The following is a 57,671-nucleotide window of genomic DNA, read 5'->3' as shown; positions in this document are numbered from 1 at the left end:
GGCGGGCACAAGGCTGAGCGCAGCCTTTCTGCCTGCGCCGAAATTGTCGGTACAAACGGTCGAGATGCCCTTGTAATCGGCGCTGTCCCTATCGACGAGAATCACCGGGACAGAGATCGAAATCGGCGTGTTGCTCTGCAGGGGTTCCGGCGCTAATACAACGCCGGCTACGCCTTGCTGCACCAGGTAGTCGATGATGCGCAACTGGAGATTGGACGTGTCGAGCGAAGCCCCGTCGGAAGGGTTGCGCATCAGGAGCTGGACATGCTGATCGTCGGCCGCCCGCTCCATTCCCTTGATCATCGTTTGGTAGAAGACCAGCGATGATCCCGGCAGGACGACACCGATTGTGGTCGCCACGGCTGTCGATACGGTCCAGGTCGACACGGCGAAAAGCAGGAAGAGTGAAAGAATCTTGCGCATAGGTGCTGGCCATCGTTATGAAAACACTTTTCCCGCGACTACCGCAAAGCCTCGACCTTGTTCCCCGGCGCGTGCTGCTCGGATGTCGGCCGGCTCACCAGTCAATTATTGAATCACGCCATGGTGATCCCGCGACGTCACGACGTACCCACATACCTCGCTACCAGCCGCAGGATGTCCTGCGACTGGTAGCGCTGGGCCAGTTGACTCAACTGACGCGCGAATGGCCGATATCGCTCGTCGAGTTCACCGACCCGGTGCGCCCACAACTGGATTTCGCGCATATCGCCCATTCGTGCCAGATAGTGGAGCGCCTCCATTTCCGGCCCGGAAGGAACGACGATGGGTCCATCCGTACAATCGTCCGTAGCGCGTGTGGCATCGGGCTGATACGTCCATTCAAGCTTCAACAATGTCGCGATCTGCTCAAGCAACTGGTTCTGTTCAATCGGCTTGCTCAGGAAAGCGTCAGCACCGGCTGTCATGCTGCGGAGCTTGTCGCTGCTGGCCGCGCTGGCCGACGTTGCGATAACCGGCACCTTGCTCAGGCTGCCCGCTTTTGCACGCAGCTCCCGGATGCTGTCCTGGCCGTTTAGCCCGGGCATGAAGATATCCATGAGAATCACATCCGGATGCAATCGTTCGGCTTCCTCAATTCCTGAACGGCCGTCTTCAGCCTCGAACGTTTCGAAGCCCAGCGACGCCAACATCTCGACTGCGACTGCACGATTGACCGGAACGTCGTCGACGACCAGGACCTTTTTGCGCGGCCCGCTGTAGCCCGTTGCGATGGCTGTTGGCTGCCGTCGGCCAATCTCGCCGCTCGCGGCCGGCAACTGCAGCTCGAACCAGAATGTACTTCCTTCATTCACGCGGCTCTCGACACGAATCTCCCCCCCCATCAGTTTGACGAACTGCTGACTGATCGCGAGCCCCAGGCCCGTGCCGCCAATGCGGCGGCTCTCTTCGCCAAACTGCTCGAAAGGACGGAACAACAATGCCTGGTGTTCGTCGTCAATACCAATGCCTGTATCGCGCACCTCGAAACGCACACGCGCCGAACCGTCGCTGCCAGCGTGCAGCGCGACGTTGAATATCACGTGGCCCTGGTCGGTGAACTTCACCGCATTCGCAAGCAAGTTGAGCAACACCTGGCAGAGTCGATTGGCGTCGGCGCGGATTCCGCGTGGCGAGTCAGCGGTCACGTTGCATACGAAGTCCAAACCTTTCTGTTCGGCTCTGACACGGATGATCTCTTCGATCGAGCGCAGGAAATCGACCAGGTTGATGTCGCTCAGGCTGAGCTCCAATTTACCCGCTTCTATCTTCGAAAATTCCAGCACGTCGTTGATCAGGGTCAGCAGTTGCAGACCGCTCTGCTGGATCACATTGATATTGTCGCGATACTTCCCCCCCAGCGCCTTATCGCGCAGCAGGATCTGCGTGTAGCCCAGGATGCCGTTCAGCGGCGTGCGAAGTTCATGACTGATCATTGCCAGGAATTCGCTTTTTGCGCGATTGGCGGTTTCCGCGGCGTGCCGTGCCTCTCGCTCGGCTTCCGCTTGTCTGCGCTCGGTCACGTCGACGGCAACGCCAATCAACTCGCTGATCGCGCCCGACTGATCGGGCACGGTGCGCGCGACGGTGGAGATATAACGGATCGACCCGTCCGGCAAAATCACTCGAAACTCGTGTTCGATGCTGCGCGGCTCCTGCATTGCGTCCGCAATCGAGGCTTGCATCGTCGGCCGATCGTCCGGATGAATGCAGTTGACGACCAGCTCAAGACTGGGTTCGACCTCCCCCGGCGTAAAGCCAAAAATACGGAAATGCTCGTCGGACCAGACAATGGTGCCGGACGGGATGTGCCAGGACCAGCTTCCCGTGTGGCTCAACCGCTGCCCTTCCGATTGCAGCGCTTCGCTGCGCCGCAACTCCTCCTCCATCTTCCTGCGTTCGGTAACGTCGCGGGCAATGCCGACCGTACCTGCCTGTTGCCCGCGTCCGTCACCGAACGGCGTCTTGATCGTCTCCACCCATGTGCGGCGACCGCTTGCTTCCGCATGATGCTCTTCAAGCCGTTTGCGCCGCCCCGAGGCCATCACCTCTGCATCGTCAGCGCGGTAGGCCCGTGCATATTCAGGGGGGTGCACATCGAAATCAGTCTTACCGATTATTCCCGCCGGTTCGTCGTAGCCCAGCGCGCGTGCTAGGGCGCGGTTGACTGCTACATAACGGCCATCGGTGTCTTTAACCCACGCGAGATCCGGGATGTTGTCGAGGATCGCGGCCATCTGGGCGTTCGCGCTGCCGAGCTCGCTAGCATCACGCTCGAGTCGCCCGACCATCATGTTGATCGCGTCGACCAGCTGATCGAGCTCGTCCAGTTTCCGCCGGGGACGGCGCAGCAGCAGCAGCGGCGCCGGGGCGCCGCACGGTTTGCGCACGCGTAGCGCCGTGGCGATATCGACGAGATGGCGCGTCGCGAGCCGGTGAACCATGAACAAGATGAACAGCGCGACTAAAAACGTCTTCATCGCGTTACTCACCAGGATCACGAAGGCCTCACGCAGCAGATCCCGATAAATGTCCGTCAGGCTGGCCTCAAGATGCAGGACGCCGATTTGGTGCGCATCCCTGTCGCAGCAGTAAACCGGAAACTCCCTGACGACCATGTTTTCCGCCTGCACGGAGCCGCGAGAAATCGTCAACGGGTGCGTGGTATCAGTTTCGCGGACTTCGACGTACCGGATCAGAGGCAGGCGCAGCATTCCGTCAAGCTGGCCCTCAAGCTGTTTGCTGTCAAGAGCCCACAACGCATTGCCCAGGCCGCGCCCGTAGCCTTCTTCAATTTCGTTGAAACGGCTCTGCAGCCGGGAGACTTCGGCCTCGTAGCTTAGTACGAGCTGAACGGTAGTCACTACCAGTGTCACTATGGTACTGAACAGCAGCACACGGGCGAGCAAGGCGACTGCAATACCGCCTCTCGGCGCGCGGAACGGTTTCGACAACGAGCCGGTTTGGGTAGCTTGCAAGGTCGTGTCCATTGGGAAGCGCTCATCATGACTTTAACTTCTATCCCGCCGCTACGGGTTATCGCTCTGGCCGAATTGCAGCACGAGACATCCGGCGTGGAAAGTGAAATAAATGCTTAGGGAGCCAGAGAAGCTGCACGTGTTGTCGGACACCACGTCAGTTTCAAGCCGGGACTCGCATGTGCATTGGTCGTGCCGCGTGCGCTCGGATGCAGATCAAGCACGACCGCCCCGGCAATTCGAAGCTACCTCGCGAGCAACGACTCCGGCGCCGCTACTGCGCGTACTGCTCCAGCACCGCCCGGATCGCGCGATCGTTCATGTTGGCCCGAGTCACCGTCACCACATCGACGAATACCCTTGGCCGGGATGAATGGCCTTGCAAGTCCGCGACCAATGTTTCGAGCGCCAGATAACCCATGCGGTAAGGATCCTGCACGACGTCGGCGTATACAACGCCGCGTTTTAGCGCATCCAGGAACTCCGGCCGCCAGTCGAAGACGACCAGACGCGGGCGACCGCCGGCTGGCATGGCCTCGACGACCCGCAAAGCGCCATCGGCCGTCGTCTCGTTAGGCGCGAAGACCGCATCGAGGTGGCCTGCATAGCCATTCAAGGCCTTGAGAACCCCTTCCTGAGTCTCGTGGAACCGGTAGCCGACATAAGCTTCGACAACCACCTCCCAGCCCAACTCTCGCGCCACAGCCAGAAACCCGTTTTCACGCTCGGTCGTGGAACTGATGTCCGGTGAGAGCCGCAACACCGCAATCTTGGCGCCCTTGCGTAAAACCGGTGCAAGGCTGAGAGCCGCAGTTCTGCCCGCTGCGAAATTGTCGGTGGCGACAGTGGAGATGGCCTTGTAGTCGGTACTGCTCCGGTCTATCAGCACGGTAGGAACCGTAATTGAAACCGGAGTCGCTACGCCCTCCAGCGGTTCGGGCGCCAATACGATGCCAGCGACCCCGCTCTGCACCATGTAGTCGATCATTCGCAACTGGACATTGCGTTCCGTGCCGAGCGAGGCGCCGTCAGAAGGATTGCGCATGACCAGGTCGACATGCAGGTCGAGCGCTGCACGCTGGATACCCTTGGTCATCGTCTGCCAGAAAACTTGCACCGAGCCAGCCAGTACAACCCCGACCTTGGTCGCCGAAGCCATCGGGGCCACCCCGGCGAGTACGGCAAACAATGCGGCAAACACCAGCGCCTTGCGCAGGGTGGGTTTCCTATGGCTCCGGACATGCGCTCCCCGCGCGTTGCAAACCTCGACAGGTTGCAACGCCGCACTCCACCGCCTTGATAATTTCACTTCGCTCTCCTCGCTCCCCATCTGGTACGCCTCTCCTGGCGCAGTATTGCTTCATTCGGAAGCAATCACTGCATGGAAGGTCTCACACGACTCGGCCTGCATTGCACTTGAGCCCACTCGAAAGCTGTTTCCAGAAAATTCTCAACCCCTCTACATCACGCCGCTTTCTCTGGAACGCCAATGTCCAGGCATCACTAAAGAAAGCAGGAATGCCGGTCGTTAAATTGTCTGGACGCACAGCACTGGACAAACGTTCAAGCCCATACGACTCGCCTGGATGCAATGAAAAAAAACTATAGTCAGGAACTGGACTCAGCATACGCTTTCACCGCAAAACTCGAGGCGTCGTTTGAGCGGCTTGCGTTGCAGCATAGCAGCCTCTTTACGCCAGAACTCGGCGAGAAGATACAGATCGCTTTTCAGCATATCGGCATCCGGTCATTCATCAAAGCCGCTGGACAATGCATCAAGTGGAGTCACGCGCTTCGGCCCGTTGTGGAGGAAGTCCTGGGTGTGCGGGTCCTGCTAACGATCGGACAGGTTCGCAAACCCACGCTTGCGTTCTTCGACCCCAGCTTCGACGATCTGGAAAGATGGTATTGCCGAGGCTTCGATGCCCGGGATATCGGCGGGAAATCGGGCGTCAACATGCACGCATGGTGGACCCTGCCAACGGGTGAGATTCTTGATGCAACTTTATGGTCCACATTGGCAGTCGCGTGGAATGAGCCGGAACGTCTCGGGGCAGTGACTGGCGGCTGGCCTGACAAAATTGCTCCAAACCTGAACTACGTCCCCATGGTAGTCGGCGATGACTACATCGAGAAAGTCGAGCGGCGAATGGCGCATGGCCGTTTTCTCGCACGCGAGTGCACGGTGGCGGAACTGGAGGCTCCCTCTGTCATGGGAGTGTGGCCCAATAGCGACTTCCGTGCGCCTGGCAGTTGAGCGCTTGCAGCTCGTGCGCTCATAGAACCGATGCGTTCTTCTACCCGTCAGTTCAGATGCGAAAGCGTTTGACTTGGCCATTCAAGTATTCAATGTCGCCCCGATTGAAGTCCCTTCCTGTTCCATTTCGTCATACGCCTCCTCCATAACGGGTTCAGGCATCGTTCGCGCGATGGGCCGCCTCGCCACGCCGGCGGCCAATGCCATCTGCGCGGCAATCGGCAAAGGGTCCTGCTCATCAATCCATCGGCAGGCCCAGTCGAGCGCGTATTTCTGCGCCGTCTCGACGTCTCCGAAGCGCGGGCCGATAAGACCGGAACGCTCGATGCGTCGTCCGTTTTTCGTGATCTCCGCCCATGCACGAAACAACTCCTCCGGCGCCGGATCCGCGACGGCGTGGATGATGTAACCGCGCCGCTCGACAATCTGCATGGCGGGCAAGGGCTTGCCCTTCCACGGCGATCCGCATGGGTGACTCAACCATCGCGGCGCGCACGCGGGCGTCATTGCACTCGACTCGATGCGTTGGGGTGCATCAACCGCACGGCCAGAGAGTTGCCGGGTAATTTCATCAAACGGATCGATCGAATGCCGGCCGTTCATCTTGCCGGGCGCCGCCTGCCACAGCTCGGGTCTCTTCCAAAGCACGCCGCGCAGGCCATCGTTGTCCTGGCTGCGCGCACCACGTCGCAGGGCGGACCTGGTCACGGCAGAAGAAGAGTTCGGGATATAGGCGAACGTGCGCCCCATGGGCGTCAATAGCCGGATTATCCTCGCGAGTGTGCCGTTCAACTGCCACTCTTCGAATCGGCACCGGCATGTGGGCGCTGACGGATACCGGCCTGGCAGGTTCGCCCACGGTTCGCCGGTTGTCAGAATCCACAGAATGGCATTCGCCACAATGCGCGGGTCTGCGCGGGGCCTACCGCGTCGGCTCAGGCGGGTCACGGGCTTATCGGCAAGAATCGGCTCGAGGAGTGCCCATTCGTCATTGCTTAGCTCATCGAAGAACATGTATTCCTCCGCACAACGTGGCCAGGCTTCGCCTTTGTGCAACCACGAGTTAATGACTTGCGATCCGCGCGATACTCTCAGTTGCACCTATATCTGTCCTGCGCGACCGCCTGAAGAAAGCCCCACGTGGTCAGTGCACACTTCCACACGGTCGAAGCACAAAACGGGCGCTCTCCCGTGCATCGGAGAACTTGCGGATGAGGCGTATGACGAAATGCAGTCGGCAGGCTCCGTAGCGCGCTAGACCTGTCAACGCTCCATCGAACGGATATCACATGGTCATTTCGACTCCGGGCAGCGCTTGATTCAGGGCGTCCACTAGAGCACTCACTTCACGGATTCAGTCGCTGGAGTCTTGTCTTGGCAGAACTACGGCGTCCTTTTCAACGGCACCCAAACCGGTACTGAAGAATCAGTTTTAAATATGCGGATAGATCCGCGCGCCCATGCCACGTCCCGAACGTATGTCCTACTGACCATATTCGATAGTGGTGTGGAACTTGTGCGACGCGTTAATGGAATCCACATGCAGGCTGACGCCAGCCGCTCCAATCAGATCACCGGGATGTTCACGACTTGCACCGCGTCTGCAGGAACCTCACTGAGTCACGGGCACAGGCTTTTGTAGCAAAGCCTAGCCCATTGATTCGTATCGTACGCGGACCGAACCTTTTTTTCGTTCGGTAAAACCGGATATTGCTATGCGGGTTGACTGATTTATCTGTCGGGAATTCCTTACCGCACCGGCGGCTCAGCGAACACCGTTGACTTGCGCCGGCCAACGCGGCTCTTGCGTACGATGCGCGCGAATAAACCATGGCAACGACCAATAAACTGCGGAGCACCAACGGCGCACCCGTTTCGGCGCATGTCAGCCGCCGGTTATAAGCAAGAAACACCAGTCTGGTGCATACAGTTTTTCATTCGCCGACGCAGCAATCCCGGCAATCAGCGCAATGGGCCATTAAGCGCCCGGCGTGCGTCCCTCGCGATCGCACACCCCAAGGGTTTCAATTTCGAGATTTTCAGGAACTGCCGTCAGATTAATTCATCTGAGCAATACTGGTGTAATTCATCTGATGAATAATTGGTGACGAAAACGCCAGTACTGGACAAAGATCAAATGTCCCAGGCGAATCGCTATTCCCAGTAAATGCAGTTCCGAAATCAATGTTATTGCGTCTGCGATTTAGTTTATCGAGGCGCTACAGTGAGGAAAGCATCATCATGGTCAATAAACGAAGCTATGCCGCATTCCTTGCCGCAGTGCTGATCGCTGCAATCGCGCCAAATTGTCAGGCGCAGTACACCACCGACTGGGTCGCGAACACATTTGGGACCTACGCCACCCATGTGAGTAACGCCGCCCGCTCCATGTGGGTAGCGCCCGAGGGCGTCATCTATACCGCTTCCATGTGGGACGAAAACGAGGGCGGAGTCGCCATATACCGGAATGGCCAAAGCATAGGCTCCATAGGAATTCACAACCAGTTTCAGGGCGGCGCCATTACCGGGAATGCAACTTCAATCTTCACTGCTTTGCAAGCTACCAGAACTGACGGCGGTGGCAAGGTGGGGCGATTCGACCGAACCAGTCAAACTGAAGATCTTGTCATCTCCGTCAGCGCGCCGTCGACTGAGAAGCGGGCCGACGTAGTCACCGGACTCGCGACATCGGGCTCACTCCTTTATGCGAGCGACTTTCCTGGAAATCGGGTTCGCATCTTCACCACCGCCGGTGTCTGGCAGCAGGACATCAACGTCACGGGCCCGGGCGCGCTCGCCGTGGACGGCGCAGGAAATATCTGGGTTGCTCAGAAGAGCGCAGGCACCATTGTCGAATTCAATCCGGCCGGCTCGCCGCTGAACACCATCCAGATGCCCGTTGGCTCTCAACCGTCCGCGCTGTATTTCGATGCTGCCACCGGGCGCCTCATGGCCGGCGACGAAGGGCCTGACATGAACATCAAGATCTACAACTTCTCGGGCACGCCGGTTCAGGTCGGCACGTTTGGCATTCAGGGCGGATATCTCGACACTACGGCGGGAATCAAAGGACAGGTCGGCGACAAGCGGTTCACCCGCGTCACCGGCATCGGCAAGGACTCCGCCGGCAACCTGTACGTGCTTAACAACCCATGGGGCGGAACCTGGGACCTCGGCCGCAACGGTCTCACAGACATTCACGCCTACGACAGCTCCGGGAATCTGCAATGGAAGCTTCAGGCCCTCAACTTCGAGGGGAGCGCCGCTCCGGACCCGAGTACAGACGGCACCAACCTCTACGGCGGCACGAACATCTACACGGGCACCGCTGGAGGAACGTTCGTAGCGAACACCGTCGATCCAATCGACTATCCATCCGATCCACGCATCAACATCAACGATACCCAACGCAACGAGCACTTCGGTCAACTCGCCAGCGTTGGCGGAAACCGGATTCTTGTGGCGTCCGGCCAGAACCCCGCTATCTTCTACTTCTTCCACTTCAACGCTGCGAACGGCTACATCGCCATACCGGATGGCTCGATTCCAGGGACAGCGTTCAATACGGCTACAGCGGTCACGGGTGGATTTTGCCTTGATAGCAAGGGAGACGTCTGGGCCGGTCTGGACAGGACGAACCGCGTCTACCACTATCCGCTGACTGGCTTTGATAGCGACGGCAAGCCAACATGGGGAGCAGCAATCGCAGCTGCCACTCCGCGGACCGTTCTGCCATTGACGCGAATCATCTACCTGCCGGAAAGCGACACCATGATCCTGGCACAGGGAATTGTTGGGAGCACAGACTGGACGTCGATCGGAACGAGGGTCGAGGTGTATCACGGCTGGCTCGCAGGCAACACCACCGCTCCCAATCCAGTGATCAACCTCACCAGCGCCAATCCCAAGTCGATCACGGCAACCGGCAACTATCTCTTCGTCGGATATGTACATACCGTGCCCAATATCGACGCCTTCAATCTCAACACAGGCAGCCTGGACATCACGTTGACCAACAGCAGCCCCACCACCATTGACGTCGGCAATGACGTGGATTCCATGTACGGCCTCAGGTCGTACCTTCGATCGACCGGGGAGTACGTGGTCACGAAGGACAACTACAACGGCTCCAGCATTGTTGTTTATCGTTGGACGCCCTGATCGCCGGTGGCCGTTGCGTCTGCGTGCGCTTCGGCCATTGCGTGGCTTGCGTGGCTATTGAATGACGAATTCGGTGAACAACACCTCCTGAACGCGTATTGTGTTCCCGATCGCGCCATCCGCATTCTCAATAGTCGCCAACAGCTCCTTCGCGAGCTTAAGCTTGCCATCAATCCCCTCAAGATCCTCCGGTCGCTTCGCCGAGAGCGCCATCAGAATGCGGCTCCGCACTTCCGGCATGCGTTCAACCAGTGCAGCTTGCGATTTCCGATCCGTTAGCTCGAGCGTCAAGCCAATCCGAAGGTAATGCATGCTGTCGTCGGATTGAAGATTGACGGTCATTGATTCCAACGGAAAAAACACCGGCGGTGCGGGTGCAGGGTTCTCCAACTCACGCAAGCTCGGACCGTACAACAGCAGATATGCAGCGCCCGCGCCAAGCAAGACGATAATGCCCATGGCAATCAGTAGACTGAGCTTGAGCTTGTCACTCTTTACGGTAACTATGGGCTGCTCTGTTCCTGCGGGGCTTGCCATGATTGCGGACCTCTTTCTATTCTTTTGTCGCTGTACGGGCTGTAGAGGTTGATCTCCATCGAATTCCCGAACAACGCGGCACATCTATTTCATTCGTTACCGGTTTCGACGGTGTGGCAGTGATGAGTGACGCCGCCCAGCAGCGGCGTCATTTTTGAACTACATCTTCGCCGCTGGGAGCAATCCGGTTAAGTCGCTCACACTCGACAACAGGTTAACAACACCCGCCGAGTTTCTATTCAGAGCCGACGCTTTCTGCGTTGATCAAGTCGGCATGAAGCACATGACTATGCGCGGTCTGTTGGTCAGCCGGGGCCACGGCGACAGGGAGGGCTCCGTTTTCAACCTCTTGTGTTGCCGTGAGACCGGCATAAAGCACGACGCATGTGCGAGCTTTTGGGACCCTCCGCAGGAGGCTCTCGGCTCGCTTTTTAAGCCGGGGTCTGCAACGAATATAAGCTGCAACGTGACGCAAAAAGAGCTTTGCGAAGGAATTAGCCTTACGAGGCAACCCGGCCATATTGCGCAACAAAACTCCCGCACCCCGGACAGGAGAGGATAGCCGCCAGCTACTACTGCTCAACAGCGCGATCACATGTTCCTGGGACCGACGAGCCCGGTCTTCCGCGGCGATTACGCTCAAGTGAACTGCCCGCAGTTCCGCTAAGTGAGCTGCCCGTAGTTCCGCTTCTTGATCGCACCTGTGCGCCAGTAAAGCATTTACCTCTTCTTGATCGCGCCTTTGCGCCAGCAATGCATTTACCTCTTCCATGCCCTTCGCCGAGACGGGCAACGGCGAGTGGAGTGTCAGCGACTCGGCAATTCCGGCCAGTTCGTTTCCAGCCTTCTTGAACGCGATGACCGCATAATCCGGTGCCTGCATGAAGTTCTGATCGATCGACGACACTACTTTGTTGATGACGTCCGCACCTGGAAGTTCGTCCGGCGTGAATTCCAGGTTGTTCTGCAAAAAGGCCCGATTCACTGGCAACACAACAACACGCGCGAACCCCGCGAACTCCGCAGCGAAGCCGAGAAGAGCTGACGGAAGGGGTCGCTCGTGCGTTGGATCGAGATAGAAAGTGCATGCGCCTACCAGCAGATTCGCCGGGTTCGGCGTCTCGAGCAGAAGCGCGCCGTCATCGTCGATCACCCGATACGCTTCTCGTAAAAACAGCAACAGGTTTTCAAAACCAAGATGCTCGACCACATGAAATGCACTAACGAGCCCATAAGACTGGTCCGGCTGTTGCCGTAGATGCTCCATGACGTCAGCCTTTGACACGTCGAGGCCGGCCTGTCGCGCCTGAGTCACGAACTCCTCGTTCGTATCGAGACCTTCCGACTCGATGCCGCGCTCCTCAAGTAATTCGAGCCATTCGGATCGACCGCATCCGACGTCCAGGATCTTTTTGCGCACCCGCAAGCTAAGCGCGTCGACAAGCGGGAGATACAGGCTCTGACGCTCCTTGATGACCTGGCGGCTACCCCTGAAGCGATCTTCCAGAGCCGAATAGAAATTATCCAATATCATGATCAACGGGCCTTTGCCGCAGAGCGTCCAGGATCACCGAAGTGACGGGCTGAGATGCTTCTTTCAATGACGCGAGGTAAGCGTATGAGGCGTCGGGACGCACCTTCTATCAGCACTGCGCGCAGAACGGTTCTTATATTAATTTTGTAATCCTAATATAATGCGATTGCCATTGTCTCGACAAGAATGCTTTCGGGGCTTATATGCTGCATGCAGTCAGCATTATGCAGAATATCAAGTAAGACGGTGCTTACCGCAAATTACGATTTATTCGTTTAGAAACATACAATCAATGGGAGTCTGCATGAGAGGCTCCCATTGCCATGTTCAATGGTCGGCCCGCAAAGCCTCATCCGCTACGGCCAGCCGGGAAGCCATGACCTTGACAACGAAACGATGAAATTGCTGGGCAGTGACAGCGTCGTCCTGCTCAAGCGCACGCAACGCTGCTAGCGAGAGACGCCGCACGCGCGCCGGACCTTCAGCGTGCACATTCGCACTACGCGGCTTCTGCGAGTACACCGCCATTTCTCCGACAATCGTACCGGCTCCGAAGGAGCGAAGCCTGACCGATCCGCCTCCGGCAAGCGGCAGTGAGACAGTGACCCGGCCCCGTTCGACGAAATACATTGCGTCGCCCGGTTCGCCGTGAAGAAACAAGGGCTGCCCCATGCAGATGTCGCACACCTCCAGGCGGGCCATCAGCTTGTCGAACGCATGCGGCGTGAAATGCGCGGCGAACATTGCGTGGAAATTTTCCTCGCTGACGGGCAACGCATGTGACTCTGCGGCGAGCAGCCGGTCCTCGACCCACTCTAGCCCGGCATCCAGCGTCGCGAACTCGTGAATCCGCAGGTTGAGCGTACCGGTCTTGGCGAGCAGATCGCGCGAGCGTGCCGGCAGCGCAGTCAGCACGAGGTCCGCATCGATACCCGCGCACATCTGCCTTAGCTTCACGAAGCCGACCGATACCGACGCGTCCATTCCTGTTGTCGCAGCGAAGTCGAGCAACACGAAGCGAACGGGTGCGGGACGAGGCGCGGACAGTCGTTCACGCATGCGCTGCAGGATCGAATTGACGGTGCCGAAGAAAAGGAACCCTTGCAAACAGGTACCGCACACCTGTGTACCAAGTTCGCGCAGCCGCTGGGTTTGCTCGATGCTGCGCTCGACATTCGATGTCCGGGTGCTGGCGTCGAACTCCAGACGCACGCAACTGGCACGTCCGTACAGCAGCGCGAACATCACGCACGCGGCGACGACGCCCGCGACCACACCCGTGACAACGCCGTAGACCGCCACCACGCCCAGGATCACGGGTATCAGCAGGTACTCATACCAGTTGAGCTTGCTGTACGCGGTGACCAGCCACTGTATCAACAGGCGCAGCCCCAGGAAAAGTTGCAGCCCGACCAGGACCGGCACAGGAAACAGCGCCACCAGATCCGGCGATACAGCCAGCAGGATCAGGCAAGCGAGCGATGCGAACACGCCCGCCATCCGGCTCGTCGCGCCTGCGCGCACATTAAGGAGCGAGCGGTTGAAAGACTGATAGCCGACCATCCCGCCCAGCATGCCGCTGGCGATATTGGCGAGGCCCGCCGCCCGCATCTCGCGATTCAGGTCGACGTCCTCCCCCGTCGCCGCGCCCATCGCCGTGGAATTCATCAGGATCGTGATCGCGGCAACCGACGTGACCACCAGGGTCTCGGGCAGATGCGCGCCAATGGCCGGCCAGTCGACATGGCTATGCGCCAGAGAGGCCGGCAAATGCAACGTTGGCAACGCTGACAACTCCGGAACGTGGATCGGCCGCAGCGGTACATGAGGAAGCAACAGCCCCATGTGACGCGCGTCGTCGACCGACAGGTGCGCGGCGTAGAGCAGCAGGTAGAAGAGCGCGATGCCGAAGGCAAGCGTCAGCGGCAGCACCGCCGCATGGTTCCACGCGCGCGAGAGCGTGGTGAGCAGCGCACCGACGACCACGGCAGGCGTCCACGCAAGCCAATGCAGTTGAGTCAGCAGAGCGAGCACCGTGCGCCAGTGCGGCGCTTCGCCGGTCAGCACGCGAAATGCGCCCGCGATCAGCAGATAGCCCGTACCCGCGAGAAAACCGCCTACGACCGGATACGGCAGGAACTGCAGCGAGCGGCTGCGCTTGGACGACCCTATTGCGTACAGGATCACGCCGGTCACGATCGAACATAGCGCGATGGCGATCAGCACTGTCAGCAGAATGGTTTGAGGCGAACCGCCGTCGGCACGCACGCTGCTCGCGACGCCAGCCGCCACACCGGCGAGAAACGCCGTCGCATTGCTGTCCGGGCCACCTATGTTCATGCGCATGGAACTGGTCAACGCGATCACCAGAGCGGTCACGACGCAACTCACCAAAGCGGTCGGCACCCCCAGTTCGGCGTAGCGCGCAAGATCCGCGCTGAAGACCAGCGTGCCGAGACTCATCGCATAACAGAGCATGACCAGTGTCGAAACCGCACCGGCAATCAGGTCGCCAAGCAGCCCCGTGACGCGCGGGCGTGCGCGGACCTGGGTGGCGGAACCGGTTGTGCCTGGCTTCACGGCGCTCTCCCGATGAATGCGGGTCGACCCTCGGCTCGTCGAGTATCCGCCGCTGCGCGAGACCGTGTCAATTTCCGCTTGGGTCGTTTCCCGTGCCTGTTTAATACAACGCGACGTACACTGTATTTCGAGGATCGACCTCGCGCGGCTGGTTATGCGCGCGCCAATTTCAGGGAACCGCTTTGGGCGACGGCGATGAATATCGATCAGTGGCTTGATGCATTGGGGCTTGGGCAATACGCACGCGCGTTTGAGGAGAACGATATTGATCCGGCGATGCTGCCGCAGCTCACCGACGCGGACCTGAAAGAACTCGGCATCGTCTCGCTTGGCCATCGCAAACGTTTGCTGACGGCCATTGCCGGGAACAGCGGCGCGGCGCCGTCCACCACACCGTCCTCGATACCCTCCACCACGCCGCCCGTGCCCGCTGCGCCGTCGGGCGAGCGCCGGCAGGTCACCATCCTGTTCGCCGACCTCTGCGGCTTCACCGCGCTCTCGCAGGGGCTCGACCCTGAGGAATTGCGCGAGCTGACGGGGCGTTATACCGCGCTCGTCGACGGCATCGTGCTCGGCTATGGCGGCACGATCGACAAGCATATCGGCGACGCTGTGATGGCCGTGTTCGGCGCACCGCGCGCGCACGATACCGACCCGCTGCGCGCCGCCCGCGCGGCAATGGACATCCACGAAGCACTCGCCGGACTTGGCGAGCCTGCATCGCGCCCGTTGCAAGCGCATATAGGCGTCGCAAGCGGCGAGGTGGTGGCAGGCACGCTTGCGCGCGCCGATGCTCAGGACTACACGGTACTGGGTGACTCCGTGAATCTCGCCGCGCGCCTGGTCGCCGCCGCCCGTCCCGGCGAGACCCTGCTCTCCGATAGCGTGCAGCGCGCGCTCGACGGCTGCATCCTCAGCGACGCCGCCGGCGAAATGCGTTTCAAGGGTATCGATGCACCACTGCGTGTCTGGCGCCTGCGCGGCATTGTGGGCGAGTCCGTGACGGCAAGCCGCAGCCTTTTCGTCGGGCGCAAGGCGGAACTGGATCAATTCAGGGGAATCGCCTGCGCATGCCGCGACCAGGGTGAGGGGCAAATTGTCTACGTGCGCGGCGAGGCGGGTATCGGCAAGACCCGCCTCGTCGACGAGATGCGCCGCTTCGGCGACGCGCAGGGTTTCGCGATCCATCGGGGTCTGCTGCTGGATTTCGGCATGGGCAAGGGCCAGGATCCCGTGCTGGCGATCATTGGCAGCCTGCTAGGCCTGCGGCCGGGCGCACACTCCGGGGATCGTAGCGACGCCGTTGCGCGAGCCACCGCGTCCGGGGTCCTCGGTCCGGAGCAGGTCGTGTTCCTGCACGACCTGCTCGATCTGTCCCAGACCGGCGAATGGCGCACGCTCTACGATGCCATGGACAATGCCATGCGCAACCGGGGCAAGCGTGCCGTCGTCGAGACGCTCGCAGCGAATGCGTGCGGGCACGGGCCAACCATGATCATTGTGGAAGACCTGCATTGGGCGGATCCACAGGTAATGGGCTACCTGTCCGCCTTCGCCACTGCGGTTGCGCGCGGTCCTGGACTGCTCGTGATGACTTCCCGCGTCGATAGCGATCCGCTCGATGCCGCGTGGCGGGCAAGCTGCCGTGGCACGCCCTTCACGACCATCGACCTCGGTCCGCTGCGAAGCGACGAGGCGATGACCCTTGCCGGCACCTTCGTCGATGCGACGCAGCGAATTGCTCTGGCGTGCATAGCCCGGGCAGGCGGCAATCCCCTGTTTCTCGAGCAACTCTTGCGCAATGCCGAGGAAGGACGCGGCGAATCGGTCCCCGCCACCATCCAGAGCCTGGTTCTAGCACGCATGGACCGCCTCGCGCCGCTCGATCGTCAGGCGTTCCAGGCCGCCGCCGTGATCGGCCAGCGCTTCGGCCTGGCGCTGCTGCGGCACCTCATCGACCGGCCGGATTACATTTGCGACGGACTCGTCGCCAATGCGCTCGTGCTGCCGGAAGGCGAAGATTTTCTCTTCGCGCATGCGTTGATCCAGGAAAGTGCGTACTCGACCTCGTTGCGGGCACGTCGGCGAGAACTGCATCGGCGGGCAGCAGGATGGTTCGCGCCGAACGATCCCGTGCTGTGCGCCCAGCATCTGGATCGCGCCGAAGACGAGCAGGCACCGCGTGCCTACCTCGACGCGGCGACGATTCAGCGCGCAGCCTACTTTACCGACGCAGCGCTGCGCCTCGTTCAACGCGGCCTCGACATTGCACGCAACAACGAGGATCGTCATGCGCTGATGTGCCTGAAGGGAGAATTGCAGCGCGACCTCGGCGACATTGCGGAATCCATCGCGACGTACCGGGCGGCCGTCGCTGCCGCACCGGATGAAACGAGCCTTTGCCAGTCGCAGCTCGGGCTCGCGGAAGGCCTGCGCGTCAACGAGGGGCTTGCTGAAGCGCTCGCCCTACTGGATGAGGCGCGACAGACGGCCGAGCGTCACGACATGGTGCCCGAGCTTGCGCGCCTGCATCACCTGCGCGGCAACATCCTGTTCCCGCTTGGCAAGATTGAAGAGTGCCGCAGCGGGCACGAACAGGGGCTGGTCTACGCGCGCCGTTCGGGACTGCCCGAAGCGGAGGCGCGTGCGCTTGGGGGACTCGCCGACGCCGCCTATGCGCAAGGACAGATGCGCTCGGCCTTCGAGTACTTCAGCCGCTGCGTCGCGTTGAGCCGCGAACACGGCTTAGGCCGCATCGAGGTCGCCAATCGTTCGATGGTGGGATTCAGCCGCATCTATCTCAACGAGGCGCGGCAGGCACGCGAAGACGGGCTCGCCGCGGTGCGCGCAGCGAGGCTGGTCGGTCAGGCGCGTGCGGAGATGCTGAGTGAGACGCTCGGCGTCTTCGTCAGCTACGAACTGGGTGACGCCGAAGCAACACGGGCCCATCTCGAACGTGAGATGCGCCTGATCCGTCAACTGGGTGCGCGGCGCTTTGAGGCGCAGAACCTGGAAATGCAGGCACGCCTGCTGATCGACGATGGTCACCGGAGCGAAGCCGCCGCCCTGCTGCGCGACGCGCTGGCGATCTGTCGCGAGGTGGGTACTCAGTTCAGCGCACCCAAGGCGCTGGGTGCGCTAAGCCGCGCGGTCGAAGACGACGCCGAGCGGGTACGGATGCTAGCCGAAGGCGCCAGTCTGTTGAGCCGTGGAGCGGTCGGTCATAACCACCTCTGGTTTTATCGCGACGCGATCGAAGCGATGCTGTCGGCCGGCGATGCCGCAGGAGCACTGAGCTACGTCGCAGCACTCGATAACTACACTCGCATGGAGCCGCTGCCATGGGCTGACCTGTTTGCGGCGCGCGGGCGAGCTCTTGCCGCCGCATTGCAAGGCCGTCCTGACGAAGCGTTGCGGCGTAGCCTCGAACTCGTGCGTGCTGCGCTGGCAGATGCCGGCTTTCGTAGCTTCTTGCCGGCGGTGGTGGAAGCACTGGCCGCGTAAGCGAGAGGCCCGCGGTTCAGTCCCGCGCTGTATTCTGCGAATGCCCGTGTGTCGGCGAGGCTATACAGGCCTGCAACGCCGTAATGGCGACGGCCGCCAAAGTGAGCGTTTCCTCGCAGGCGGCCACGTTGTTGAAGATGCCGCATCCGCCTCCCTTATTAACTTTCGATACCGCCGCGCGCGCCGTGTCGAGTGCTGCCTCCGGCGAGCCATTGTCTTTGATAAAAGCAGACATATTAAAAACGCTACCTGCCCGCGACTCGACCAACTGCGGACAGCGCTCATCAGAGCGCGCGTCGACGGCGAACAACGTGGCGGACAGGAAGGCAGCAGGCCAGACAAGGCTATGCACGGTATTAAGCAGGACTTTCATTGGCTGCACCTCTAAAAGGCGTCAGGTTCAACGATCGACGGATCATGCTCGCAAACGCTTGCAGGTCGAAACCGCTTGACCTTGAAATATTAAACTACACGTTCAAAATTACTATCGCCAATCTTAATCAAGCATTCTCTGTCATGAGAAGATATTAAGTACGCCCCCAAGATAAATCCTTAACCATTTGTAGGATTTCCCTTACTCAAAGGTGGGATTATCCTTCGAAAACCCGTATATATTTTATAGATTTAGAATTCCTAATGCATTGGATATATTTAATGGTCTAAGATAGCCGAAAAATGAAGGCTAGCTTCCCGGTCCGGAGTGTTTGCACTAATCGGCCGGGTGGAAACTCCCCTCTGCCCGGAGACGTCCACGGTATTCACGAACTTCACAACACGCATTAGAGCACCGGGCGCAAGCCTCTAGCGTGTTGGAGCGTCGGCATAAGGTGAGTAAGTCCTTCAGCAATTCTGAAGCCTGCGCGTGCGTCTAATCGTAGCAACCCGCAACGCGTCGTGAGGGCATCAGGCTCCCGCTCGTGCCGTGCTGTCGTATTCCTGAATCACCAATAGAGCTGCCAATCTCGCGGCAGCTCCAAAGTCATGTCAAGAGAAAGAGATGAATACACGTATCTTGTTTGTTGGGCACGATCCGGCCGCCTTCGGGATGCTAAGCGACTTTCTCGAAAGTCGCGGCATGGCCGTCTATGTGCTTGATGGCGGCCGCTCATTGATCCGCTACATGAAGCAAGACATGCCGTCGCTGATTGTATTGCGTGACGGCACGCCCAACGTTCAAGCCACGACCATCCTGCAAACCTTGCACAACGCGGGACACGATACCCCGGTTATCGTGATCGGCTATCCAAAGGATGCAGTCGATGCAATTATCTGCCTGGAACTTGGCGCTGAAGACTACTTGAGAATGCCTTGCGATTCGCATGAGTTGTTAGCGCGTATTCATAACGTGCTGCGGCGCAGGCTGCAAAATGGACAATCGTTGCTGCCGGGACTCGGAAAATTCCAGCTGGGAAGCATCGCTCTCGACTTGCGGGCGCAAGAGGTTACACGCGACGGCCGTCCGGTCACGCTGCATCCGAGCCTGTTCCCGCTATTACGCCTGTTCGTGGAACATCCACTGACGGTGCTCTCCCGACGCACCATAGTCGCCAAGCTGCGAGACACCCCGGTAGGGTATAGCGAGCGTTCGCTCGACGTACTCGTCTGGCGGCTCAGACAGGTGTTGGAGCCCGATCCTTCGCTTCCACGGTTCATCCAGACCATTCGCGGACGAGGCTATGTCTTTAGTCCATCCGGTACTGGCTCACATCCAACCGATTTCGACGAGCCGGATGCCACGCTGCAACCGCCGCCGGCGTCGCGACGAACGGACCAGCATCCGCAGGCAATACCCCTCTGAGCGCATGCTCAGACCGGTTCGCACGGCGCTATGCAAGGGATAGAGTCTAGATCCCTTCTCCTACTCCGATGACCGGCCCAATCGAACAGTCCGGTCATCGGATCACCTCTTCATTCATGAATGCCCGCGATGCATTGCGGGCACATCACTGACAACGATCAGAACTTGTGGCGGATACCAACAGTGACGACAGCTTGCGAGTTCTTGCCTGAATCCGTATCCGTCGATCCGACCACGGCGTCTGCCGCACCCAGCCCGTTGGAGCCGCTAGCACGCGTATAACCGGCGAAGGCGTAGAAGTCGGTACGCTTGCTGATGAAATAGTCCGCCGCAATAGCAAATTGGTTGTAAGTGGCCGAGGAATCGCCGCTTGACTTCATGTAGACGTAACCAATTTCCGCGCTAAGCGGTGCAGACACTTGCCAGACAGCGTAGGCAGAACCAACCTTGTATTTTTCGGCGGTCGAGAATGCAGAACTTGCGTCCGGCTTATAGTCCGAATAGCTGCCGTAAGCGCCAACCGTCACCGGTCCGAACTGGTAGTTGCCGCCGAGGCGAGCAATGTTGATAGCCTTCGCCGACTCGTAGTGAAGGTTGACGTTGGAGTTGAATAACGAATCCGCCGTAGACGTGGACGAACTGGTTCCGCGTACCGACGCAGTGCCATTGTCAATGTGCAGGTAACCCGCTGCGAGAGCGAGGGGACCGCTGTTATAAGCCAATGCGGCGGCGTAACTTTGGCCATTGCTCGTCGATCCCGCAACCCCGCCTACCGCGTACATCGCTTCGGCTGTCAGGCCACCCCAGCTCGGGCTCGCCCACTTGATTGCGTTGTTGAAACGAACGCTGTTGTCAGCGTTATCCACGTCGCCCGGCGAGGTAAAAACGCCGCCAAGATAGTTGTCGCCCTGCACCGGCTGGACCAGGTCGACTACCGGGTCGTATTGGCGACCTAACGTAACGGTACCCCAAGTGGTACCCGACAATCCGACGAACGCCTGGCGCCCGAATTCACGGCTGCCCTGACCCAGCTTTCCGGTCGTCGAGTTAAAGCCGTTTTCCAACTGGAAAATTGTCTTGAGACCGGCGCCCAGGTCTTCCGAACCCTTGAGGCCCCAGCGTGAGCCCGATTCGTTACCGGCAGTCATCGCGAACTGGGAGGCGGATCCACCGCTGTTATGGGTGTACGTAAAGCCCGTATCGATGATCCCGTACAGAGTCACAGAATTTTGTGCATGGGCCTGGATGCTGGAAACGGCGACAGCGAGAGTGGCCAGCGTTAGAGCAATCTTTTTTGTCATGGGTACATGTCTTGGTTCGTTGATGGGATCAAGCGAAGCAGACAATAAAACGTCTTCTCGAAACCAAAAATGATTTTTCAATATCTGTCGCTAAAGCGATACGTTACGCACTCCACCTAATTAAATTTGATCGATAAACCTTACCGATTGTTCTTGGTAAGGAGTTGATAAGTCATTCTATGTATCTAAGAAACTTACCTTGGCTTCCCTGTAGCAAACGTTTTCGCAACGCGCTCTGACAGCGTCGACGGCGTCAAATCAAGCGATGCGCGCATGGGCCATATTCCAGATCCAGAGGGCAAGAATATGCCGTAAGACCCTCAGCTAACACTTCATTTTGTGTTCGGATATATTCCCCAACAGCTCTGTGCTAGGTGAAAGTTGTTGCCAAACATTTTCATTCCGTGTGAGTCAGAGGCAGCATCCTGGGGTGCTGCCTCGCCCGCCTTCTTTCATTTTTATTCAAGATTCCTAATAATTTGTCGTGAAATTGACTGAATGGTCGGGGGGTTTCGTTCGCACTTGGGGTTTGGGGTTCTTGCGGTTGTAGGGATGGGTTTATGCCGGGGTGCTGCTTTCGGTGTTAGTGGTCGGGGGTGATGCCGGGTTGGTGCTTTCGGCCTTAGTGGTCTGCGGGAGTCGGATTTTCTCTTTATCACTGTTAGCCACTGTGCGTGGCGGCACTTCATTTCTTTTTCCAACAAAGCGACAAAGAAACGAAGCAAAGAAAGCGCTTTCCAACCACCGGCAAGTTAGTGTCCCCAGCGTGCACACCACGGTTTTTAGCACCTGATAGCACGGTGCTCGCCAGACTCGATAATGTGTGAACCCCTCCTTCTCGCGAATCCTGACACGAACACGCTTCGCCCCCAACGCTCTCGGGCAAGTACCATGATCCCCAGACCATGACGGCCTGACGTGTGCCGGTCGCCGCATTTCGTCGTGGGTTGTAGTGATCTGCGTGCTTCTTTCTTGAGGTGGTTGTACGCGGATAGCGCGGCGTGTACCCGTGGCAGGTTCAGTCACTGGTGGCGAAGCGTGTGGGTATCGGTGTTCGGAGAAGGAGGGGTTCAACCATCCGTGAGTCTGGCGAGCACCGTGCTATCAGGTGCCAAAAACTTCTAGCCTGCACGCTAGGGACACTCACTTGCTGATTGTTGGGAGGCGTTTTCTTTGCTTCTGTTTCTTTTTCGCCGGTGTGGAAATGAAGTGCCGCCACACACAGTGGCTAATAGTGATAAATAGAACAGCCAACATAGACCGGCCACGGGCGCAGAAAGCACCACCCCGACACCACCCCCGACCAACAGCCCCAGCCCCCCCCCGTCCACCGGCGCGAGCGAAACCTCACTTTGGCTAAACCGCGTGAACGTAGCTTTCCAGCCCCTCGACCAGGGCCGCAAACGTGGCCCGGCAACTCGGGTTGTCGCGCAGATCCTCATGCATGGCCAGCCATGTATCGAGCCGAAGCGAAATCTTCTTAGGAAAAAGGCGGATCAAGTCAGGGTTGCGACGAGCAAGCCCCACCTGACATACGCCAATACCAAATCCCGCCCTCAAAATCGCGAGCGAAGCCAGGTCGCTGTCGGTGCGTAACGACATCCTCTCCCGGCGAAGCTCCGGTAGCTGCGTCTTCATGCTGCGAATAAACGCGGTTTCCTTGTCGAAGCCTATGAGCGCATGGTTAGCCAGGTCGTCGATACTCGCCGGCTTGCCGCGACGGTCCAGATAACGCTTGTGCGCATAGAGGCCAAGCTCGACATCGCCGATCCGGCGCGCGATCAGCACGCCCTGACTCGGTCGCTGCATCCGTACGGCAATATCCGCTTCACGCTGCAACAGGTCTTCAATCCGGTTGGACGGCATCAGTTCGATAACCAGCTCCGGGTAAGCGGCATGCAGTCCAGTGATGATAGGCGGCAACACTTCCACGCTGATGACGTCGCTTGCCGTGATGCGGATGGTGCCGCGCACCCCCACTCCCTGGCTCGATGCGGCACGCAATAACGCGGCACTATTCGATTCCAGCGCCTCGGCAAAAGGCCATAACGCCAATGCTTCCTGCGTGGGACTAAGACCCTGTTGGGTGCGGATAAAAAGTGCATAGCCCAGCGCTTGTTCAAGCGCATCCACATGGCGCCCCACGGTAGGCTGCGTCAGCCCGAGCGCACGCGCCGCGCCGGAGAGCGAACCCTCGCGCAACACACCCAGGAAAGTACGGTAGAAATCCCAGCTCGGTTCGGTCTCGGTCATACAAAAATGTATATCAGCTCTATTGCCATCGATAATTTCATTTAACCGCCGCCTGCGCAAGAATAATCGTCATCTACAGCAAGGAGGCAAATATGACGCAGGCTATTGCATTGGTTTTGGGAGCTACCGGCAGCATAGGCGGCGAAGTCGCGCGGCAACTTGCTGCTCGAGGCTGGATGGTGCGCGCGTTGCATCGCAATCCCGCCGCCTTGAAAGAACGCGACGATCGCTTCGAATGGCTCAGGGGCGACGCAATGATTCGTGAGGACGTCATCGCGGCTGCGGCCGGCGCGCAGCTTATTGTTCACGCAGTCAACCCGCCCGGGTATCGCAACTGGGCCGGGCTCGTGTTGCCCATGATCGACAACACGATCGTGGCCGCGAGCGCCTCGGGCGCGAGGATCGTGCTGCCCGGCACGGTTTATAACTATGGCCCGAACGCGTTTCCAGTGTTGCGCGAATCGTCGTCTCAGGAACCACTCACGCATAAGGGTGCGATCCGCGTCGAGCTGGAACGCCGCCTGCAAGCGGCAAGCTCGGAGGGAGTACGCAGTCTCGTTGTGCGGGCAGGCGATTTTTTTGGACCCGGCAGTAACGGCAATAGCTGGTTCTCGGGAGGTCTCGTCAAACCGGGCAAGCCCGTTCGCGCCATGTTCTACCCGGGCAAGGTTGGCATCGGACATCAGTGGGCCTATGTACCGGATGTGGCGCAAACCATGGTACGTCTGATCGAACAGGAGCATCGGCTGCCAGCCTTCGCGACCTACCATATGCTGGGCCACTGGGATGCCGACGGCACCCGGATGGTCGGTGCAATCAAACGGTGTGTCGATCGGTTCGACCTCAAGGTGCGTGCGTTTCCCTGGTGGGTGTTGCCCGTGATGTCACCATTCTCGGAGATGTTCCGCGAGATGCGGGAGATGCGTTATCTGTGGAAAGAGCCTATACGCATGGAGAATTCTTCGCTGCTGGAAACGCTGGGAGAGGAACCGCACACGCCTTGGGACAAAGCGGTCAGGACTACACTGACTTCGCTGCATTGCGTGTAAAGCTCTGCCTCGTCACAGCCCGTACAACGCGACCGCATTGTCATGAAACAGTGCTAGCCACTCGTGCGGTCTGCGACCATTGCCTTTAAGTGTCAGCCCATCCGCGCAAGCGCCATCTGCGTGACGATATCGAACGCCTTCTGCGTCGCGCCCACATCCGCGCGACCCTTGCCGTGGATATCGAACGCCGTGCCGTGTGCGGGTGTTGCTATGGGCACCGGCAAGCCGCCGTGCACTGTGACGCCGCGCCAGAAACCCATCAGCTTCATCGCGATCTGGCCTTGGTCGTGGTACATCGTGACCACACCGTCGAACGCTTTCTGGTCGCGAGCGCGCACGAAGATGGTATCGGCCGGGAAAGGGCCTTGAGCGTCGTAACCGAGCTTGCGCGCTTCGCCGACAGCCGGTGCGATCACGTCGATCTCCTCGCGACCGAATGCCCCGTTGTCGCCGTTATGCGGATTAAAGCCGCACACCGCGATGCGCGGGTTCGGGTTACCCGCGCGCTTGAGCCCGTCGTGAATCAGCCGCACCGCGCCGATGATCCGCTCGGCCGAGAGCTTCGCGCTTACGTCTTTCAACGCCATGTGAGAGGTCACGCGCGAGGTCCACAGTTCGTCGAGCACGTTGAACTCGCAGAACGCGCCGGTGTAACCGAGTTGTCTCGCGAACCACTCCATCTCGTCGCTGGTCTCCATGCCCGCCATATGCAGCGAGGTCTTGTTGACCGGCGCGAACAGCATGCCTTGCGTGCGATTTGCCTTCGTCAAGGCGAGTGCCTGCTTGAATGCGTCGAGGCTATAGCGACCGCCGCGCTCGGTGGAAATAGCGCGTTCATAAGGAACGTCATCGGACAGACGAAAGTCGATGAGCGACGGTGTGCCGCTGCCTGTTGCCGCGGTTTGCTCATTGTCGACGACGGTGTATTCGAAGCGCTGTCCCGCGATCTCCATGCCCGTCTCAAGCTCACGCCGGTCACCAATGATGAGCAGATCGGCCCGCGCCCGGTTCTCGGGTTTCGCGAGCAAACGCGCGATGAGTTCGGGGCCGATTCCGGCAGGGTCGCCAAGCAATACTGCAATACGAGGTGTCATGCGATTTCCGTATGTTTAATGTGTGCGGCGCAGATCGAGTCACTCGATGATGTTGAAGTCGTCGAGATACTTGTCGCTCAGGGTGATGCCGAGTCCCGGCGTCTCGTCGGAGAGTTGCAGGAAACCGTTCTCCGGTTGCGGCTCGCCTTCGAAGATGTAGTAGAACAACTCGTTGCCCACTTCAACATCGAATACCGGAAAAAATTCGGACATCGGGCTCGCGATGCTCGACATGGTCAGGTGATAATTATGCATCTGGCCCGCATGCGGGATCACCGGCACCGACCACGCTTCCGCCATTGCGTTGATCTTGCGTGCAGCCGTGATGCCCCCTACGCGGTTGGTGTCGTACTGGATCACATCCACCGCGCGGCGTTCGAGCAGGTCCTTGAAACCATAGCTCGTGAATTCGTGTTCTCCGCCCGACACAGGAATGATGTTCATCTTCTTCAGTTCCTGATAACCCTCGATGTCGTCGCCGATCACGGGCTCCTCGATCCAGCGCGGATTGAATTCGGCGAGACGCGGCAACATGCGGCGCGCGTATTCGAGCGTCCAGCCCATGTAGCATTCGACCATGATGTCGATGTCGCCACCGGCCAGTTCACGCAACAGCCGTACTTGTTCCAGGTTCTTCGCCATGCCCTTCGGTCCGTCCTTCGGACCGTAGCCGAAGCGCATTTTCATCGCGGTGAAACCCTGGTCGAGATAACTTTGCGCTTCGGCCAGGAACACGTCGCGGTCGTCGTTGTTGTAAAGCTTCGACGCATAGCACCAGATCTTCTCCTTTGTGCGGCCGCCGAGCAGCTTGAACACCGGCTTCTTCACCGCCTTGCCCATGATGTCCCACAAGGCGATGTCCACTGCCGAGATCGCGGCCATGCCAATCCCTTTGCGGCCCCATGCGTGCGTACGCCGGTACATCTTCTGCCAGATATATTCATTGTCGAACGGATCTTCGCCAATCGCGATAGGTGCAAGGTATTCGTCGACGATCTGCTTGGCAATGCGCGGCGCAAGCGCACAGTTGCCGATGCCGATGGTGCCGTCGTCGCACTCCACTTCCACCACGAGCCAGCCGTGAAAGCGGAACGAACCCATCGCGTCGCCGCGCTCGTAGAGAATGTCCACGGCGTTGGTGCAGAAATGCGCCTGTGGCGGCACGACCTTGCCATTCCATTCAAAGACACGCGTGCGGATATGTTTGATTTTCATGCTCTGACTCTCCTCGAAGAAGTTAGTGGCTCGACCGTTGTTCGCCAAGCGCTGCTGTGGAATCGATATCGATCTCGATGGAACCGCTGCACTGCGTAGCACGCGGCTCGCTCAATTGAGGGTTTTTGTGCGTGTCGTTGGATACCCGTAGTGTGCGAAACTACGCGATAACTGACTACTGAATTAATCGCATCGCTCTATTCCCTGGAGTTATCGCTCGCATGATCGCGCCCGCCTCGACCATCCGCAAACGCTTGCGCCTGCGCCACCTGCAACTCATGGTGGCGCTGTCGGAAACCGAATCGCTCAGGCGCGCCGCCGACGAACTCGCAATGACGCAACCCGCAGCGACCAAGGCGCTCCAGGAACTGGAAGACACTGTCGGCGTGTCGCTCTTCGTGAGGCACGCGCGCGGCATGGAGCCGACCATCTTCGGCGAGGCCGTGATGCGTTATGCGCGCGTGGTGTTCGAAGACCTCGACGAACTGCGCGAGGAACTGGCGGCAATCGAGGCCGGAGATATCGGCAAGGTGCGCATCGGCGCTGTGATGGCCCCTGCGCCGGAACTGCTGACGCGGGCCATTGTGTCGTTGAAAGCGGCGCATCCGCGCCTGCAGATTTCCGTGCAGATCGATACCAGCGACGTGCTCGTGCAAGCCTTGCAGCAAGACCAGCTCGATATCGTGATCGGGCGGATTCCAGACGGGTTTCCGGCGCTGGATCTGAGTTTCGAAACCTTGTCGGAAGAGGCTTTGTCGATTGTCGCGCGGCCGGACCATCCCGCTGCGAACGCTACAGTACGGCCGAAGCTTGCGGAGCTGGCGCAATATCCGTGGATCGTCCAGCCGCATCCAAGCCCGATGCGACAGATCATCGACCAGACCTTTCGCGAGTCACGCGTCGCGCCACCTGTCAGCACGGTCGAGACCTCGTCGATCCTCACCACGCTCTCGCTGTTGCGCGACTCGGACATGCTCGCGGTATTGCCAAGTTCGGTGGCGCAGTACTACGTCGCGCTGAAGACCATGACCTCGCTGCCGACGCCATTACGTGGACGGCTCGCACCCTATGGGCTGATCCTTAGAAAGAATCGCCGGATCAGACCGGCGACTCAACTCGTGATCGATGCCATTCGCGGTGCTTGAGCTACCTCAGGCGATCGGCAAGTGTCATCTCGTGCGCGACGGTTTCATCGTCATGATCGGCGCCCGTATCGAGCGCGATATCCGGGCGCATGAAAAACGTCATCACTATGCCTATGGCGAGCAGCCCGACCGAGCCCGCAAAGGGTAACGTCCAGCTTCCCGTGTGATCCACCACGAATCCGAACACGATAGGCGAGAAGATTCCCGCCACCGCAGACCCCGCATTCACCAGACCGCTCGCAATCCCCACGTGCTTCGGCGTAATGTCCATCGGCACTGCCCAGATGGGCCCGATGGTCATCTCCAGGAAGAAGAACGACAGGCTCATGGAGGCAGCCATGACCGGCAGCGACTTCACGAATAACACCGGCGCGAGGAACACGAGCGCCCCGAGAAACGCACCGATGATGACATTGCGCCGTGCACTGACCACGTTGCCCGTGCGCTTCAATATCCGGTCGCTCAGCACGCCGCCGGCCGTATTGCCGACCACGCCCGAAAGGAACACGCCGGCCGAAAAAAGAGCGGAGCTTTTCAGATCGAGGCCACGGCCATGCATGAAGAACGTCGGCAACCACGTGAAGAATAGCCAGCCGGTCCAGCCGTAGCAGAAGTACACCATCATCGTTGGACCGATGCGCTTGAGCAGCCGCCGCCACGGAACCGGCGCGTGAGTCTTTTCAACCACGACCTTGCCTTCGGGTGGCAAACCCAGGGCTTCATCGGCCGTCATGTGTCGATGTTTGCGCGGGTTATCGGTGAAATACCACGCATAGACGCACACCCAGACGGCAGTCAGCACACCGACCAGGAAGAACGACGCACGCCATGATGCGAACGCCACCAGCAGCGCGATCAGCGGTGGCGTCAGCGCATTGCCGAGACGCGAGAAGGAGTGCGTGAGGCCCTGCACAAAACCGCGCTTTTCCGCCGGGAACCAGTTCGTCAACGCACGCGCCTGCGCAGGCAGCGCCGCGCCCTCACCAACGCCCAGCAGCATCCGCGCGCAGAACAGCGTGACGACACCGCCCGCGAAACCGGTCGCCACCGTGGCGACGATCCAGATGGACGCACAGATGATCAGCGTGGTCTTTGCACCGAAGCGATCGCTTAGCCAGCCGCCGATCACCTGGCAGATCGCGTAGGTGTAGGCAAAGGCCGCGAAGACGAGACCGACGTCGGTATTGGTGAGATACAGGTCGTCGCGAATCACGCCGGCAGCCGCCGAGAGATTCACACGATCCAGGTACATGATGAACGACATCGCGCACATGATCGCGAGTATCGATCGACTGACTTTGGGTCGATGGAACATCGTCTCCTCCAGTGTTGGCCTTCAGGCACTTTTTATGTGAGGCACTCCCGCTTCGAGCACTTGCCGAAACGGTTGGAGACAGAGTCTGTGCAATCCAGCGATACCCGTCTAGTGAAAATAGTTGATGAGGCGATTCCTTTTAGTTATACGTAGATGATGGCCTGCGAGCGCGCCGTGCGCTAAAGCGAATTTAGTTCGCCTGATATGCCGTTTGAAATTGCGTTCCCTAATTACGTTCCCTTAGGCACGCTTAGCGGCGCTCTTGAAAAACGCTAAGTCATTTTTTAATGCTTTAGATATTTTTTAATAGCCGGATGTTAACGGCCGCATTTTAAAAAACTTTAGGGCTTTTTCCATATTCAATTTCTTCGTTAAAGAAGAACAGCTTCCTTACCGCGCCTGACAAGGGGCATCAGGGGAAACCACGTTATTTTCGCTACCGGTCACGGATTAGTAACATTAAATCCACACTATTCGAGTCTCTTAAAGAACCACGCATTTCACTAGATCGACCTGATCTTAGTCGGGGCTCGATACACCAGTTTAGCCCGGGGAGTTTCTCAAATGACTATCCGTCATCGCATTACGTTATTGGTCATCCTGATGTTCATCGCTTTATCGGCGATAGGCGGTTATGCCATCTACCAGACCCGGCATAGCGCGTCCGAAGTGAAGCAGGTCACGGAAGGCGTGGTGCCCAGCGCACTGGCTTCCGCCGACCTGGTGTCCCAGGTCAAGGATGTGCAGCTCGCCACCATGACGCTCGTTTATTCGCCGGACGGCAACGTCGTCGCCCAGGCGCAGGACGCGCTGAAAGCGAAGAAGGCATCCTTGCTACAGGCCCTCGCCTTGCAAGCACGAGATGCACACAGCCACGCGCAGGTTGGGCTGGTGGCGCAAGCGAACGACAGCCTCGAGAACTACTTCTCGGCCATCAACGACACGGCGAAGATGAAAGCGGCGGGCAAGAACGAGCTCGCGCAGGCTTATCTGTTCGCGAACGTCGCTCAGTATCGCGACGAACTGGAAGGTATTGTCGAGACACTTCGCATCGAGAAGAACCGCGAGAAGGACGAGGCGATCGCGACGCTCAACCGTACGCTTGCGACGACCACCACCGCTATCGCAATTGTCACCGGTATCGCGGTCGTGCTCCTGACCTTGATCGGCACGCTGCTCTACCGGCAGATCACGCGTCCGCTAAGCCGCATGCAGGCCATGATGAGCGAGATCGCGTCCAGCCAGGACTTTACACGCCGCCTGCCCGTCGGGCGGATGGACGAGATCGGCCACTCCATCGTGGCGTTCAACGGGATGATCGAAAAGATCCAGGAAAACTCGGCCTTGCTCAAACAGAAGACCGCGGACATCCAGGCCATGCTGCAAAACATGCAGCAGGGCATTCTGACGGTCGTGTCGGGAGCGGTCGTTCATGCAGAGTACTCGGCGCATCTCGAAGCGATCTTCGAGACCAAGGACATTGCCGGCCGCAGTCTCATGGACCTGGTGTTCTCCGATACCGATCTTGGTTCCGATGTCCTGTCGCAAGTAGACGCGGCAAGCCATGCGTGCCTCGGAGAGGACAGCATCAACTTCGAGTTCAATCAGCATCTGCTGGTGCGTGAAACCGCGAAGCGCACGCCGGACGGCCGTATCAAGATCCTCGACCTGAGCTGGTCCGCCATCACCGATGAGACGGACACCATCGTGCGCCTGATGCTCTGCGTGCGCGACGTGACCGAGCTGCGTGCGTTGGCCGCGGAGACCAGCGAGCAAAAACGCAGGCTGGAAATGATTGGCGAAATCCTCGCGATCAACCAGCAGAAGTTCCACCATTTCATCGAAAGTTCATCAAGCTTCATCAGCGAGAATGAACGGATCATTCGCGAGCACCCGCAAGCGAACAGCGACGCTATTGCCGAGCTGTTCCGCAACATGCATACGATCAAGGGCAACGCGCGCACCTATAGCCTTCAGTACCTGACGGACATCGTCCATGAGACGGAGCAGAGCTACGACGAACTGCGCCAGCCCGACTCGCAGCGGTCGTGGAATCAGGAGGGATTGGCGCAAGGCCTGGCGCGCGTGCGTGAAGTAGTCGAGAGCTACGCCGAGATCAACGAGGTCAGCCTGGGCCGCAAGGGACCGGGTAACAGCGGCAGCGCAGAGCGATACCTGACGATCGACATCGAGCATATCCAGGAAAGCCTGCGTGAGCTGGAATCCATGAAGGTAGGCAATCCCGAGGACCTGATTGCGATGCGCGATTCAGTGCATCAGACCTTGCGTCTGCTCGGAACCGAAAGCATTGGCCAGGCGCTCGCCGGCGTGCTCGACTCGCTGCCTTCGCTTGCTAGGGAACTCGGCAAGGACGGGCCCGTTGTGCGTATTCATGACAACAACACCCGGCTGCGCAGTCAGGCCAGCGGCACGCTGAAGAACGTGTTCATGCATCTGCTGCGCAATTCCATGGACCACGGCATCGAAACGCCTGAAGTGCGCACGGCCCAAGGCAAGACATCGGGCGGCACGATCGATATCGACGTTGACCTGGACGACGAAGCGCTGTGCATCACGCTGAAAGACGATGGGCGTGGCCTGGCTTTAGGCAGGATTCGCAACATCGCCATTGAACGGGGCTGGATCGGCCGCGACGACAAGACCAGCGATGAAGAGATCGCCGACCTCATCTTCCGTCCGGGATTCTCGACTGCGGAGAATGTCACGGAAGTGTCGGGCCGTGGTGTAGGCATGGACGCCGTGCGCGACTTCCTCAAGCGTGAGAACGGTGGCATCCGATTGCGCTTTACCGACGACCATCAGGGCGCGGAGTTCCGCCGGTTCGAGACCATTGTGTGCCTGCCGGACAGCCTTGCCGTAGATAGTAGCGGCGCACGGGCACAACGCGAGGACGACGAAGTCCCAGCCTGACGCGAATGCTGGATACGAGAAGTGGCGCTCAACCCCTGGGCGCATCGATTGAAACACGGAAGGATTGATTGTGATTGAACAGTATCTGTTGGCGGCTCTGGCGGGCGGTGTGATGACCGCTATCGTGGCCCTGCCCTTGCACAAGTTGTATAGCGCAAGAGCGATGGCCCGGCTGCGATTCGAATCTGACGCCCGGATCAAAACGCTATCGCAAACCAGCGCGCAACAGAGCGCCTTGATCGACGGAGGCGAGCAAAAGAATCGGGAGCTGGAAGCCTCGCTCGCCCAATTGCATGAAGATCTCGCCAGGCAGTTGAAGATAGCCGGCGAAGATCGTTCGGCGCTGGCAACAGCCCTTGAGGACAAGGAACAGTTGCTCGATCAGGCCAAGCGGATTGCCGGCGAAGCGTCGCGGCTCAAGAGCCTGGCCGCGACCTTCGAGCGGTGGCACGAACAGATGATCTCGCTGATGACGCAGAACCAGGACATGCATGCGAAGAACCACGAGCTGTCGTCCATCGTCAAGCATGTGGTGATCGTCTCGCTCAACGCGTCGATCGAGGCTGCGCGGGCAGGAACCGCCGGGCGTGGATTTGCAGTGGTCGCAAGCGAAGTGCGGGCGCTGGCCGCGCGCTCGGAAGAACTGTCGCGCAGCTACCGGGACAGCCTGCACCGCAATGACCTGACAACGACGGCCACGTTCCAGGACATCCAGGCGGGCGGGAAGATGATCACCGCATCGCTTAGCAGCGTCGAGGTGCTTGCCGATCAATTTCAAGCAAGGCTTCATTAGGCGCCGAAATGATCAGCAGCAACGCACAAGCCAGTATTGAAGGCATCCTCCTCCGGGCGGCACGATCGAGACTGCCCCAGCAGTCGGACGATGCGTGCGACATCGTCCCGCTGGCGCAAGGCTATGACAGCGCGCGGCCCGAATCTAACGTCATCATCCTGACCATATCGTCCATCCTGTTCAGGCTGTTGCTGGTTTTCCATTTCGACGATGACGCAAGCACGCGCGATCATTTCGTCAAGAACGGCAGCGAAGTGTCTCTCCAGGACGCGCTCCTGGAAATCTGCAATCTGTGTTGCGGAGCCGTGAATCAGGATCTGCTCCGATACTTTCCGGATCTGGGGATGTCGACGCCGTACGTGCTCAGTGCCCGCTGCCTGTCTCACCTTGAACAGTTGAAGCCGGACTATCTCTCGTCATACGCAATCACCATCAATGGGTCGGTCCAGCTTGCCGCAACGGTCTGCGTGTGCGCGCATGCACCCATCGACTTCGTTGCCAACATGACGGCCGTTGAAGAAAGCAGCGGCGAGCTCGAGTTGTTCTAATGTGGCGCAAACATCATGATGACAAGCGATATGAACGAGAACAGGCCAGTCAGCAAAGTGCTGGTCCTCGACGATAGCCCGGCCCATGCAAACGCGATCAAGCGCTTCTGCGACGAACACAATCTCGTCGGTCTGAAGGTGCGCAAGAACCGCTTGCTGTCGGTGCTGCGATCGAATATCGATCTGGGTGCAATCCTCTTTTCCGAAAGCTACGGCGGCTCCCTGGAAGAGAGCGCCGAGATAGCGATCAAGATCAGCACCGTGCGTCCGGAACTGCCGATCATCATTCGCCGCGAATCGAGTCCCACGCTCGATGGTCTGCCCGAAGGCATGCGCCGGGTCTTGTGCGCCGCGTACCTTGCCGGCGACATGGCGCCGTTGCGCCGGGTCATCGACGAATATATCTTCAGCCTGGAGTATCCGAACGCGCTGGTGCGCGGCATATTGGAAATCACCGAGTCGATACTGACCAGCCTCTTCAAGGACGTAAGCATCACATGGGACACGCCCTGCATCGTGCGGGATCGCATCATCTTCGGCGAGGTGTTCAGTCTGATTCCGCTGGAGAGCGCATGGTGCCGCGGTTACATGATGATGCAGGCCGAAGAGCAACCCATTCTCGACCTCCTCGACAGACACGAGATGTGTGACGCTCGCGCGGACTTCCGCGACCTGAATAGTCTGCTCGGCGAGATCACCAACCTGATCTGGGGTTCGTTCAAGAACCGCTATCTTGGAGACGCGGACGCGCTCGCACGCAATCAGGTGCAAGTGCCTCTGCTGGTCAACCACAAGCAGAAGTACATTTCGTTCGGCACCGCGAACCCGCAGTTGTGTTTCGTATACCACCTGACCAACGAGCAGTCGGGTCACACGGTAAAACTTCATCAACGCTTCATCTTCAACCTGAGCTGGTCACCCGAGGACTTCAGTGAAGTCACGCAGGATATTGGCGCGGTGGTTGAAGCAGGCGAACTGGATCTGTTCTGATTCTTTAAGGGAAAAATCATGTCGAAAATTCTTGTAGTCGATGACTCGAGCACGGTACGCGACGAAGTCGCCGGTTTCTTGAGAAAGAACGGGCTGGATGTGGAGACCGCTGTCGATGGGAAAGACGGCCTCGTGAAGATGAAGTCGAGCCCGGGGATCAAACTCGTGATCAGCGACGTCAACATGCCCAACATGGACGGCTTGACGATGGTCGAGAAAATTCGCGGCGAACTCGTGAACACCACGGTCAACATCATCATGCTGACCACGGAAAGCAGCCCGGCCATGAAGGAGCGAGGCAAGGCCGCCGGCGTCAAGGGGTGGATCGTCAAGCCGTTCAAAGGCGACGCCGTGCTGGAAACGTTCAGGAAGCTGGCAAGCTGACGCGAGTTTCAAAACTCCGCGTCAAGCTCGTCGATCTCCTCGACCTCCTGCTGCGCGTCCGCTATCCACTGCTGCATCTCCGGCAGTGCAAGAATGCGCTGCGAATACGCCACGATCTCCGGTTCGAGCTTGACGTCATATGTGACAAAACGCGTGACGACCGGTGCGAACATCGCATCGGCTGCGCTTAGCGCGCCGAACAGATAGGGGCCGTCATATTGCTTGAGGCATTCGAGCCAGATTGCCGTAATTCGCTCGATATCCGTCTGCGCACGCGCCCAGATCGTGAAATTCGGGAAGTGCGCTTTTATATTCATCGGCAACGCCGAGCGTAGCGAAGCAAAGCCCGAATGCATTTCTCCGCAGATGGAACGGCAATGTGCACGCATGCGCCTGTCGGCGGGCATCAACCCCGCTTTCGGGCGCACCTCGTTCAGATACTCCGCAATCGCGAGCGTGTCCCATACCTTGATGCCGTCGTGGACCAGACAGGGGACTAGAATGGACGGCGTTAACAGCAGCAGTTCGGCGCGCGCGCCGGCATCGTCGATGGGCATCACGAATTCGTCGAACGGCAAACCGCTGAACTTCGCGAGCAACCAGCCTCGCAACGACCACGACGAATAGTTCTTGCTGCTGATGGTGAGGGTAGCTTTCGTCATGTGAGACTCCTCGGCGGTTCTCGCGAAGCACACGCGCCAAAGTGCGCGGCGGGTGCAGAGACGCACCAAAAGACGGCAATTTCAGTGCGTGTTCAGGAATGCTGCAAGGGATGTGCCACTTTCAGCGGTACTCATGCTGACGCTCCACGTTGGCATACGTATTGCGTTATTTTGCAGCATTCGACAATACGCGCTCAAGCGAAAGGCGATGAATCCATTCGCATACTCCGGCTATCAGGCGATGGCTGACCTCACGTTGCCGGTACGCCATGGCGCGGCACTTATCAATCACGCGCTCGATGCATGGCCGTTTATCGGCGAAACGCCTCAGGGCCGCTCGCTGCGGGCCACATGCGACCTGCTGGCGCTTTCTGCGCTTACGCATAGCCGGCGCCCGTTCGCCATCGACTCGGTGGAAATGGATGGAAAAAGCGTGCGCGTGGTCGAGGACATCACGCTTGCCACGCCGTTCTGCTCGCTGCTGCATTTTGCGAAAGAAGGCGCACCCAAACAACCGCGCGTGCTGGTGATCGCGCCGATGTCCGGCCACTTCGCCACGCTCCTGCGGGGCACCGTGCGCACCCTGCTGCCCGACCACGACGTCTATATCACCGATTGGATCAATCCTCGCGATGTCTCCCTGATGCAGGGCCGCTTCGGCTTTGACGAATATGTGCAGCACGTCATCGATTTTATTGTCGCGCTGGGTCCTAACACTCACTTGCTCGCTGTCTGCCAGCCGACCGTCGCCGCCCTTGCGGCCGTTGCGCTGATGGCCGCCGACGATCATCCGCTGCAACCGGCCAGCATGACGCTGATGGCCGGTCCTATCGACACGCGCATCAATCCGACTTCCGTGAACGTGTTGGCGAAAAGCAAGCCGATTGAATGGTTCGAGCGGAACCTGATCAGCGCCGTACCATGGGGTTTTGCCGGCGCGGGCCGGCGCGTTTATCCGGGCCACACGCAACTGATGGCGTTCATGTCGATGAATCCGTCGCGTCATTTCGATGCGTTCGAAGACATGGCTTATCAGCGTGCCAAGGGCGACCCCGCGAAGGCCGAGGCGATCCGCATATTCTATGAAGAATACTTTGCGACGATGGATCTGACCGCCGAGTTTTATCTCGAGACCATCGACACGGTCTTTCAGCGGCACGCGTTGCCGCTGTACGAACTTGAAGTGCGCGGGCGCACGGTCGATCCGTCTCTGATCCGCCGCACAGCGCTTTTAACCGTAGAAGGCGAGCGCGACGATATCTGCGCGGTAGGCCAGACGCTCGCCGCGCAGGAGCTATGCAACAAGTTGCGCCCGTACATGAAGACTCATCACGTGCAAACGGGCGTGGGACACTATGGCGTGTTCAACGGCAAGCGCTGGGAACGCCATATCTATCCACGCGTGCGCGCAATGATCCACGACAACGAGCCAAACCCGGTGGTCATCAACGCCCGCGCGCAGCCTTTACAGTCGTTGGCGCCGCTCACGCGACCCGTCGCACCGCGCGTTGATATGAATGCGCAGCCCGAAGGGTCTTGATGAATTAACTGCCTGAATTAACTGCCTAGGCCGCGTTTCACGCAGGTTGCTGGCTCTTCCATGGCGTGAATGCTGGAACCTCGCACGGACCCTCTACGTCGATGGTCGTGAAGTTGGCAGGACCGACTATCTCCAGATACTCCATGTCCTCGGAATAATCGAAGAGGTAATGCACGATCCCCGGTGCCTGATGAACGCAGTCACCCGTCGCGACCAGGGTCTCCTTGTCGCCGTACATGAAGCGCGCCCACCCCTTGAGCATGATCACAATGTGGAATTCGGCCTCATGACGGTGCCAACCTGTGCCTTGCTCTGGTGCATTGTTCGCCTTGACGAGTTGCGCGACCACTTTGCCTCCGGTCGCGTCTGCGATGCCTAAATCACGATAAAGAAAAAAATCGCGCAACCCCTGATCCTGATAAGGGGTGTCTTGTGGCCGGATGTGCGAAAAGCGAGTGGCAAGTTCGAACGTTTCAGTTGACATGGGCGCGCTCCGGTTGGGCAAGCAAAACCGTCGAATGAAAGGGCTAGCCACTTTGCTATGCATCAAGCGTTCCATAGAGCAGGGCTTGTTCCTTAGACAAAACCTAAGGAGTGCTCGTGCCTTCAAAGTAGTACTTCAAAAGCACGTTTATTAGTTGGCGATCTACCAAGAAATTCCTGGAAAGACGTTGCCCATGAGCAATAGTGTGTTGCTAAACTTCGCTGCATGGCGGTGCGCAGCGCAAGCCATCCCGGGGACGTTCACTGGAGAAATCGACACCATGTCCTACATCAGCGTCGAGATCAGAGCCTATGATGAAGCGCGGAAAGTGGTCACCGTCGCGTTCAGTGAAAAGTGGCCCGTCAAGCTGTCCTCTGCTGTCATTGCAGAGTTGACCCTTGAAGACTGCGACACTATCGGTCGCGACGGCGAATTGGCCGATGCCGGTTTGACCGATGACGAAGCATGCGTCCTCAAGATGCTGTTCGAGGACGAGGGAACGATTGAAGACTTCTTGGCTAACCCCGCCCGGCTAATCGGTCGCGCTAGCGAACTCGACGAATGAGCCAGCTTGTCAAGACCAGGCCTTAGCTCATCAACGGCCTTAAGCCTCAAACCTCAAGCACATGGACTCATGTTTTGCACGTTCAGGCAAGAACGCGCGAGGATCGGTCTATCGTCCAGGCATCGCACCATGGTCCCATGGAGGCTCATTCAGCAGCGGAGCCAATGATGCAGAAAACATGGTTTATTACGGGCGCCAGTCGCGGCCTTGGCGCGACTATCGCCAAGGCTGCCCTTCAGGCGGGTGACCGGGTAGTCGCCACGGCGCGCAAGCGGGAAGATATCGTCAAGGGTCTGGGCGCGGACAGCGATCAACTGCTTGGCGTTGTGCTGGACGTCACGGACGCGGCGCAAGCACAAGCCGCCGTTCAGGCCGCCGTGTCGCGATTCGGATCGATCGATGTGCTCGTCAACAACGCGGGCTACGGCCATCTGGGTTTCTTCGAAGAGAACACGATCCAGGACGCGCAGGCCCAGTTCGCCACCAACCTGTTCGGTGTTTTCAACGTGACCTGGGCGGCGCTACCCATCATTCGCGCTGCCCGCAAAGGACGCATCTTCAACATCTCGTCAATCGCCGGCATTCTAGGCGTGGAATCGTGCTCGCTCTACAGCGCCAGCAAGTTTGCGCTCGAAGGATTCTCGGAGTCCTTGTCCAAGGAAGTCGCGCCGTTTGGCCTCTTCGTGACGATCGTCGAGCCCGGTCCTTTTCGTACCGACTTTCTCACCGGCGAATCGCTCCGTTTCGGCGACTCCGTCGTGGCCGATTACGACGACCGGCGCGATCAGCGTCGGGCGTATTTCGAGCAACGTAATGGTCAGCAACCGGGCGATCCCGCGAAGCTTGCCGAAGCGCTGGTGCGTCTGGCAAACGAGGCCGAGCCGCCGATGCGTTTTATCGCGGGATCGATGGCTGTTAATGCAGCGGATGCGAAACTCGCAGGCATGCACGCCGAACTCGAGCGCTGGCGGGAGCTTTCCGTCGGTACCGAAGGTCACTACGCCGCTTAGCAAGAACGCTCAATCTGGATCATGTCAGCGCCGCATCGAACGGGCGCTGACCCGCCTGGGTGGATAATCGGAACGTCTGCTTCCGAGCCACCCTTGCTCCGGGCCAGCCCGTCCCCCAAACGCGCGCCCTATTTCGCTCTACCGATTGCCGAAAAGCCGGAATGCGTGCGCCCGCGCGCGAAGCTCCAATCTCCCCACCCAAGGCCGCCATCGCAGACCAAATCGTGGTCTCCTGTTGTCCACGTCGCAGGCGCCCGGCGTGCAGTGCTGGTTTTTTTCCTGCCGACCACAATATTCCCGATTGTGAAACGTCTCCCCATGTATGGAACCGCCGCCGCCCACGCCCCCGATGATCGATAGAAATAGCGACATCACCGCAACCGTCTTGCGTGAGCGTACGAAACTCGGAAATTTTATCCGGCGTCGCGTGCGTGACCCGAGCGACGCTGAAGACATCCTGCAGGACGTGCTTCACGAATTCGTGCGGGCGTACCGGCTTCCCGAACCTATCGAACAAGTGAGCGCCTGGCTGTTTCGCGTGGCGCGCAATCGCATCATCGACCGCTTTCGCAAGAAGAAAGAACAACCCTTGGCTGAAACCGCTGGGACCGACGAAAGCGCCGAGCACGCTGACGACGAGTATCGGCTGGATCTCGCATTGCCTGCGCACGATGCCGGACCGGAAGCCGCCTACGCCCGCTCGGTGCTGTTGGCAGCCTTGCAGCACGCGCTGGACGAATTGCCGGACAACCAGCGTGACATCTTCATCGCGCACGAACTCGAGGGACGCAGCTTCAAGGAACTGGCTGCCGAGAGCGGCGTAAGCCTGAACACGCTGCTCGCGCGCAAGCGCTACGCGGTGCTGCATCTGCGCGCCCGCTTGCAAGCCGTATATGACGAACTGGATATTTAAAGGAGAAGGTAAATGAATTTCAGACTGAGATTCCTCCGCAAGGCACTGCTGATTGTTGTGGGCATTGCGGTGCTGGGATGGATGGTGATGACTTTGTGGAACTGGGTTGTCCCGGCGCTGTTCGTCGGGGCTCGTGCGATCGACTTTGCGCATGCCCTGGGCCTGTTGATCCTGAGCCGGATCTTGTTCGGCGGATTCCGGGGGCATGGCGGCTGGCGTGGACGCCAGCAGTGGCGCCGCTGGGAACAGATGACACCCCAGGAGCGCGAAAAGTTTTCGAACGGCATGCGGTGCGGTCGCGGCAAGCCGCAAGAGGACGCAGCATGAGCGATGCGTCGGCGTCCACTTGCAAGCAGGCACCGGGCGTGATCGCACCGGTTGTGAACTTCAATCGATGCGAGGGCAAGGCCGATTGCGCGGTCGTGTGTCCCGAGGACGTTTTCGAAATCCGCCGGATCGACACAGAAGATTATCAGCGCCTGGGTCCGCTGCAGAAATTCAAGCTGCGCGTGCACGGAATGAAGGTCGCGTACACGCCGAACGCGGACGCGTGCCGGGCGTGCGGCTTGTGCGTGACAGCGTGTCCCGAGCGGGCCATTACGTTGGCCCGGATGAGCTGAGAAGCGGTTACCAGGCGAATGGCAAGCGCTTCAGCGACTAAAGATTTCAGACTTTCGAAGCTTCTCGGAAGGCTGTGCCGGATTTTCCGGGCAAACGCTGCTTGTGAAAAGAAAAAATGGCGATAGATCGACATGACTTAAGGCACTCGCCGCGGGCGTGGGCGCGACGAGCCGGTTGATCAGGGTGTCCAACGATAAATATTGATGCTGGTCCCGTTGTAGTTGTCCTTGGTGACCACGTACTCTCCGGTCGACCGAAGGTACGATCTAAGGCCGTACATGGAATCCACGTCATTACCTACGTACACGGTGCTGGGGCTGCCGTTGATAAACGTGGTGTCCAGGTTGCCTGTGTTGAGATTGAAGGCGTCGATGTTGGGTACGGTGTGTACGTATCCGACGAAGAGATAGTTGCCAGCTGCCGTGATCGACTTGGGATTGGCGCTGGTGAGGTTGATCACGGGGTTGGGAGCCGTGGTGTTGCCTGCGAGCCAGCCGTGATACACCTCGACCCTCGTTCCGATCGACGTCCAACCTGAGCTCCCGCCAAGCCCCTGCGCCAGGATCATGGTGTCGCTATTGGGCAGGTAGATGATCCGCGACAATGGCGTGATCGTGCTCGGAATGGGCGTTGCAATTCCTGCTCCCCATGTCGGCTTGCCGTTGCCGTCAAAGCCGGTCAGCGGATAGTGCCAAATGGCATTCGTCTTGTCCAAACCGGCCCAAACGTCCCCTTTGCTGTCAAGGCAGAATCCGTCCCTGACCGGTGCGGTCGTATTGAACGCTGTCCCTGGAATCGAGCCATCCGGTATGGCGATGTAGCCATTCGCAGCATTGAAGTGGAAGAAGTAGAAGGTATCGGGATTCTGGCCGGACGCTACCAGGATACGGTTTCCGCCGACGGCGGCGAGTTGACCGAAGTGCTCATCGCGTGAGCGATCGTTAATGTTGATGCGTGGATCAGAAGGATAGTCGATTGGATCGACAGTGTTCGCTACGAAGGTTCCTCCAGCGGTGCCTGTGTAGATGTTGGTGCCTCCATATAAGTAGGCGCCGTCAGTACCCGGGTCCGGAGCGGCGCTCCCCTCGAAGTTGAGAGACTGAAGCTTCCATTGCAGGGTGCCTGAGCTGTTGTAGGAGTGAATGTCGGTGCCGCCGTCTCGGCCGAGGTCCCAGCTTCCGCCCCATGGGTTGTTAAGCACGTACAGGTTGCCGGCGGAGTCCTTGCCGATGCCGGTGGCGCGGGTGAACCGCTTGTCGCCGACCTGGCCTTTTATTCCAGCCGTGGTGTCGAGATATCCGCCCTGGATGCCAAACGTACTGACCAGAAATGGCGTGCTCAAGATATTGTAGATCTTGATGTTCATGTCGGGGCCCTCGTCGCCGATCATGAGATACCCGGTCACCGAATCGAAATACAGCGCGGCCGGTCGAGAGGTGGCGGACATCTGGATGGTGTTCAGCGGCGCGCCGGCCTGATTGAATTCGAGGATCGCGCCCGCGCTCTTCTGCGCAACCCAGATGTTTCCGGCGCTGTCCACGGCGAGCCCGCCTGGGCCTGCGACGTTGATATCCTGTCGCCAGGTGCCGTCGGTGGTGTAGACCCGGACCCGATTTCCCGGAAAGTCGCTCGCATAAAGGAGTGAGCCCGACGTCGCGAGTCCCGTGATTACGTCAGCCCGCTGCTCGGTCGTTGTCGCACTGACCGAGATGAGCAAATTGCGCGTTTGGCTGGTCCGATCGTACCGCCCCACCGTGCCGCTGCCGTACGTGGTAGTAAATGCCAAAGCAGCGAAGATTGAAGTTGCATTGCCGGTAATGGCTCCGCCCTGAAAATCGCCGTGACCTCCTATGGACCCCGTGCTTTGGCCGTTCTGATATACGGCGACTCCGCCCTCGTTTTCGTCCCACATTGAAGCCGTATAGATGACGCCCTCGGGCGCGACCCACATGGAGCGCGCGACGTTACCCACGCGGGTGGCGTTGGTCCCAAGTGTGTTTGCCACCCAGTCGGTGGTGTACTGCGCCTGACATGCTGGTGCAATCGTAGCGATCAGCACTGCGGCAAGGAACGCGGCATGGATTCGTTTCATGATCGTGAAGGCCGCCCTTTTGAGGTACCTGAATTGGGTGATTGTGGCTTCGCCCATGCTCGCGGCGTTGACAACTGGGTGGACTCTACGTGGAGAGCTACTGGTGGTTCCTGAGGCGGCCTTCGGTGTCGTGCTGGCACGCACGCTACGGGGCTGGAAGATTCTTCGATCTGGAAGGGTCCTCTTCGAGACGTGCCCGGCGGCGCCGGCCTGTTCGGTGAGCGGCGTTTCGCAGGAAATTGCCCCTGTCCAATCCAATGCTGCGTTCAAGCGGTATATCGGCGGGGTGAGGAGAAAGTTGAGTTGTTCGCGTTTCCAGTACAAGCAAACGCGCTAGCCCTCAGCCCGAGCAGTGCTTCCAGCCGGTCCGCGAGGTGGATGAGCGTTCACGTGTGAACTGGTGGCTCGGGGCTGGCAAGCGTGGCTCGGGAATGGCTGATTTATCGCGAGGCGAAGATCCGGTGAGGGTCGAGTTCGGTAGTTCGACATTGGACCGGGTGCGGCCAGGAGCCGTCATTCGTGTCGTGAGGCACAAAGCGGACCTCCGACCTCGGTTGCCTCGGAGGAGCGGCGAACGCTATCGCCGCGCTTAGACCGGGGAACTGGCTCCAGTGAATAAACATTCGCATCCGAAAGTCATATACTGGCTCGGTCTGCCTGCTGTCTATCGCGCAGCTGTGGTATGCGTTCGCATAACTATTCGAGCGGTATTGGTGCACTCGGTGCGGGAAGACTAACGGCGTTGTGCCCGCCTCGGATCGAACGCCAGGGGCTGAGCCGTCTGCTTGCGCATGTTCTTTTGGCCAGGCGGGCGACGTGAAACCAAGTGGACCGAGCTTCACCTCACTTGCCTGTTTGGACGAAGCCATGCTGACAATCGACGACATCCGGGCGATTCCGCTGTTCTCAACACTCCCTGACAACGAACTAGAGCATCTTGCGCACACGTGCGCAGACCTGCATCTGTGCGCGGGTGAGTTCGCGGTCCATGAAGGTGGAGAGCGCGCACTGTACGCCGTTGTGTCCGGCAAGATGGAAGTCATCAAGACGTTCGACGGTATCGAGCGCACGCTGGGCTGGCGTCTGCCCGGAACCATCTTTGGCGAAGTGCCGCTCGCGCTGAGTTCGCCGTTTCCAGGTGCCTATCGGGCCGCGGAGCCGTCGCGTGTCATGCGCGTGGACGCTCAGCGTTACTACGTACTTGCTGCGGCGTCGCCGGAAATTGCGTTCAAGATGGGCGCCCTTGCGCGTGAGCGGATTGGCGGACTGCAGGGCCTCTCCGCCGAGCCGCCCAAGGCCCGCGTGACCATGATTGGAAGTCGCTGGGACACCGCTTGTACCGCGTTGCGCCAGTTCCTCGCGCGCAACCAGATCAGCTACGACTGGATGACACCGGATGCGCCCGAAGTGACGGCGCGCTGGCCTGGAACCTGTCCGCCAGAGCAGGATTGCCCGGCATTGCGACTGGTCGACGGGACGGTGCTGAGCCGACCTGCGACACGAGAGCTTGCGGAGTTGCTGGGTCTGCAGACACAGCCTCGCCTCGCCGAATACGACACGATGATCATTGGTGGCGGGCCGGCCGGTCTCGCTGCGGCAGTGTACGGTGCGTCGGAAGGCTTGCGTACTGTGGTGCTGGAGCGCGAAGCGCCAGGCGGGCAGGCCGGGACCTCCTCGCGTATTGAGAATTACCTCGGCTTCCCCAACGGCGTGTCGGGCGACGAACTGGCGAGCCGTGCACTGCAGCAGGCAAGGCGGCTCGGTGCAGAGATTCTGGTGACACGGTCTGTCGCTCGAATCGATGTCTCCGGCCGTAGCGTTCACCTCGACGGAGGCGGCGTCATCCGAGCGCGAACGATCATTCTCGCGACTGGCGTCACGTGGCGCCGCCTCGCGATCGACGGCTTCGACCGGTTTATCGGAAAAGGCATTTACTACGGCGCGTCACGCAGCGAAGCGAACGCTACTCATGGCCTCGACGTCTATCTGATCGGTGGTGGAAACTCGGCCGGCCAGGCAGCGTTGTACTTTGCCAATCATGCGCGCATGGTTACGCTTGTCCTGCGAGGCGATTCGCTGGAGAAGAGCATGTCTCGCTACCTCGTCGAGCAGCTTCGTGGGAAGCCAAACGTAGGGGTGCAACTGCGATCGGAAGTAGTCGGTGCGCACGGCGATACTCATCTGACAGCGATCGACGTACGCGATGGGTTGAGCGCAGAGGTGCGTCGACACGACTGTGGTGGATTGTTCGTGTTCATTGGCGCCGATGCAGAGACTGAGTGGTTGCCAGAGGAAATCGCACGCGATGTGCGCGGATATGTTCTCACAGGCGACGACGTCGTCAAGGCGGGACGCTGGTCCCATAGCCGGGATCCCTACCTCCTCGAATCGAGTGTTCCTGGCGTGTTTGCCTGTGGGGATGTGAGATTGAGCCCGGTCAAGCGCGTCGCTTCAGCGGTCGGCGAGGGCAGCATGGCGATCGCGTTCGCCCACAAATATTTGCAGCACGACGCCAGATAGCATTGGGTGCGACAGTGAGCCGTATGTGTGCTTGTCGTAGCGGATTTCGATTGAGTTTGAACGTCCGCTTCGATGAGTCGGTTAGACCGCAACGGGTCGGAGGAAACCGCGTCAGACAGAAGCCGGCCACAAAACGACACTCACAATTTTAGAAACGCGCCTGGATCGTACGGAAACCGGTGCGCGACTGCGTTCGGAATCGGACACGCGGTGTCTTGCTTCCCGCGCTACACGCTGTTGCGTTCCGCATGCAGCGGCTCAACATCTTATGCGGCGCTCCTTAGCGAAGTGCAGCCGCTACCGCCTCGTCAATCTGCAGCGCAAAGCGTGCTTCAACATCGGGCACCGTGTAGCCAATTGACAGTTCCAGATACGCATCGCCTAGCACCAACTGAACGAATGTCGCTGCCCGCAATGCAGCAGTCGATTCGTCAAATCGCTTTCGCAGAATTTTTGCGGCGAAGGCACGCACGACCTTTGCACCATTTTCGTAAAACACCTGGCCGAGTTCCGGAAGACGCTCGGCCTCAGCAACGATGGCCCGGTAAAGCCGCAGATTATCCAGCGTAATAAGGCTTCGTGCCAGCAACCATCCCAACTCGCGCAACTCGACTTCGGGTGCGCCATCGGATTGCTCGCCCTGAGCGCTGGCAAGCAGCGCGCCCACCTGAGCGCTGGCAAGCAGCGCGCCCACCTGAGCGCACATCGCGCTCACCAGACCAACGAAGAGCGCCTCCTTCGACTTGAAGTGGCGGTAGACCGTCTGTTTGCCGACGCCAGCGGCCGCGGCGACATCGTCCATCGTTGCCAGGCCGAAACCCTGGCTTAAAAAAACGGTTTTCGCGCCGTCGAGGATGGCGAACCGCTTGCGGCATTGCAGCGGGCTCAGGCCGGGGAGAGAAGAAGTGTCCATGCGAGATAAATAACAGATCGTCGAGTAGTTGACAAGACTGGGCAGTCTCGTTTAGATTCGTCAAAACGAGACCGGTTAGTCTCGTTCGTATGACTTTTCAACTTCGCAGCCAATCATTGGAGAACGCTTTGAAACTGTTCATTACAGGTGGTACTGGCTTCATCGGGCAAGCGGTCGCGCGCAAGGCAATCAGCCTCGGACATCAGGTGACGGCGCTGGTGCGCGAGGACAGCTCGGCGGCCGCCAGCGCGCTAGCACGTCTCGGTGTGACACTGCATTCCGGCGACTTGCGCGAGCCACAGTCTTTCGCTGCGACTGCCGGTGCCGCTGATGGCGTGGTGCACACCGCGTCGACCAACGACGCTTCCGCCGCTGCTGCTGCTGACGAGGCCGCGGCTGTAGCGATGCTTTCGCATTTGCATCCGGGCGCGGCGTTTGTCTATACGTCGGGCACCTGGGTCTACGGCAATACGGAGGGGGAGCCCGCGACTGAAGCATCGGCGCTGAACCCGACACCACTCATCGCCTGGCGGCCCGCAGTGGAGCAACAGGTGCTGGCGCTAGCAGCACGCCGCTCGATTGCTGCAGTGATCCTCAGGCCGGCGATGGTGCACGGCTACGGCGGCGGCGTCTTCGGCATGCTTGCCGGCATGGTCCGTCAGACCGGCAGTGTGAGGGTCGTCGGCGATGGTCGCAACCACTGGCCTGCCGTTCACGTCGATGATCTCGCCACGGCCTATCTGAGCGCGGTGGAGCGGGCGGCAAGTGGTGACGGTCGAGTCGCGGGACAGATCTTCAACGTGGTCGCGGAAGATGCCGTTGCCGTTGCCGAAATGGGTGAAGCGATTCGGGCCTCGGTCGGAGCCGACCGCGTCGAACCCTGGCCGCTCGACGATGCTCGCAAATCGCTTGGACCGTTCGCTGACGCACTGGCGCTCGACCAGACAGTAAGCGGCCAGCATGCCCGGCGGGTTCTTGCGTGGGAACCCCACGGCCCCGGCCTGATTGCGGACCTCTCTGTACAGAAGCACTTTCAGCAAAGCAACGGAGCATGACGATGGCGTTAAACACTGCATCTTTCGAATCGATTCTCGCGATGATCGTAGCGGTTCTGTTCGCGGTTGCTGGGGCAGTCAATCTCGCAGGACGCGGCGCGGTGAAGCGCGACTTCGCACGCTGGGGTTACCCGGCATGGTTTCGATTGCTCTGTGGCGCTCTTGAGCTGTTGTCTGCGGCACTTCTTTTTGGACAACAAACCAGAGTTTTTGGCCTAACGCTGGCCGGTGCGATCATGACTGGAGCGCTCTTCACGTTGCTACGAAATCGGGAGCCGTTCCGGCATCTCGCCCCGGCGCTGATCTTCTCGGCTCTCGTTGTGGCTACTGTGGCGCTCCGCGGTTGAGGCTTGCTCGCCACCAGGCGAGTGAGCCCGGGACGCTAACAGGCCGCGCGGGCAATCGGTGCTGCATGTACTTGAAATACGCATATGGATAGCGGCATTGGAGCAACTCCAATTTGATCACGTGCGTCACGTGTCTGCTTTTTGTATCGATGGCTGGGCGATCCGGGTCGCCTGCCGCAGATCACCGCTTTATGTGCCACGGGAAACGGCCCCTCATGCATAGGGCAGCGGGCGGCCATGAAGCGTCACTCGCTTGTCGGGCCGATGGGGCGTTCAGACGTCAGCTCCGCCCTACTACCGGACATGCGATTGCAAAAGATGAGCGGTCCGTTCGAATACCTGCAGACCCAGCCTGTCACGAATGTCGGCTTACGAGGAAGTCGAATGGTCGAGCGCGCTGCCCCTGATCGAGGCGAACGACGCACTGGTTCTTGGCCTCGTTCAAGGGTTGGCTGTCAGCACCCACGAAGTGGACGGAAGGGGTGGATGCCTCGTCCCCGCATTCCCTAGCGGCCAACCCGGCCACCAGCGTTCTGTTTCTGCCATCGAGCAGCTCAACTAAACGACGTTTTAATCCATTCTTAAAGAACTTGCTTCGCAGATCCTTATGAACTAGGTTTTACTGGTGCACAAGTGTGGCGTCACTGACGGGCAATATGGTGCCGATATCCGCGACCGGGCCGGGCGATCAATGCGGCTCGAGAATATGGCGCTAGCGTGGATGCGCCTTCATCGTTGGCTAACGGATAAGGGAGATTGCTATGGCTGGTAATCCAGAATGGATGCCGGTATTCGTACTTGTGGTAGCGCACGGGAATACGGTTCAGGCTGCCCATCCTGACCATAAAGAACCCCTTCCAACCGTTCAGGGAGAAGCCGGTGCGCACCGGATTGGAACTGCTTGGCGCGCAGAGGACGGAAGTTATTTGATTGATCTTATAGCACTGCCGGTGAATGGCAGGCTATTGATACGTCAGCCTCGTGACGGCGAGAATCCTCATTTTACTTGCGGGGAGGCACGATAATGGCTACCCAGCATTTCCGGCACTTGTGGGTCGGCGCACCGCGACTTAGCCGCTATACATTTTTTTGGCCGATTATTACGAACAGTTCATTTGTATTGGTGACAGCAGCCGAAGGGCGGCTTAGTGCGACGGTTCCTGACAGATTCATCGGAGATGCCAAACCAATCGTCGTTGGAAATATCGCAGCCCATGACGGCTTCGTCGAATTTACGCTTTGGTGGTATGGCGACTTTCCGTTCCTTAATATCTGGACAGATATTACAGTCTTCGATCCAGATGATCCATCTGGTGCGAATTGATAGTGTCCCGGCTTTGGGGCAATGTTCTTTGCAGCGTCTTTGGCTGCAATGTCAATTCCTAAAGGTTTAGCTGAATCAAATGTACCCGGCAAGGTGAAGTCCTCTTTCACAGGCCCATCCGTTAGTCCTTCGATCGGCGATGGTCAGGCATGGACCGAAGACGCCGACGATAGGTGACGCAAGGATGAATTGTAAAAGCTGGTTGAGCAGGCCACCGGCACGGCCAGTGCGGTGCTGATTGCCTGGGGAGCATAAGAGGATCCCACCGATGGCGCGACTGCTGGTTTCACGAGGTGAGGCGGTACCGAACTGGCCCGACGATCGCTTCGACCTAGTCTGGATGCTCGAGCTTTCTGGAGCGGCTGGCGACTCACAGTGCTCAACCAGTCGCTGCTTCCAGGCGATCTTCCATAGCATCGTTTGTCTATTTTCCAAGTTACCTACTCGGTGAAGAACCGGGATCTGCGCTAAGGCCTGTGTGCTTGCGAGATTCGTATCCCACGGAAATTCTCATGCCCAACCAACTGCCCAAAATCGACCACATCGTCCACCTGATGCTGGAAAACCGCTCCTTCGATCAGATGCTCGGGTTCCTGTACCACCCAACGAACGTGTCACCTCGGGGCGACCAGTTCAATGGGCTGACAGGCAATGAGAGCAACCCGGACGAGCGCGGCGTGCAGCACAAGGTCTACAAGATCCAGAGCACCGACCCGCACCCGTATTTCATGCCCGGCGCGGACCCTGGTGAGGGCTACGACAACACGAACGTGCAGCTGTTTTCTTCCTCCGTACCACCAGCGCAAGGCGCTGTGCCGACCAACGACGGGTTCGTGCTGAACTTCAAGGCCGCCATCGCGAGCGACCTCGCTCACCACTATAAAGACTCGCTGCCCGGGACGCTTCCGCAGCACATCATGGGCATGTATCCGCCTGAGCTACTTCCCATTCTCTCCGGGCTCGCCGCCAACTACGCCGTGTGCGACGAATGGTTTGCTTCAGTACCTACGATGACCATGCCCAATCGCGCATTTGCACTCGCAGGGACATCGCAAGGTCATCTTGACGATACCTCCAAGCGCTTCTCCTGTAAAAGCATCTTCAGTCACCTCTCCGATGCGGGCCAAGACTGGGCGGTTTTCGGCTACAACGCCGACCCCAAGACCCGCATGGACTTCTCCGACACGCGGGCGGCAAGCGACACGCATTTCGGGCAGTTCCAGGACTTCCAAGCCCGCGCGAGCGCCGGTACCCTGCCGGCCTACACATTCCTCGAACCTAGTTGGGATTCAAGCGGCAACAGCCAACACCCCAACTATGACGTGTCAAAGGGCGAGCAGTTGATTCGCGAGATCTATGACACACTCCTTGCCTCACCCAACTGGTCTGCCACGCTGTTCATCATCACCTACGACGAGCACGGCGGTAACTATGACCATGTGCCTCCGCCGTGGGGGGCGACACCTCCTGGCGACGGCACGGTTCCGGACGAAAATTTCGGCTTTGACCGCTTCGGCGTGCGTGTCCCTGCGGTCTTGGTTTCCCCGTGGATTCAACCGGGAACGGTGTTCCGAGCATCAGCAGGAAAGGTCATCGACCACACGTCCGTGCTACGCACCATCCACGGCCGATTCGGTACACAGCCGCTGAGCCAGCGTGACGCTGCCGCGGCGAGCTTGGGCGACGTCTTGAACGCTGCGGCTCGCAATACCGCAGACCGCATTCCGGGCGTCGTTCCGCCTGCCTCAACCGCGATACACCCGAACACCTCGTCCATCTCGAAGATCTCGATGATGCACGCCGACGCAGTTTCGAGCCTGCCGCTGCGCAACGCACACGGCTACTTCGAGGAAGGGCCTCGAATCACGACGGCCAGTTCCGCGGCGGATATCGACAACTTCATCCGCGACCGGACGGCGGCGTGGAAGGCTCGTCGTCGCTGAGGATCCACTGTCGAAGACAGATGCCCCAAAGTTTGCAACAGGAGACGGCGATGACAGCAGAGCTTCTCACAAGCGACCAGCTTCTTGCTGGGTTTTCGGAGTCCGATCCCACTAGCTTCGTGCGGACTTGGGACTTCCAACGCTTCCAGTGCTTCGTGGCCGCTGGCGGAGCCTCTCCGACAACGCTCGAAGACGCTCGCGACCAAGCTCAGTGGGACGCCGAGATGTCGTTCTCGCTGAAGCAGTACATCACGAGCACGTCGCCCAAGGTGGTCGGCATCATGGGTGGCCACGACATCAGCCGCAGCGAAGCCGCTTATCCGGTCATCGCGAAGCTCAGTCGCCAGCTTACCCAGGCTGGCTACTTTATCGTCACGGGCGGCGGGCCTGGTGCAATGGAGGCCGGACATCTAGGAGCAGCGTTCGCCAACTCGACCGATGGAGCCTTCAACCGGGCCCTCCAGGAACTAGCGGCCTCCGGAGGTTCCGTCCCTTCCGGCTCGATGGTAGATTCCAAGACGGGACAGATTTTGCCTCGGCAAGAGGCTCAGATTGCAGCCGCACACGCCTGGCTGCTGGGCGCCGTTCGCGCTAGGGCGCTGCTGGACGGCGAGATGGGCAAGAGCTTGGCGATTCCAACTTGGCTATACGGTCAGGAGCCAACCACGCCGCTGGCGAGCAGCTACGCCAAGTACTACCAGAACAGTATTCGCGAGGAGACGCTCATTGCCAATGGGCGCGTCGGCATACTGTACGCCAAGGGAGGCGGCGGGACGCTGCGTGAAATATTCCAGGACGTCGAGATCAACTATTACGTGCGGAAGCCCGAGAACTTCATCCCAATGCTCTTTGTCGACCCATTGGGCTTCTGGCAGACGGAGGCGAAGTACGACGCACAAGGGCAGATGACGACACCGGGCATCAAGGTAGACGAAGTCCTGAAGGAGGCGTTCCGTTACGCGCTGGGTGCCCAGTTGTTCAGCCAGTGCGAATACAAGCTGCGCTTCACAACCGACTTCGAGGAAATACGAGCGGTGCTTGATGTGCACGCCCCAATGGCGGCCGAGGCCATGAGGCTGATGACGACTGGTGCCGCCAGCGTCTTGATGCGCCTACGTCGCCGCTAGGTCGCGGATTTCAATCAACAGGTCGATCGGGGCCGCTGAATCGCCCCAGATCTCCTGGACCGGTCAATGAGCAATAGGCCAGCTAGTCAATCGAAGCAACGTCTGACCTGCCCACAGAGCCCGGACCAGTCGTTTGGAATAAGTCCGCTTCTTCTGTAGAGACGAGTGCAACGCGACACGCAGCAGCCGCAGCCAAGTCGTGCGTGACTATTTTGTGTGGGCTGTGTGATCTTCGAACGCGGAGGCGATGCCGTCAATCATTGCTGCGATTCGCGCGGTATGCCGAAGGTCTTGATGCGTGACGAGCCAGATTTCGTAGACCGCCCCACGTGCCGGTTCCGGCCATATCAGCACGAGGCCGTCGTGTTCAGCCAGATGTATCGGAAGCTCACCGATGCCGAGGCCTGCCTTTACCGCGGTACGCAGCATGAGGCTGGAATTGAAGGTCGATACGATGCGCCCCGCGTGTATCGGTTCGCCAGCAAGAGTCGGTGATCGATTACCGGTCCAGTTTCCCTGATAGACGACAAGATCGTGGCCCGCGAATGCGGAGCCAGCGGCGGGCTTGCCGTGCTGCTCAAGATATGCCTTCGATGCAAAGAGCGCCATGGGCCAGCGAGCCAGGCGCCGCGCGACAAGATCGGGATTATCCGGCCTGACTGAGCGGACCGCGATATCCGCTTCACGCTTTGCCAGATTCAGCATGCGCGTCGACGTGTCCAGCAGGACGCGCACTTCGGGATGCGCAGCATGCAGGCGCTCGATGGCGGGAAGCAGGAAGTCGAGCGCGATCGAGTCGGTGCTGGTGACTCTTACGTCGCCCGCGAGCCGTGTATCCGTGCCTTGAGTTCGTCTGACAAGTTCGTGTGCGGAGTGTTCCATTTTCTCCGCTGATCTCAGCGCGGTCTCGCCTGCGGCGGTCAACGCGTAACCCTCAGAGGTGCGCAGGAAGAGCGTTGCACGTAGGGCGTGCTCTAGCGCCGCAATCCGTCTGCCGACCGTCGCCTGATCGAGATTAAGCGTCCTGGCCGCTCCACGGAGCGTTTTTTCGCGCTCCACCGCGATAAACACTCGCGCGTCGTCCCAGTTCATCGTGCCGCCCTCCTGATGCAAATTTGCATCTCATCGCGTGAATAATGCTGCACATATTCATCAATGTCGATGCCTATACTGAACGCAAGAGTTCCTCGTTCAATGATCCGCCCGGATTATTCGAGCCTCATCTATAGAAGGAGTGGCATCCATGTCTGCTTCAACTTATCGTGTGCCGTCGTCCATGACGGCCATTGAGATCAAACAGCCCGGCGGTCCTGAGGTCCTGGTGCCGACTACGCGCCCGGTGCCGACGCCGGCCGCCGATCAGGTTCTGATCCGCATCCACGCGGCTGCCGTGAACGGCCCAGACGTTTTCCAGCGCAGAGGGCTGTATGATCCGCCCCCCGGCGCTTCGAACATTCCAGGGCTGGAAGTAGCAGGCCAAGTGGTTGCCGTTGGCGCCGACGTGTCCCAATTCCGGATCGGTGAACTGGTGTGTGCATTGATTCCCGGCGGTGGCTACGCAGAATATGCGGTCGCGCACGCCTGCAACACGATGCATGTCCCCAAAGGCCTGACGTTGGTGGAAGCGGGGGCCATGCCCGAAACGTTTATGACGGTATGGCTGAACCTGTTCCAGCGCGGCAAGCTGGTTGCCGGCGAATCGGTGTTGATCCATGGCGGCGCGTCAGGTATCGGTACCACGGCGACCATGTTGGCGAAGGCATTCGGCGCTGCGAAAATCATCACGACAGTTGGCTCGCAGGCGCATCGGGAGGCCAGTCTGGCGCTAGGTGCAGACCTCGCGATTGATTACCGCGAGGAAGATTTCGTCGCCGAAACGAAGCGGTTTACCGATGGAAGAGGCGTCGACGTGATCCTCGACATCATTGCCGGCGACTACGTGGCTAGAAACTATGACGCCGCAGCCATGGACGGACGGATCCTCCAGGTGGGCGTGATCAAGGGGCCGGCAAAGGATCTCAACGTCTTGCCGATGTTGACAAAACGTCTGACGCATATGGGCTCGACATTGCGATCGCGCACATCCGCGGACAAGGCGACCATCATCAATGAACTGGAGCGGCAGGTCTGGCCGCACATCGAGAGCGGCAAGATCAAGCCGGTTGTCTACAAGACCTTTGCGCTTGTCGACGCTCGCAGCGCTCACGAGCTGATCGATTCCGGCACACACTTTGGAAAGATTGTCCTGACGGCAGGTGCCGATCTCATTGGCTGAAGTCTGGCTTGCCGGTTTCGTTATGGACGCGAAGAAAAAGCGTTACTTTTAAAGGTCGCGGACTGTCTCACGCTCTGCTCGACGATCGGTCGAAGCCGGTTCGAAAACGGACCGAGGTGGATCGCGCCTGAGTGACTCAGACGGGTCGCGTGCCGCCGATCGCGGACAAGCAAGGGTCAGCCATTTTCAGCCATTCGACCTCGCTGCTTGGATCATCGACAATCGTGCTCGGGTATGTTCGAAAACCAGGTGGCGGCGAGAGTAACCGATCTTATGAAGCGCATCCTTTTGATTCAAGGCGTCCTGTTTCTGCTTTTGGCCGGTGATACCGTTCCAGGATGGGCAGCCATGCCCATTGATGGAAGCGAGGTTGTGGTTGTCGTCACGTACGGCAGCCGTGACTTGACGCGACTACACCAGCTGGAGGACGAACTTGACGCTGCCGCCAGAGCAGCAAACGCCGGCGAATTAGACGGAGACGAGGTGGCGCTTGATGGCAGTCAGGCATCGTTTTACATGAAGGCAAAGAATGCCGGTCTTTTGATCAAAGCAATACATCCAGTCCTTGTCTCGCATGAGTTTTCACGCAGCGCTCGCGTAAATTCTCGTAGTTGAGGATACGACTAGACACGCCGTCGCACACACGCCATGGATTCGGTCAGTGGTGTTTTTTCCGGGAAACTTCTTTTGTATGGCCGCACCTTCAGCCCTAGGGTCGCAAGCTGCCCGCAAGCGACCCGCCAAACGAACACCCAAGCGAATTAGTCTTTTAATCCAGACATTTACGAGCTACTAAAGGGCGGGAAGGACCACCTCGTCACCCACCTCGCGCGCGTGAAAACCCCGCTTTTTTCACGTTGTGATGCGAATCGCCGGGCCAGCACAGCCCTCTTGAAAGCAAAATCAGGCAAAATTCGATGGTTAACCCCGGTTTTTGACGCAGCCGGCGGCGCCCACCCACCTTTTTTTCTCGAGATAAGCGATGAGTACCGAGCAACCCACGATCATCTACACCCTCACCGACGAGGCTCCGCTGCTGGCGACCAGCGCCTTCCTGCCCATCATCCGCACGTTCACCGCGCCGGCCGGAATCCGCGTCACCACGAGCGACATCTCGGTGGCTGGCCGCATCCTGGGTGAGTTCCCTGAATTCCTGACCGAAGATCAACGGGTGCCCGACAACCTCGCCGAACTCGGTCGCCTGACCCTGCTGCCGGACACCAACATCATCAAGCTGCCCAACATCAGCGCCTCCGTGCACCAGTTGATCGGCGCGATCAAGGAACTGCAGGGCAAGGGCTACAAGGTCCCGGATTTCCCCGAAGAACCGAAGACCGACGCCGAGAAGGCGATCCGCCAGCGTTACTCCAAGTGCCTGGGCAGCGCCGTGAACCCGGTGCTGCGCGAAGGCAACTCGGACCGCCGCGCGCCGGCTGCCGTCAAAAACTACGCCCGCAAGAACCCGCATAGCATGGGCGAGTGGAGCATGGCTTCGCGTACCCACGTGGCCCACATGAAGCACGGCGACTTCTATCACGGTGAAAAGTCCATGACCGTGGACAAAGCGCGTGACGTGAAGATGGAACTGGTCACCAAGAGCGGCAAGACCATCGTGCTGAAACCGAAGGTGTCGCTGCTCGACGGCGAGATCATCGACAGCATGTTCATGAGCAAGAAGGCGCTGTGCGACTTCTACGAAGAGCAGATGGAAGATGCGCGCAAGACCGGCGTAATGCTGTCGCTGCACGTGAAGGCCACGATGATGAAGGTCTCGCACCCCATCGTTTTCGGTCATGCCGTGAAGATCTTCTACAAGGAAGCCTTCGCGAAGCACGGCAAGCTATTCGACGAGCTCGGCGTGAACGTCAACAACGGCCTGGTCAACCTGTACGACAAGATCGAAAGCCTGCCCACCTCCAAGCACGAAGAAATCATCCGCGACATGCACGCGTGCCATGAGCATCGCCCGGAACTGGCGATGGTGGATTCGGCCAAGGGCATCTCCAACCTGCATGCACCGAACGACGTGATCGTGGATGCATCGATGCCGGCCATGATCCGCATCGGCGGCAAGATGTGGGGCGCCGACGGTCGTCCGAAGGACACCAAGGCCGTGATTCCGGAGAGCACGTTTGCCCGCATCTATCAGGAGATCATCAACTTCTGCAAGACCAATGGCAACTTCGATCCGGTCACCATGGGTACGGTGCCGAACGTCGGGTTGATGGCGCAGCAGGCTGAAGAATACGGCTCGCACGACAAGACCTTCGAAGTGCCGGAAGCAGGCGAGGCTCGTATTGTCGACATCGCCACCGGCGAAGTCCTGCTTACCCAGACCGTGGAAGAAGGCGATATCTGGCGCATGTGCCAGGTGAAGGACGCGCCGATCCGCGACTGGGTCAAGCTGGCCGTCACGCGTGCACGGAACTCCGGCATGCCGGCCATCTTCTGGCTGGACCCGTACCGTCCGCACGAAGCCGAAGTGATCAAGAAAGTCGAGACCTACCTGAAGGATCACGACACCGCCGGCCTGGACATCCAGATCATGTCGCAAGTGCGCGCCATGCGTTACACGCTGGAGCGCGTCATCCGCGGCCTCGACACCATCTCGGTGACCGGCAACATCCTGCGCGACTACCTGACCGACCTGTTCCCGATCATGGAACTGGGCACCAGCGCCAAGATGCTGTCCATCGTCCCGTTGATGGCCGGCGGCGGCATGTACGAAACCGGCGCGGGCGGCTCGGCTCCGAAGCACGTCAAGCAGCTGGTGGAAGAAAACCATCTGCGCTGGGACTCGCTGGGTGAATTCCTGGCGCTGGCGGTATCGCTGGAAGACTTGGGGCTGAAGACCGGCAATGCGCGCGCCAAGATCCTGGCAAAGACGCTGGATGCAGCCACCGGCCAACTGCTCGAGAACAACAAGAACCCGTCGCCCAAGACCGGGCAACTGGATAACCGCGGCAGCCAGTTCTACCTCGCGATGTACTGGGCCCAGGAACTGGCGGCACAAACCGACGACGCAGCCTTGGCCGCGCAGTTCGCACCGCTGGCTAGGCAACTGACCGCGGATGAGCAGACCATCGTGGGCGAGTTGTCGGCTGTGCAAGGAGAGGCGGCGGACATCGGCGGTTATTACAAGCCTGACTTCGACAAGCTGGAATCCGTGATGCGTCCGAGCAAGACGCTGAACGCAGTGCTAGCGGCGGCTCAAGGTTGAGCGGTTTAACTGCGTTATAGCCGTTGTGGACACGCAACCCTTCTGGTTTTGGTTCGCAGCTAAAGCCGGAAGGGGGTGTGAATGTTGGTCGGGGGGCTGGGTTGGTGCTTTCGGCCTTAGTGGTCAGGGGTGATGCCGGGGTGGTGCTTTCGGCCGTGGTGGTCTGCGTGAGTTAGCAGTATTTTTTATCACTATTAGCCACTGTGCGTGGCG

General features: G+C 59.3%; 44 protein-coding genes (1 of these 44 running past the window's edge). 26 read left to right on the top strand and 18 right to left on the bottom strand.

Annotation, left to right across the window (positions count from 1 at the left end; all coding sequences use genetic code 11):
* From M0D69_RS17320 to M0D69_RS17310, 3 genes are all read right to left on the bottom strand, one after another.
* Positions 1 to 423, bottom strand: the start of a protein-coding gene (locus M0D69_RS17320) for a substrate-binding domain-containing protein (protein ID WP_301783184.1). It extends 519 nt beyond the left edge of the window; the window shows 423 of its 942 coding nt (coding positions 1-423); it begins with the start codon at positions 421 to 423; its stop codon lies off the left edge, out of view.
* A gap of 137 nt (positions 424 to 560) precedes the next feature.
* On the bottom strand, positions 561 to 3,470 hold the full coding sequence (locus M0D69_RS17315; RefSeq protein WP_301783183.1) for a PAS domain-containing protein: 2,910 nt from the start codon (positions 3,468 to 3,470) through the stop codon (positions 561 to 563).
* Positions 3,471 to 3,732: 262 nt separating this feature from the next.
* Positions 3,733 to 4,767 (bottom strand): substrate-binding domain-containing protein, encoded by a 1,035-nt coding sequence (locus M0D69_RS17310; protein WP_301783182.1) that lies wholly within the window; start codon positions 4,765 to 4,767, stop codon positions 3,733 to 3,735.
* A 282-nt stretch (positions 4,768 to 5,049) separates the two neighbouring features.
* Here M0D69_RS17310 and M0D69_RS17305 point away from each other — a divergent pair, with 282 nt between their 5' ends.
* On the top strand, positions 5,050 to 5,715 hold the full coding sequence (locus tag M0D69_RS17305; protein ID WP_301783181.1) for a hypothetical protein: 666 nt from the start codon (positions 5,050 to 5,052) through the stop codon (positions 5,713 to 5,715).
* Between the two features lie 81 nt (positions 5,716 to 5,796).
* Here the strand turns inward: M0D69_RS17305 and M0D69_RS17300 are convergent, their stop codons facing one another.
* Entirely contained in the window at positions 5,797 to 6,729 is a 933-nt protein-coding gene (locus M0D69_RS17300) for a transposase (protein ID WP_301783180.1), read from the bottom strand.
* Between the two features lie 1,227 nt (positions 6,730 to 7,956).
* Between M0D69_RS17300 and M0D69_RS17295 the strand changes: the two genes are divergently transcribed.
* Positions 7,957 to 9,876, top strand: coding sequence for an SMP-30/gluconolactonase/LRE family protein (locus tag M0D69_RS17295; protein ID WP_301783179.1), 1,920 nt, complete (start codon positions 7,957 to 7,959; stop codon positions 9,874 to 9,876).
* 54 nt (positions 9,877 to 9,930) lie between these two features.
* Here M0D69_RS17295 and fliL read toward each other — a convergent pair whose 3' ends face one another.
* From fliL to M0D69_RS17280, 3 genes are all read right to left on the bottom strand, one after another.
* Positions 9,931 to 10,413 carry a flagellar basal body-associated protein FliL gene (fliL, locus tag M0D69_RS17290; protein WP_301783242.1) on the bottom strand — a complete coding sequence of 161 codons (483 nt, stop codon included), beginning with the start codon at positions 10,411 to 10,413 and terminating at the stop codon, positions 9,931 to 9,933.
* 235 nt (positions 10,414 to 10,648) lie between these two features.
* Complete coding sequence (locus tag M0D69_RS17285; protein WP_301783241.1) at positions 10,649 to 11,947, bottom strand: bifunctional 2-polyprenyl-6-hydroxyphenol methylase/3-demethylubiquinol 3-O-methyltransferase UbiG; 1,299 nt, start codon at positions 11,945 to 11,947, stop codon at positions 10,649 to 10,651.
* 327 nt (positions 11,948 to 12,274) lie between these two features.
* Positions 12,275 to 14,527 (bottom strand): SLC26A/SulP transporter family protein, encoded by a 2,253-nt coding sequence (locus M0D69_RS17280; protein ID WP_301783178.1) that lies wholly within the window; start codon positions 14,525 to 14,527, stop codon positions 12,275 to 12,277.
* A 195-nt stretch (positions 14,528 to 14,722) separates the two neighbouring features.
* On the opposite strand from M0D69_RS17280, the gene M0D69_RS17275 reads away from it, so the two are divergent.
* Complete coding sequence (locus tag M0D69_RS17275; protein ID WP_301783177.1) at positions 14,723 to 18,031, top strand: adenylate/guanylate cyclase domain-containing protein; 3,309 nt, start codon at positions 14,723 to 14,725, stop codon at positions 18,029 to 18,031.
* 16 nt (positions 18,032 to 18,047) lie between these two features.
* Here the strand turns inward: M0D69_RS17275 and M0D69_RS17270 are convergent, their stop codons facing one another.
* Complete coding sequence (locus M0D69_RS17270) at positions 18,048 to 18,404, bottom strand: hypothetical protein (RefSeq protein WP_301783176.1); 357 nt, start codon at positions 18,402 to 18,404, stop codon at positions 18,048 to 18,050.
* Between the two features lie 624 nt (positions 18,405 to 19,028).
* Here M0D69_RS17270 and M0D69_RS17265 point away from each other — a divergent pair.
* Positions 19,029 to 19,829: a winged helix-turn-helix domain-containing protein gene (locus M0D69_RS17265; protein ID WP_301783175.1), complete on the top strand. Its 801-nt coding sequence runs from the start codon at positions 19,029 to 19,031 to the stop codon at positions 19,827 to 19,829.
* 158 nt (positions 19,830 to 19,987) lie between these two features.
* Here the strand turns inward: M0D69_RS17265 and M0D69_RS17260 are convergent, their stop codons facing one another.
* Entirely contained in the window at positions 19,988 to 21,130 is a 1,143-nt protein-coding gene (locus tag M0D69_RS17260; RefSeq protein ID WP_301783174.1) for a porin, read from the bottom strand.
* Between the two features lie 1,356 nt (positions 21,131 to 22,486).
* Positions 22,487 to 23,383: a LysR family transcriptional regulator gene (locus tag M0D69_RS17255; protein ID WP_301783173.1), complete on the bottom strand. Its 897-nt coding sequence runs from the start codon at positions 23,381 to 23,383 to the stop codon at positions 22,487 to 22,489.
* Between the two features lie 92 nt (positions 23,384 to 23,475).
* Between M0D69_RS17255 and M0D69_RS17250 the strand changes: the two genes are divergently transcribed.
* Positions 23,476 to 24,432, top strand: coding sequence for an SDR family oxidoreductase (locus tag M0D69_RS17250; protein WP_301783172.1), 957 nt, complete (start codon positions 23,476 to 23,478; stop codon positions 24,430 to 24,432).
* Positions 24,433 to 24,524: 92 nt separating this feature from the next.
* Here M0D69_RS17250 and M0D69_RS17245 read toward each other — a convergent pair whose 3' ends face one another.
* Together M0D69_RS17245 and M0D69_RS17240 are read right to left on the bottom strand one after the other, a co-directional pair.
* Complete coding sequence (locus M0D69_RS17245) at positions 24,525 to 25,526, bottom strand: 4-hydroxythreonine-4-phosphate dehydrogenase PdxA (protein WP_301783171.1); 1,002 nt, start codon at positions 25,524 to 25,526, stop codon at positions 24,525 to 24,527.
* A gap of 39 nt (positions 25,527 to 25,565) precedes the next feature.
* Complete coding sequence (locus M0D69_RS17240) at positions 25,566 to 26,741, bottom strand: L-rhamnonate dehydratase (protein ID WP_301783170.1); 1,176 nt, start codon at positions 26,739 to 26,741, stop codon at positions 25,566 to 25,568.
* Between the two features lie 221 nt (positions 26,742 to 26,962).
* Between M0D69_RS17240 and M0D69_RS17235 the strand changes: the two genes are divergently transcribed.
* Positions 26,963 to 27,886: a LysR family transcriptional regulator gene (locus M0D69_RS17235; protein ID WP_301783169.1), complete on the top strand. Its 924-nt coding sequence runs from the start codon at positions 26,963 to 26,965 to the stop codon at positions 27,884 to 27,886.
* Between the two features lies 1 nt (position 27,887).
* Here M0D69_RS17235 and M0D69_RS17230 read toward each other — a convergent pair whose 3' ends face one another.
* On the bottom strand, positions 27,888 to 29,201 hold the full coding sequence (locus tag M0D69_RS17230; protein ID WP_301783168.1) for an MFS transporter: 1,314 nt from the start codon (positions 29,199 to 29,201) through the stop codon (positions 27,888 to 27,890).
* A gap of 564 nt (positions 29,202 to 29,765) precedes the next feature.
* Between M0D69_RS17230 and M0D69_RS17225 the strand changes: the two genes are divergently transcribed.
* From M0D69_RS17225 to M0D69_RS17205, 5 genes are all read left to right on the top strand, one after another.
* A complete protein-coding gene (locus M0D69_RS17225) occupies positions 29,766 to 32,132 on the top strand; it encodes an ATP-binding protein (protein ID WP_301783167.1) in 2,367 nt (788 codons plus the stop codon).
* A gap of 70 nt (positions 32,133 to 32,202) precedes the next feature.
* Positions 32,203 to 32,925, top strand: a complete 723-nt coding sequence (locus tag M0D69_RS17220; RefSeq protein WP_301783166.1) for a methyl-accepting chemotaxis protein — start codon at positions 32,203 to 32,205, stop codon at positions 32,923 to 32,925.
* 8 nt (positions 32,926 to 32,933) lie between these two features.
* Entirely contained in the window at positions 32,934 to 33,473 is a 540-nt protein-coding gene (locus M0D69_RS17215; protein ID WP_301783165.1) for a hypothetical protein, read from the top strand.
* Between the two features lie 30 nt (positions 33,474 to 33,503).
* A complete protein-coding gene (locus M0D69_RS17210) occupies positions 33,504 to 34,463 on the top strand; it encodes a chemotaxis protein CheX (protein WP_301783240.1) in 960 nt (319 codons plus the stop codon).
* An 18-nt stretch (positions 34,464 to 34,481) separates the two neighbouring features.
* Complete coding sequence (locus M0D69_RS17205) at positions 34,482 to 34,847, top strand: response regulator (RefSeq protein WP_301783164.1); 366 nt, start codon at positions 34,482 to 34,484, stop codon at positions 34,845 to 34,847.
* A gap of 8 nt (positions 34,848 to 34,855) precedes the next feature.
* On the opposite strand, the gene M0D69_RS17200 is transcribed toward M0D69_RS17205, so the two are convergent.
* Positions 34,856 to 35,509, bottom strand: a complete 654-nt coding sequence (locus M0D69_RS17200; protein ID WP_301783163.1) for a glutathione S-transferase family protein — start codon at positions 35,507 to 35,509, stop codon at positions 34,856 to 34,858.
* Positions 35,510 to 35,717: 208 nt separating this feature from the next.
* On the opposite strand from M0D69_RS17200, the gene M0D69_RS17195 reads away from it, so the two are divergent.
* Complete coding sequence (locus tag M0D69_RS17195) at positions 35,718 to 37,049, top strand: polyhydroxyalkanoate depolymerase (RefSeq protein WP_301783162.1); 1,332 nt, start codon at positions 35,718 to 35,720, stop codon at positions 37,047 to 37,049.
* Between the two features lie 37 nt (positions 37,050 to 37,086).
* Here the strand turns inward: M0D69_RS17195 and M0D69_RS17190 are convergent, their stop codons facing one another.
* The gene (locus tag M0D69_RS17190) at positions 37,087 to 37,533 is read right to left on the bottom strand and encodes a cupin domain-containing protein (RefSeq protein WP_301783161.1); all 447 of its coding nucleotides are present in this window, start codon (positions 37,531 to 37,533) and stop codon (positions 37,087 to 37,089) included.
* 280 nt (positions 37,534 to 37,813) lie between these two features.
* On the opposite strand from M0D69_RS17190, the gene M0D69_RS17185 reads away from it, so the two are divergent.
* The 5 genes from M0D69_RS17185 (at position 37,814) to M0D69_RS17165 (ending at position 40,641) form a co-directional block, all read left to right on the top strand.
* On the top strand, positions 37,814 to 38,098 hold the full coding sequence (locus M0D69_RS17185) for a hypothetical protein (protein WP_301783160.1): 285 nt from the start codon (positions 37,814 to 37,816) through the stop codon (positions 38,096 to 38,098).
* Positions 38,099 to 38,262: 164 nt separating this feature from the next.
* Positions 38,263 to 39,108: an oxidoreductase gene (locus M0D69_RS17180; RefSeq protein ID WP_367619723.1), complete on the top strand. Its 846-nt coding sequence runs from the start codon at positions 38,263 to 38,265 to the stop codon at positions 39,106 to 39,108.
* Between the two features lie 322 nt (positions 39,109 to 39,430).
* A complete protein-coding gene (locus M0D69_RS17175) occupies positions 39,431 to 40,021 on the top strand; it encodes an RNA polymerase sigma factor (protein WP_301783159.1) in 591 nt (196 codons plus the stop codon).
* Between the two features lie 12 nt (positions 40,022 to 40,033).
* The gene (locus M0D69_RS17170; RefSeq protein ID WP_301783158.1) at positions 40,034 to 40,348 is read left to right on the top strand and encodes a hypothetical protein; all 315 of its coding nucleotides are present in this window, start codon (positions 40,034 to 40,036) and stop codon (positions 40,346 to 40,348) included.
* Positions 40,345 to 40,641: a ferredoxin family protein gene (locus M0D69_RS17165; RefSeq protein WP_301783157.1), complete on the top strand. Its 297-nt coding sequence runs from the start codon at positions 40,345 to 40,347 to the stop codon at positions 40,639 to 40,641. The genes M0D69_RS17170 and M0D69_RS17165 overlap by 4 nt, the downstream gene beginning before the upstream one ends.
* A gap of 179 nt (positions 40,642 to 40,820) precedes the next feature.
* Here the strand turns inward: M0D69_RS17165 and M0D69_RS17160 are convergent, their stop codons facing one another.
* A complete protein-coding gene (locus M0D69_RS17160; RefSeq protein ID WP_301783156.1) occupies positions 40,821 to 42,791 on the bottom strand; it encodes an SMP-30/gluconolactonase/LRE family protein in 1,971 nt (656 codons plus the stop codon).
* An 810-nt stretch (positions 42,792 to 43,601) separates the two neighbouring features.
* Here M0D69_RS17160 and M0D69_RS17155 point away from each other — a divergent pair.
* Positions 43,602 to 45,254, top strand: coding sequence for a cyclic nucleotide-binding domain-containing thioredoxin-disulfide reductase (locus tag M0D69_RS17155; protein WP_301783155.1), 1,653 nt, complete (start codon positions 43,602 to 43,604; stop codon positions 45,252 to 45,254).
* 280 nt (positions 45,255 to 45,534) lie between these two features.
* Here the strand turns inward: M0D69_RS17155 and M0D69_RS17150 are convergent, their stop codons facing one another.
* Positions 45,535 to 46,167 (bottom strand): TetR/AcrR family transcriptional regulator, encoded by a 633-nt coding sequence (locus tag M0D69_RS17150; protein ID WP_301783154.1) that lies wholly within the window; start codon positions 46,165 to 46,167, stop codon positions 45,535 to 45,537.
* 128 nt (positions 46,168 to 46,295) lie between these two features.
* Here M0D69_RS17150 and M0D69_RS17145 point away from each other — a divergent pair, with 128 nt between their 5' ends.
* The 5 genes from M0D69_RS17145 (at position 46,296) to M0D69_RS17125 (ending at position 51,963) form a co-directional block, all read left to right on the top strand.
* Positions 46,296 to 47,222, top strand: a complete 927-nt coding sequence (locus M0D69_RS17145) for an NAD-dependent epimerase/dehydratase family protein (RefSeq protein WP_301783153.1) — start codon at positions 46,296 to 46,298, stop codon at positions 47,220 to 47,222.
* Positions 47,219 to 47,569, top strand: coding sequence for a DoxX family protein (locus M0D69_RS17140; protein WP_301783152.1), 351 nt, complete (start codon positions 47,219 to 47,221; stop codon positions 47,567 to 47,569). Before M0D69_RS17145 ends, M0D69_RS17140 begins: the two co-directional genes overlap by 4 nt.
* A gap of 1,024 nt (positions 47,570 to 48,593) precedes the next feature.
* On the top strand, positions 48,594 to 48,893 hold the full coding sequence (locus M0D69_RS17135) for a hypothetical protein (RefSeq protein ID WP_301783151.1): 300 nt from the start codon (positions 48,594 to 48,596) through the stop codon (positions 48,891 to 48,893).
* A 512-nt stretch (positions 48,894 to 49,405) separates the two neighbouring features.
* The gene (locus M0D69_RS17130) at positions 49,406 to 50,836 is read left to right on the top strand and encodes an alkaline phosphatase family protein (RefSeq protein ID WP_301783150.1); all 1,431 of its coding nucleotides are present in this window, start codon (positions 49,406 to 49,408) and stop codon (positions 50,834 to 50,836) included.
* A gap of 50 nt (positions 50,837 to 50,886) precedes the next feature.
* The gene (locus tag M0D69_RS17125; RefSeq protein ID WP_301783149.1) at positions 50,887 to 51,963 is read left to right on the top strand and encodes a hypothetical protein; all 1,077 of its coding nucleotides are present in this window, start codon (positions 50,887 to 50,889) and stop codon (positions 51,961 to 51,963) included.
* A 207-nt stretch (positions 51,964 to 52,170) separates the two neighbouring features.
* On the opposite strand, the gene M0D69_RS17120 is transcribed toward M0D69_RS17125, so the two are convergent.
* Positions 52,171 to 53,055 (bottom strand): LysR family transcriptional regulator, encoded by an 885-nt coding sequence (locus M0D69_RS17120; protein WP_301783148.1) that lies wholly within the window; start codon positions 53,053 to 53,055, stop codon positions 52,171 to 52,173.
* Positions 53,056 to 53,206: 151 nt separating this feature from the next.
* Between M0D69_RS17120 and M0D69_RS17115 the strand changes: the two genes are divergently transcribed.
* The 3 genes from M0D69_RS17115 (at position 53,207) to M0D69_RS17105 (ending at position 57,458) form a co-directional block, all read left to right on the top strand.
* Positions 53,207 to 54,238 carry an NAD(P)H-quinone oxidoreductase gene (locus M0D69_RS17115; protein ID WP_301783147.1) on the top strand — a complete coding sequence of 344 codons (1,032 nt, stop codon included), beginning with the start codon at positions 53,207 to 53,209 and terminating at the stop codon, positions 54,236 to 54,238.
* Positions 54,239 to 54,472: 234 nt separating this feature from the next.
* The gene (locus M0D69_RS17110; RefSeq protein WP_301783146.1) at positions 54,473 to 54,853 is read left to right on the top strand and encodes a hypothetical protein; all 381 of its coding nucleotides are present in this window, start codon (positions 54,473 to 54,475) and stop codon (positions 54,851 to 54,853) included.
* Between the two features lie 367 nt (positions 54,854 to 55,220).
* On the top strand, positions 55,221 to 57,458 hold the full coding sequence (locus M0D69_RS17105; protein ID WP_301783145.1) for an NADP-dependent isocitrate dehydrogenase: 2,238 nt from the start codon (positions 55,221 to 55,223) through the stop codon (positions 57,456 to 57,458).
* Positions 57,459 to 57,671 lie beyond the last annotated feature (213 nt).

This window comes from Caballeronia sp. SEWSISQ10-4 2 (assembly GCF_030464885.1).
In the GTDB taxonomy this organism is placed as follows: domain Bacteria; phylum Pseudomonadota; class Gammaproteobacteria; order Burkholderiales; family Burkholderiaceae; genus Caballeronia.
Note: the sequence above shows the minus strand (reverse complement) of the source record. Positions and strands in the feature narration are given on the sequence as shown.

Bases quoted from the DNA above. Each gene is read 5' to 3' on its own strand.
- M0D69_RS17315 (WP_301783183.1), bottom strand. From the start codon at position 3,470: ATGGACACGACCTTGCAAGCTACCCAAACCGGCTCGTTGTCGAAACCG.
- M0D69_RS17305 (WP_301783181.1), top strand. From the start codon at position 5,050: ATGAAAAAAAACTATAGTCAGGAACTGGACTCAGCATACGCTTTCACC.
- M0D69_RS17300 (WP_301783180.1), bottom strand. From the start codon at position 6,729: ATGTTCTTCGATGAGCTAAGCAATGACGAATGGGCACTCCTCGAGCCG.
- M0D69_RS17295 (WP_301783179.1), top strand. From the start codon at position 7,957: ATGGTCAATAAACGAAGCTATGCCGCATTCCTTGCCGCAGTGCTGATC.
- fliL (WP_301783242.1), bottom strand. From the start codon at position 10,413: ATGGCAAGCCCCGCAGGAACAGAGCAGCCCATAGTTACCGTAAAGAGT.
- M0D69_RS17285 (WP_301783241.1), bottom strand. From the start codon at position 11,947: ATGATATTGGATAATTTCTATTCGGCTCTGGAAGATCGCTTCAGGGGT.
- M0D69_RS17275 (WP_301783177.1), top strand. From the start codon at position 14,723: ATGAATATCGATCAGTGGCTTGATGCATTGGGGCTTGGGCAATACGCA.
- M0D69_RS17270 (WP_301783176.1), bottom strand. From the start codon at position 18,404: ATGAAAGTCCTGCTTAATACCGTGCATAGCCTTGTCTGGCCTGCTGCC.
- M0D69_RS17265 (WP_301783175.1), top strand. From the start codon at position 19,029: ATGAATACACGTATCTTGTTTGTTGGGCACGATCCGGCCGCCTTCGGG.
- M0D69_RS17260 (WP_301783174.1), bottom strand. From the start codon at position 21,130: ATGACAAAAAAGATTGCTCTAACGCTGGCCACTCTCGCTGTCGCCGTT.
- M0D69_RS17255 (WP_301783173.1), bottom strand. From the start codon at position 23,383: ATGACCGAGACCGAACCGAGCTGGGATTTCTACCGTACTTTCCTGGGT.
- M0D69_RS17250 (WP_301783172.1), top strand. From the start codon at position 23,476: ATGACGCAGGCTATTGCATTGGTTTTGGGAGCTACCGGCAGCATAGGC.
- M0D69_RS17245 (WP_301783171.1), bottom strand. From the start codon at position 25,526: ATGACACCTCGTATTGCAGTATTGCTTGGCGACCCTGCCGGAATCGGC.
- M0D69_RS17240 (WP_301783170.1), bottom strand. From the start codon at position 26,741: ATGAAAATCAAACATATCCGCACGCGTGTCTTTGAATGGAATGGCAAG.
- M0D69_RS17235 (WP_301783169.1), top strand. From the start codon at position 26,963: ATGATCGCGCCCGCCTCGACCATCCGCAAACGCTTGCGCCTGCGCCAC.
- M0D69_RS17230 (WP_301783168.1), bottom strand. From the start codon at position 29,201: ATGTTCCATCGACCCAAAGTCAGTCGATCGATACTCGCGATCATGTGC.
- M0D69_RS17225 (WP_301783167.1), top strand. From the start codon at position 29,766: ATGACTATCCGTCATCGCATTACGTTATTGGTCATCCTGATGTTCATC.
- M0D69_RS17215 (WP_301783165.1), top strand. From the start codon at position 32,934: ATGATCAGCAGCAACGCACAAGCCAGTATTGAAGGCATCCTCCTCCGG.
- M0D69_RS17210 (WP_301783240.1), top strand. From the start codon at position 33,504: ATGAACGAGAACAGGCCAGTCAGCAAAGTGCTGGTCCTCGACGATAGC.
- M0D69_RS17205 (WP_301783164.1), top strand. From the start codon at position 34,482: ATGTCGAAAATTCTTGTAGTCGATGACTCGAGCACGGTACGCGACGAA.
- M0D69_RS17200 (WP_301783163.1), bottom strand. From the start codon at position 35,509: ATGACGAAAGCTACCCTCACCATCAGCAGCAAGAACTATTCGTCGTGG.
- M0D69_RS17195 (WP_301783162.1), top strand. From the start codon at position 35,718: ATGAATCCATTCGCATACTCCGGCTATCAGGCGATGGCTGACCTCACG.
- M0D69_RS17190 (WP_301783161.1), bottom strand. From the start codon at position 37,533: ATGTCAACTGAAACGTTCGAACTTGCCACTCGCTTTTCGCACATCCGG.
- M0D69_RS17185 (WP_301783160.1), top strand. From the start codon at position 37,814: ATGTCCTACATCAGCGTCGAGATCAGAGCCTATGATGAAGCGCGGAAA.
- M0D69_RS17180 (WP_367619723.1), top strand. From the start codon at position 38,263: ATGATGCAGAAAACATGGTTTATTACGGGCGCCAGTCGCGGCCTTGGC.
- M0D69_RS17175 (WP_301783159.1), top strand. From the start codon at position 39,431: ATGGAACCGCCGCCGCCCACGCCCCCGATGATCGATAGAAATAGCGAC.
- M0D69_RS17170 (WP_301783158.1), top strand. From the start codon at position 40,034: ATGAATTTCAGACTGAGATTCCTCCGCAAGGCACTGCTGATTGTTGTG.
- M0D69_RS17165 (WP_301783157.1), top strand. From the start codon at position 40,345: ATGAGCGATGCGTCGGCGTCCACTTGCAAGCAGGCACCGGGCGTGATC.
- M0D69_RS17160 (WP_301783156.1), bottom strand. From the start codon at position 42,791: ATGGGCGAAGCCACAATCACCCAATTCAGGTACCTCAAAAGGGCGGCC.
- M0D69_RS17155 (WP_301783155.1), top strand. From the start codon at position 43,602: ATGCTGACAATCGACGACATCCGGGCGATTCCGCTGTTCTCAACACTC.
- M0D69_RS17150 (WP_301783154.1), bottom strand. From the start codon at position 46,167: ATGGACACTTCTTCTCTCCCCGGCCTGAGCCCGCTGCAATGCCGCAAG.
- M0D69_RS17140 (WP_301783152.1), top strand. From the start codon at position 47,219: ATGACGATGGCGTTAAACACTGCATCTTTCGAATCGATTCTCGCGATG.
- M0D69_RS17135 (WP_301783151.1), top strand. From the start codon at position 48,594: ATGGCTACCCAGCATTTCCGGCACTTGTGGGTCGGCGCACCGCGACTT.
- M0D69_RS17130 (WP_301783150.1), top strand. From the start codon at position 49,406: ATGCCCAACCAACTGCCCAAAATCGACCACATCGTCCACCTGATGCTG.
- M0D69_RS17125 (WP_301783149.1), top strand. From the start codon at position 50,887: ATGACAGCAGAGCTTCTCACAAGCGACCAGCTTCTTGCTGGGTTTTCG.
- M0D69_RS17120 (WP_301783148.1), bottom strand. From the start codon at position 53,055: ATGAACTGGGACGACGCGCGAGTGTTTATCGCGGTGGAGCGCGAAAAA.
- M0D69_RS17115 (WP_301783147.1), top strand. From the start codon at position 53,207: ATGTCTGCTTCAACTTATCGTGTGCCGTCGTCCATGACGGCCATTGAG.
- M0D69_RS17110 (WP_301783146.1), top strand. From the start codon at position 54,473: ATGTTCGAAAACCAGGTGGCGGCGAGAGTAACCGATCTTATGAAGCGC.
- M0D69_RS17105 (WP_301783145.1), top strand. From the start codon at position 55,221: ATGAGTACCGAGCAACCCACGATCATCTACACCCTCACCGACGAGGCT.